50 protein-coding genes (2 of these 50 running past the window's edge) are annotated in these 57,671 nt (G+C 57.4%); 20 read left to right on the top strand and 30 right to left on the bottom strand.

The window, feature by feature from the left end; translation table 11 throughout:
• Positions 1–453: the 3' end of a porin gene (locus Q1A74_RS02625; RefSeq protein ID WP_299592118.1), read on the top strand. It extends 810 nt beyond the left edge of the window; 453 of the gene's 1,263 nt are visible here — the last part of the coding sequence; the start codon falls outside the window, past its left edge; it ends in the stop codon at positions 451–453.
• A 258-nt stretch (positions 454–711) separates the two neighbouring features.
• Positions 712–1,953: a porin gene (locus Q1A74_RS02620; RefSeq protein ID WP_299592116.1), complete on the top strand. Its 1,242-nt coding sequence runs from the start codon at positions 712–714 to the stop codon at positions 1,951–1,953.
• An 88-nt stretch (positions 1,954–2,041) separates the two neighbouring features.
• On the opposite strand, the gene Q1A74_RS02615 is transcribed toward Q1A74_RS02620, so the two are convergent.
• On the bottom strand, positions 2,042–5,638 hold the full coding sequence (locus Q1A74_RS02615; protein ID WP_299592114.1) for an indolepyruvate ferredoxin oxidoreductase family protein: 3,597 nt from the start codon (positions 5,636–5,638) through the stop codon (positions 2,042–2,044).
• A gap of 272 nt (positions 5,639–5,910) precedes the next feature.
• On the opposite strand from Q1A74_RS02615, the gene Q1A74_RS02610 reads away from it, so the two are divergent.
• Positions 5,911–6,381: an Lrp/AsnC family transcriptional regulator gene (locus tag Q1A74_RS02610; RefSeq protein WP_010131435.1), complete on the top strand. Its 471-nt coding sequence runs from the start codon at positions 5,911–5,913 to the stop codon at positions 6,379–6,381.
• Between the two features lie 43 nt (positions 6,382–6,424).
• Here Q1A74_RS02610 and Q1A74_RS02605 read toward each other — a convergent pair whose 3' ends face one another.
• Together Q1A74_RS02605 and Q1A74_RS02600 are read right to left on the bottom strand one after the other, a co-directional pair.
• On the bottom strand, positions 6,425–6,934 hold the full coding sequence (locus Q1A74_RS02605; protein WP_299592110.1) for a shikimate kinase: 510 nt from the start codon (positions 6,932–6,934) through the stop codon (positions 6,425–6,427).
• Positions 6,935–6,988: 54 nt separating this feature from the next.
• Positions 6,989–7,711 carry a DapH/DapD/GlmU-related protein gene (locus Q1A74_RS02600; RefSeq protein ID WP_299592108.1) on the bottom strand — a complete coding sequence of 241 codons (723 nt, stop codon included), beginning with the start codon at positions 7,709–7,711 and terminating at the stop codon, positions 6,989–6,991.
• Positions 7,712–7,853: 142 nt separating this feature from the next.
• Here Q1A74_RS02600 and Q1A74_RS02595 point away from each other — a divergent pair, with 142 nt between their 5' ends.
• Positions 7,854–8,486 carry a class I SAM-dependent methyltransferase gene (locus tag Q1A74_RS02595; RefSeq protein WP_299592106.1) on the top strand — a complete coding sequence of 211 codons (633 nt, stop codon included), beginning with the start codon at positions 7,854–7,856 and terminating at the stop codon, positions 8,484–8,486.
• Here Q1A74_RS02595 and Q1A74_RS02590 read toward each other — a convergent pair.
• The 10 genes from Q1A74_RS02590 to Q1A74_RS02545 all read right to left on the bottom strand — a co-directional run bounded on the left by Q1A74_RS02590 (position 8,412) and on the right by Q1A74_RS02545 (position 18,879).
• Entirely contained in the window at positions 8,412–9,533 is a 1,122-nt protein-coding gene (locus Q1A74_RS02590; protein ID WP_299592104.1) for a prenyltransferase, read from the bottom strand. The genes Q1A74_RS02595 and Q1A74_RS02590 overlap by 75 nt on opposite strands.
• Positions 9,530–10,309 (bottom strand): class I SAM-dependent methyltransferase, encoded by a 780-nt coding sequence (locus Q1A74_RS02585; RefSeq protein ID WP_299592102.1) that lies wholly within the window; start codon positions 10,307–10,309, stop codon positions 9,530–9,532. The genes Q1A74_RS02590 and Q1A74_RS02585 overlap by 4 nt, the downstream gene beginning before the upstream one ends.
• Positions 10,309–11,742 carry a glycosyltransferase family 4 protein gene (locus tag Q1A74_RS02580; protein ID WP_299592100.1) on the bottom strand — a complete coding sequence of 478 codons (1,434 nt, stop codon included), beginning with the start codon at positions 11,740–11,742 and terminating at the stop codon, positions 10,309–10,311. The genes Q1A74_RS02585 and Q1A74_RS02580 overlap by 1 nt, the downstream gene beginning before the upstream one ends.
• 248 nt (positions 11,743–11,990) lie before the next feature.
• Complete coding sequence (locus Q1A74_RS02575) at positions 11,991–12,773, bottom strand: OmpW family outer membrane protein (RefSeq protein WP_299592098.1); 783 nt, start codon at positions 12,771–12,773, stop codon at positions 11,991–11,993.
• Between the two features lie 369 nt (positions 12,774–13,142).
• On the bottom strand, positions 13,143–14,528 hold the full coding sequence (locus Q1A74_RS02570) for a glutamine synthetase family protein (protein WP_299592096.1): 1,386 nt from the start codon (positions 14,526–14,528) through the stop codon (positions 13,143–13,145).
• 45 nt (positions 14,529–14,573) lie between these two features.
• Positions 14,574–15,923, bottom strand: coding sequence for an aspartate aminotransferase family protein (locus Q1A74_RS02565; RefSeq protein WP_299592094.1), 1,350 nt, complete (start codon positions 15,921–15,923; stop codon positions 14,574–14,576).
• A gap of 255 nt (positions 15,924–16,178) precedes the next feature.
• Complete coding sequence (locus Q1A74_RS02560; RefSeq protein ID WP_299592093.1) at positions 16,179–16,487, bottom strand: DUF6122 family protein; 309 nt, start codon at positions 16,485–16,487, stop codon at positions 16,179–16,181.
• Positions 16,488–16,504: 17 nt separating this feature from the next.
• Entirely contained in the window at positions 16,505–17,179 is a 675-nt protein-coding gene (locus tag Q1A74_RS02555) for a GntR family transcriptional regulator (protein WP_299592091.1), read from the bottom strand.
• A gap of 94 nt (positions 17,180–17,273) precedes the next feature.
• Positions 17,274–18,392: a hypothetical protein gene (locus tag Q1A74_RS02550; RefSeq protein WP_299592090.1), complete on the bottom strand. Its 1,119-nt coding sequence runs from the start codon at positions 18,390–18,392 to the stop codon at positions 17,274–17,276.
• A 46-nt stretch (positions 18,393–18,438) separates the two neighbouring features.
• Positions 18,439–18,879: a VOC family protein gene (locus Q1A74_RS02545; protein ID WP_299592089.1), complete on the bottom strand. Its 441-nt coding sequence runs from the start codon at positions 18,877–18,879 to the stop codon at positions 18,439–18,441.
• A 168-nt stretch (positions 18,880–19,047) separates the two neighbouring features.
• On the opposite strand from Q1A74_RS02545, the gene Q1A74_RS02540 reads away from it, so the two are divergent.
• Together Q1A74_RS02540 and Q1A74_RS02535 are read left to right on the top strand one after the other, a co-directional pair.
• Positions 19,048–20,145: a hypothetical protein gene (locus Q1A74_RS02540; protein WP_299592087.1), complete on the top strand. Its 1,098-nt coding sequence runs from the start codon at positions 19,048–19,050 to the stop codon at positions 20,143–20,145.
• Positions 20,146–20,238: 93 nt separating this feature from the next.
• Positions 20,239–20,961: an SIMPL domain-containing protein gene (locus tag Q1A74_RS02535; protein WP_299592085.1), complete on the top strand. Its 723-nt coding sequence runs from the start codon at positions 20,239–20,241 to the stop codon at positions 20,959–20,961.
• Between the two features lie 67 nt (positions 20,962–21,028).
• Here Q1A74_RS02535 and Q1A74_RS02530 read toward each other — a convergent pair whose 3' ends face one another.
• The 3 genes from Q1A74_RS02530 to Q1A74_RS02520 all read right to left on the bottom strand — a co-directional run bounded on the left by Q1A74_RS02530 (position 21,029) and on the right by Q1A74_RS02520 (position 26,692).
• Positions 21,029–22,351, bottom strand: coding sequence for an amidohydrolase family protein (locus Q1A74_RS02530; protein ID WP_299592084.1), 1,323 nt, complete (start codon positions 22,349–22,351; stop codon positions 21,029–21,031).
• A gap of 193 nt (positions 22,352–22,544) precedes the next feature.
• Positions 22,545–25,391 (bottom strand): pitrilysin family protein, encoded by a 2,847-nt coding sequence (locus tag Q1A74_RS02525; protein WP_299592083.1) that lies wholly within the window; start codon positions 25,389–25,391, stop codon positions 22,545–22,547.
• Between the two features lie 212 nt (positions 25,392–25,603).
• Positions 25,604–26,692: a Glu/Leu/Phe/Val dehydrogenase dimerization domain-containing protein gene (locus Q1A74_RS02520; RefSeq protein ID WP_299592081.1), complete on the bottom strand. Its 1,089-nt coding sequence runs from the start codon at positions 26,690–26,692 to the stop codon at positions 25,604–25,606.
• Positions 26,693–27,064: 372 nt separating this feature from the next.
• Between Q1A74_RS02520 and Q1A74_RS02515 the strand changes: the two genes are divergently transcribed.
• The 8 genes from Q1A74_RS02515 to Q1A74_RS02480 all read left to right on the top strand — a co-directional run bounded on the left by Q1A74_RS02515 (position 27,065) and on the right by Q1A74_RS02480 (position 34,649).
• On the top strand, positions 27,065–29,026 hold the full coding sequence (locus Q1A74_RS02515; protein WP_299592079.1) for a VacB/RNase II family 3'-5' exoribonuclease: 1,962 nt from the start codon (positions 27,065–27,067) through the stop codon (positions 29,024–29,026).
• 104 nt (positions 29,027–29,130) lie between these two features.
• On the top strand, positions 29,131–30,600 hold the full coding sequence (locus Q1A74_RS02510; protein WP_299592078.1) for an aminoacyl-histidine dipeptidase: 1,470 nt from the start codon (positions 29,131–29,133) through the stop codon (positions 30,598–30,600).
• A gap of 194 nt (positions 30,601–30,794) precedes the next feature.
• Entirely contained in the window at positions 30,795–31,313 is a 519-nt protein-coding gene (locus tag Q1A74_RS02505; RefSeq protein WP_299592076.1) for a hypothetical protein, read from the top strand.
• Positions 31,314–31,423: 110 nt separating this feature from the next.
• A complete protein-coding gene (gene ybaK, locus Q1A74_RS02500) occupies positions 31,424–31,894 on the top strand; it encodes a Cys-tRNA(Pro) deacylase (RefSeq protein WP_299592074.1) in 471 nt (156 codons plus the stop codon).
• Between the two features lie 41 nt (positions 31,895–31,935).
• Complete coding sequence (locus Q1A74_RS02495) at positions 31,936–32,574, top strand: HAD hydrolase-like protein (RefSeq protein ID WP_299592073.1); 639 nt, start codon at positions 31,936–31,938, stop codon at positions 32,572–32,574.
• Positions 32,575–32,616: 42 nt separating this feature from the next.
• On the top strand, positions 32,617–32,928 hold the full coding sequence (locus tag Q1A74_RS02490; protein ID WP_299592072.1) for a YceK/YidQ family lipoprotein: 312 nt from the start codon (positions 32,617–32,619) through the stop codon (positions 32,926–32,928).
• Positions 32,929–33,059: 131 nt separating this feature from the next.
• Positions 33,060–34,049, top strand: coding sequence for a recombination-associated protein RdgC (gene rdgC / locus Q1A74_RS02485; RefSeq protein ID WP_299592070.1), 990 nt, complete (start codon positions 33,060–33,062; stop codon positions 34,047–34,049).
• Positions 34,050–34,127: 78 nt separating this feature from the next.
• Positions 34,128–34,649: a DUF4136 domain-containing protein gene (locus tag Q1A74_RS02480; RefSeq protein ID WP_299592069.1), complete on the top strand. Its 522-nt coding sequence runs from the start codon at positions 34,128–34,130 to the stop codon at positions 34,647–34,649.
• A gap of 57 nt (positions 34,650–34,706) precedes the next feature.
• On the opposite strand, the gene gndA is transcribed toward Q1A74_RS02480, so the two are convergent.
• A complete protein-coding gene (gndA, locus tag Q1A74_RS02475) occupies positions 34,707–36,227 on the bottom strand; it encodes an NADP-dependent phosphogluconate dehydrogenase (RefSeq protein ID WP_299592068.1) in 1,521 nt (506 codons plus the stop codon).
• A 162-nt stretch (positions 36,228–36,389) separates the two neighbouring features.
• On the opposite strand from gndA, the gene Q1A74_RS02470 reads away from it, so the two are divergent.
• The 5 genes from Q1A74_RS02470 to Q1A74_RS02450 all read left to right on the top strand — a co-directional run bounded on the left by Q1A74_RS02470 (position 36,390) and on the right by Q1A74_RS02450 (position 40,241).
• Positions 36,390–36,941: a PH domain-containing protein gene (locus Q1A74_RS02470; protein WP_299592067.1), complete on the top strand. Its 552-nt coding sequence runs from the start codon at positions 36,390–36,392 to the stop codon at positions 36,939–36,941.
• Between the two features lie 109 nt (positions 36,942–37,050).
• A complete protein-coding gene (locus tag Q1A74_RS02465) occupies positions 37,051–37,809 on the top strand; it encodes a PPC domain-containing protein (protein WP_299592066.1) in 759 nt (252 codons plus the stop codon).
• Positions 37,810–37,856: 47 nt separating this feature from the next.
• Positions 37,857–38,666 (top strand): alpha/beta hydrolase, encoded by an 810-nt coding sequence (locus Q1A74_RS02460; RefSeq protein WP_299592064.1) that lies wholly within the window; start codon positions 37,857–37,859, stop codon positions 38,664–38,666.
• A 71-nt stretch (positions 38,667–38,737) separates the two neighbouring features.
• Positions 38,738–39,190, top strand: a complete 453-nt coding sequence (locus tag Q1A74_RS02455) for a hypothetical protein (protein ID WP_299592062.1) — start codon at positions 38,738–38,740, stop codon at positions 39,188–39,190.
• 22 nt (positions 39,191–39,212) lie between these two features.
• Positions 39,213–40,241, top strand: coding sequence for a mechanosensitive ion channel family protein (locus tag Q1A74_RS02450; RefSeq protein WP_299593822.1), 1,029 nt, complete (start codon positions 39,213–39,215; stop codon positions 40,239–40,241).
• Between the two features lie 47 nt (positions 40,242–40,288).
• Here Q1A74_RS02450 and Q1A74_RS02445 read toward each other — a convergent pair whose 3' ends face one another.
• The 11 genes from Q1A74_RS02445 to cysM all read right to left on the bottom strand — a co-directional run bounded on the left by Q1A74_RS02445 (position 40,289) and on the right by cysM (position 52,869).
• The gene (locus tag Q1A74_RS02445; RefSeq protein ID WP_299592061.1) at positions 40,289–41,296 is read right to left on the bottom strand and encodes a tryptophan--tRNA ligase; all 1,008 of its coding nucleotides are present in this window, start codon (positions 41,294–41,296) and stop codon (positions 40,289–40,291) included.
• Positions 41,297–41,385: 89 nt separating this feature from the next.
• Complete coding sequence (locus Q1A74_RS02440) at positions 41,386–42,507, bottom strand: DUF3524 domain-containing protein (RefSeq protein WP_299592059.1); 1,122 nt, start codon at positions 42,505–42,507, stop codon at positions 41,386–41,388.
• A gap of 78 nt (positions 42,508–42,585) precedes the next feature.
• Positions 42,586–43,482 carry an NAD(P)-dependent oxidoreductase gene (locus Q1A74_RS02435; protein ID WP_299592057.1) on the bottom strand — a complete coding sequence of 299 codons (897 nt, stop codon included), beginning with the start codon at positions 43,480–43,482 and terminating at the stop codon, positions 42,586–42,588.
• A gap of 81 nt (positions 43,483–43,563) precedes the next feature.
• Complete coding sequence (locus Q1A74_RS02430) at positions 43,564–44,364, bottom strand: undecaprenyl-diphosphate phosphatase (protein WP_299592055.1); 801 nt, start codon at positions 44,362–44,364, stop codon at positions 43,564–43,566.
• A 91-nt stretch (positions 44,365–44,455) separates the two neighbouring features.
• Positions 44,456–45,190, bottom strand: a complete 735-nt coding sequence (gene tsaB / locus Q1A74_RS02425; RefSeq protein WP_299592053.1) for a tRNA (adenosine(37)-N6)-threonylcarbamoyltransferase complex dimerization subunit type 1 TsaB — start codon at positions 45,188–45,190, stop codon at positions 44,456–44,458.
• Positions 45,191–45,412: 222 nt separating this feature from the next.
• The gene (locus tag Q1A74_RS02420; protein WP_299592051.1) at positions 45,413–46,204 is read right to left on the bottom strand and encodes a hypothetical protein; all 792 of its coding nucleotides are present in this window, start codon (positions 46,202–46,204) and stop codon (positions 45,413–45,415) included.
• A 360-nt stretch (positions 46,205–46,564) separates the two neighbouring features.
• Positions 46,565–47,593 (bottom strand): ferrochelatase, encoded by a 1,029-nt coding sequence (gene hemH, locus Q1A74_RS02415; RefSeq protein ID WP_299592049.1) that lies wholly within the window; start codon positions 47,591–47,593, stop codon positions 46,565–46,567.
• 268 nt (positions 47,594–47,861) lie between these two features.
• The gene (adk, locus tag Q1A74_RS02410; protein ID WP_299592047.1) at positions 47,862–48,515 is read right to left on the bottom strand and encodes an adenylate kinase; all 654 of its coding nucleotides are present in this window, start codon (positions 48,513–48,515) and stop codon (positions 47,862–47,864) included.
• 229 nt (positions 48,516–48,744) lie between these two features.
• Complete coding sequence (gene mazG / locus Q1A74_RS02405) at positions 48,745–49,572, bottom strand: nucleoside triphosphate pyrophosphohydrolase (protein WP_299592045.1); 828 nt, start codon at positions 49,570–49,572, stop codon at positions 48,745–48,747.
• 54 nt (positions 49,573–49,626) lie between these two features.
• Positions 49,627–51,879, bottom strand: coding sequence for a GTP diphosphokinase (gene relA, locus Q1A74_RS02400; protein WP_299592043.1), 2,253 nt, complete (start codon positions 51,877–51,879; stop codon positions 49,627–49,629).
• A gap of 69 nt (positions 51,880–51,948) precedes the next feature.
• Positions 51,949–52,869 (bottom strand): cysteine synthase CysM, encoded by a 921-nt coding sequence (cysM, locus tag Q1A74_RS02395; protein WP_299593820.1) that lies wholly within the window; start codon positions 52,867–52,869, stop codon positions 51,949–51,951.
• A gap of 196 nt (positions 52,870–53,065) precedes the next feature.
• Between cysM and Q1A74_RS02390 the strand changes: the two genes are divergently transcribed.
• On the top strand, positions 53,066–55,936 hold the full coding sequence (locus Q1A74_RS02390; protein WP_299592041.1) for a response regulator: 2,871 nt from the start codon (positions 53,066–53,068) through the stop codon (positions 55,934–55,936).
• Positions 55,937–55,979: 43 nt separating this feature from the next.
• Here the strand turns inward: Q1A74_RS02390 and recO are convergent, their stop codons facing one another.
• Both recO and era read right to left on the bottom strand, forming a co-directional pair.
• Positions 55,980–56,795, bottom strand: a complete 816-nt coding sequence (gene recO / locus Q1A74_RS02385; RefSeq protein WP_299592039.1) for a DNA repair protein RecO — start codon at positions 56,793–56,795, stop codon at positions 55,980–55,982.
• A gap of 17 nt (positions 56,796–56,812) precedes the next feature.
• A protein-coding gene (gene era, locus Q1A74_RS02380; RefSeq protein WP_299592037.1) for a GTPase Era crosses the window boundary here: on the bottom strand, positions 56,813–57,671 show its 3' portion. The gene runs 53 nt beyond the window's last position; only the last 859 of its 912 coding nucleotides appear in the window; its start codon lies beyond the right edge, outside the window — the gene reads right to left on this strand; the stop codon is at positions 56,813–56,815.

Genomic DNA, 57,671 nt, shown 5'->3' with positions numbered 1-57,671 from the left:
TACGCGCAGGCGGAGTATGTTGTTGCGCAATACCAAGGTAATTACTACCTGAGCGAAGCAAGTTTTATTCATGAATTTGATGCCCCAGCTCCCTTTCCATGCGATCCCGCCACCGGCTGCTATATCCGCGATCAAAATCTTCACAGTTGGTATGTGCAGGGGAGCTGGATGCTCACCGGGGAGCACAAGCCCTACGTAAAAAATAGAGGCGTATTCAAGGCAGCAAAACCCGCGCTAAACGGTTGGCTGGGCGGCACCTGGGAAATTGCCTTGCGATATGACGTCGGAGAAAACCGAGATATCCCCGGGCTTCAGGCCAGCAGTACTATCCTCGGTCTAAACTACTACCCGAGTTCAAACGTGCGATTCATGCTAAACCTGACATTCGGTGACGACGACTTTACCGGTGACAGCACGAACCAGCTGGGTATTCGCGCGCAAATTCACTGGTGAGCAGGCCTGTTATCAAAAAGCACTTTTGAAAAATACTGGTAAAAAACGCCGGAAAACGGCAGAGTAAAACCGCTTCCGCCTCCTGCCGCCCCCCAAATCTACACAGCCCCTACAACACATATATTTCAATATTGTTACATTCAGCAATATTTAATTTTATGGGTTTTCTCTGTTTCAAAAATGTTTCCAATTTCTGACAGAAATATGATGCTGCTACAATCCGCCGCCATCGACACTTCAAACTTACTAGGAATCGACATGCAACCCTTCCAGAAGAGCCTGATGGCCATCACTCTGACCAGCCTGCTCTCGGGCACAGCAGCAGCCGATCAGGCAGAAACCAAAGGTGGGCTGAAAATCACTTCTGATGACGGCAACTTCTCTGCATCCCTGGGGGGGCGCATCCACTTTGACACCTACCTGTTTGATACGGATATCGAAGACCCGGTGAGTACCACGGAATTTCGTCGGGCGCGGATCACCCTGAAGGGCAACATCTACGACTGGGGCTACGTGCTCGAGCAGGATTTCGCTGGAGGCGACACCCACAGCGGCTTCCGCGATGTATTCCTTTCGCACAAGTTTCTCAACGGCGAAGTGCGCATCGGCCAGTTCAAACCGTTCCGCTCCATGGCGGAAATGACCAGTTCCAACGAGCTGACCTTTTTGGAACGCCCGTTTTCCAGTGCCACCGGCCTGTACGATGGCAACCAGTTCCAACAGGGTATCGGCTGGACCGGTGTTATGGACTGCTTCACGATGGGTATGATGGCATTCAACCTCCGCGACGCCAGCACCCCGCGCAACGAAGGCGTCGGTGCGGCCGGTCGGCTGGCCTGGCACCCCATCAATACGGATTTGGCCACCTTCCATATGGGCACTTCCATCAGCTTTGAGAATGCCAATCAAAACTCCAGTGACTTGACTGCAGAAGCGGATTACGCCGGTCGCCGCGGCCCCAGCCAGCTGATGGCCGTCACCCCCGGTGACCTGGGTGGCCACGCCACCACTGCCGCACTGGAACTGGCCGGCAGCTACGGCCCCCTGTATGTGCAGTCGGAATACACCGTGGGCGGTTTCGACGGGGATTACTATGTTTCGGAAGCCGAGTTTGAAGACTGGTATGGCGCCCCTACTCCCTTCGCCTGTGACCCGCAGTTCGGCTGCTATATCGCCGATCAGAATGTACATACGTGGTATGTGCAGGGCAGCTGGATGATCACCGGTGAGCACAAAAAGTACAGCACAAAGCGCGGTGCATTCGGTTCCGCGAAACCTGCTGGTACCGGCCTGTGGGGCGGCGCATGGGAACTGACCGCGCGCTACGACACCATGGAAAACAGGGACATCCAAAACCTGCAGGCCAGTAGCACGACGATCGGCCTGAACTTCTACGCCAACCGCAATGTACGCTTTATGGCGAACTTTATTTTTGGTGACGACGACTTCACCGGCGACGGTACCAACCAGTTTGGTTTGCGCGCGCAGGTCAACTGGTAAGGTAACGCAAACCTAAAACTCTGAACGCAAAAAAAATGGCGAGCTAATCAGCTCGCCATTTTTTGTTTACCGCTCTTATTTACAGGAGTCAGCCGACCTGCTGCGCCTTGGCAGGATCAAATACTTCCACTTCGGTAGCCGCGTCTTCCAATTCTGCCCTCGGGTTGTAAAAACGCTCCAGAGAAACCGCGCGAGCCTCTTTTGCCAGTTCCACATTTTTGTCTTTGATCAGGCCATAGCCTCGGATCTGGTCCGGATAGTTGAGCAGTTGGATCGCGGCTGCATGGTTCTCCGCATTCAACCGGCCGACCACTTCATCCACCAGTTTTTCATACTCGCTGATCAGTGCCCGCTCCATTTTACGCTCAGCGGTATAGCCGAACACATCCAGTGCGGTACCGCGCAGAAACTTGAGTCGAGCCAGCACACCAAACGCCTTGTGCATCCAGCCACCGAACTTGAGCTTGCGCGGGCGCCCCAGGCTCTTGTCGAACGGGCTCAGCAGCGGCGGTGCCATATTGAATTCCAGCTCAAAGTCGCCGGCAAAGTTTTCTTTCAGAGATTCGATAAACCGGCCATCACTGTACAGCCGCGCCACCTCGTATTCATCCTTGTAGGAAAGCAGCTTCGCGTAATTGCGCGCAACCACCTCGGCCAACGCCTCGCTGCCCGGCACCTTGAGAATTTCGGCGCCTTTTACCTTGTCGACCAGTGCGCGATAGCGGCGCGCCAGCGCCGCGCTCTGGTAGCCGGTAAGGTGCGCGACTCGATGCGCCACAACCGCCTCCAAGCCCTGCGGAATCACCTGTTCTTCGTCGCAGGACAGCAGTCGCTCCAATGCCGCACGGTCCTCTGCGGCCAGTCGCCCGGCGGCGAGCCCCTGCAGATTGCCTTCCACCGCCACGCCATTCAGGCGAATGGCTTCGCGCAGGGCATCCAGCCCCAGGGGAATCAGGCCCTTCTGCCAGGCATAGCCGAGCATGAAAATATTGGCCGCCAGGGTATCCCCCAGCGCGGCCTTGGTGAGGGTATGCCCCTCGACCACGTCCAGCACCTGCACCGCATCCTTGATGGTATCCAGCACCGCCTGTGGTGAGTGGATATCTTCACGCCCGAGCACGGACGCCGCCGTGGGGCTCAGATGGGTGTTCACCACGGCCCGGCTGTGGGTTTCATCCAGCTTGGCCAGGCTCGCGGAGAGGTTGCCGGCGGCGATCAGGTCGCAGGCCATGAGTGCGTCGGCGCGGCCGTCGGAAATGCGCACGGCCTTCAGAGACTCAGGGCTATCGGCAAACCGCACGTGGGAATACACCGCGCCACCCTTCTGAGCGAGGCCGGTCTGATCGAGCGTGCTACAGGCCTTCTCTTCAATATGTGCCGCCATTGCCAGCAGTGCGCCAATGGTCACCACGCCGGTGCCGCCAACACCCGTCACCAGCAGGTTGAAGGGCTCGGAAAGATCCGGCAACTCCGGGGAGCGCAGCTTCTCGGCCTCCTGACACAGGGCGTCACCCACGCCGGCCCGCTTGTTCAGCTTGCCACCCTTCACGGTCACAAAAGACGGGCAGAAACCGTTTACGCACGACATATCCTGGTTGCACGAAGTCTGATTGATACGGCGCTTATCACCCAGCGCGGTATCCACTTTTTCTACCGCAATACAGCTGGACTGGGTGACACAGTCACCACAACCTTCGCATACCAGCTCATTGATAAACGGGCGCCCTTCCGCCTTGGGCAGCAGACCGCGCTTGCGCTTGCGGCGCAGCTCGGTGGCGCAGGTCTGGTCATAGACGATGACGGTACAACCGGGTGCTTCGCGCAGCTCGTTCATCACCGCGGGCATATGGTCGCGGTGGCGAATCTCCACTTCACGTGGGAAGCTGAGCGCCCCCTTGTACTTGTCGGTGTCGTCCATCACCAGCACCACCCGGTTCACCCCTTCTGCCAGCACCTGGCGGCAGATCATATCCGGGTGCAGCTCTCCATCGTGGGGCTGACCACCGGTCATGGCGACGGCGTCGTTGAACAGGATTTTGTAGGTGATATTTACTTTCGCAGCCACGGCGGCGCGAATGGCGAGAATTCCGGAGTGGAAGTAAGTCCCATCCCCAAGGTTGACGAAAACGTGGGGCTCACTGGTAAATGCCGCCTGGCCGATCCAGTTCACGCCCTCGGCCCCCATCTGGGTAAAGGTGAAGGTTTCCCGGTCCAGCCATTGGGCCATGTAGTGACAGCCAATTCCGGCGAGCGCGCGGCTCCCCTCCGGCACGCGGGTGGAACGGTTGTGCGGGCAACCGGCACAGAACATGGGCAGGCGCGCAACGCTGGAGCCCGCCTGAGCGGAAATCCGCTCCGCCAGAGCATCCAGTCGCATCAGGCGATGTTTGGCTCGCTCGTTCAGGTTCTCTTCGCCCAGAAGATAGCCGAGCACCTGTGCAACCACGGCGGGAGACAATTCGCCGTACATGGGGAGCAGCGGCTTATCGTGCTCGTCGACCTTACCGAGAATCCGCGGGAAATTCGGGTCTCTCAGGTGCACGTTGTACAGCTCTTCTTTCAGCTGCACTTCCATCAGGCTGCGCTTTTCTTCCAGTACCAGCAGGCTGTCCAACCCGCGTGCAAATTCCTGGATTCCAGGCACATCCAGCGGGTAGGTCATGCCGACTTTGAGTATGCGAATGCCCAGCGCTCGGGCACCCTCCTCGTCGATCCCCATATCCTCGAAGGCCTGCATCAGATCCAGGTGGGCCTTGCCGGCAGTAACGATGCCAAGCGTTGCCTGGGGGTTATCCAGCACCAGCTTGTTCAGCTGGTTGGCGCGCGCAAACGCCAGCGCGGCCGGCCGCTTGTAGCGCCACAGCCGCTCTTCCTGTTCGAGGGGGTTGTCCTGTTTGCGAATATTGAGCCCGCCGGCCGGGCGTTCTATTTCGGGGTACTCGAACGAGACCGCCGCAGGGTTTACTTCCACCGTCGACGAGCTGTCCATATTTTCCGCAAGGGTGATCATCGCAACCCAGCAGCCACTGAAGCGAGAGAGCTCCAGGCCATACAGCCCATAGTCCAGTACTTCCTGTACGGTGGCCGGGTTCAGCACCGGAATATGCATGTCCACAAAGGCGAACTCAGACTGCCCCGGATAGGACGAGGATTTACACCCGTGGTCGTCACCGGAGATGATCAGTGCCCCGCCCTTGGGTGAGGACCCGGCGGCATTGGCGTGACGGAAAGCATCGCAGGAGCGATCGACACCCGGGGTTTTCCCGTACCAGATACCGCAAACCCCGTCGACTTCGGCACCGTCAAACAGGCCGACCTGTTGCGAGCCCCAGACAGAAGTTGCCGCAAGCTCTTCGTTTACACCGGGTACGAAGCGGATATTGTATTCGTCGAGAAGTTTCCCGGCGCGGGACAGTTGCTGGTCGTAGCCACCGAGTGGAGAGCCCCGGTAGCCGGAGATAAAGGTGGCGGTATTCAAGCCACGGGCGCGGTCAATTCGCATCTGGTCGATAGGCAGGCGTACAAGGGCCTGAATACCGGAAAGGAGCACGCGTCCTTCCTGAATAGTGTATCGATCGTCCAGAGAGACCTTTTTACTCGGGTCCATCTGGCTGGCACTTGCCTGACTGGTATCTGTCTGAGTAGTGACTGCCTGAGAATCGGTATTCACTTTTTGCTCGCTCATACGCCTACTTCTTTCCCGCTGGTGTCTGGTGCCCGCTGTGAACGCGGGCATCGGCCAACTATTGTGATTCGAGTTATTGTCATTCGAGGCGCGCGTCGCTGGCCTTGGCGCCGATTTAATCGAATTATTGTAGGGCGGCCTGAGTCAGCGACGGCGTGGTCAAGTCATACTAGTGCTTAAAGCACAATGAGACATTGCTTTATTTACAAGTTTGCGCGTAAAATTATGACAGCCATCTCGGCCAAAGCAGAAAATGTAGGATAGGAGTTTATATGAAGCGCTCAACAGACCTGGATGATTTCGACCGCAAGATTCTGCGGGCGCTGCAGGAAAACGCCGATTATTCCATGGCTGAGCTGGGAGACAAGGTGGGCCTGTCTCACACGCCGTGCTGGCGTCGCATCAAGCGCCTCGAGGCGGAAGGCATCATCCGTGGCCGCGTCACCCTCCTGGATCCACGCAAACTTGACCTCGGAGTCACAGTATACTGCTATGTGACCATTCACAACCACGACGAGGACTCATTGAACAATTTTGAGTCTGCAGTACAGGATGTGCAGGAAGTGGTGGAGTGCTATTCCACCAGTGGGGATAAAGACTATGTTCTGCGCGTGGTGGTCGACAGCGTGGAGCACTACGAGCAGCTGCTGAAGCGCTCGCTGGTTCACCTGCCGAATGTGGCCTCGGTGAACTCCACCTTTGCATTGAAGCAGGTCAAATACACGACGCAACTGCCTCTCTAATGTATTTGATGCTCTGGCCGCATTTTGTGGCGGCCAGGCATCTTCAACCCACTTCCAGCTTATCCACCACCTGGGCGAGCACCTGCTCAAGATCCTGCCCGTCGCACTCCACCACGATATCCGCATAGCGCCGATACAGCGCCTGGCGCTCTTCAAACAGTTCGCCAAAGCTCTGCCCCGGCGCCTTGGCAATACCGCGGCTTTCATAGTTGTGGATTCTGCGGCGCAGTTCTTCGGCGGAGCAGTTGAGAAATACCGCCGGGCCGAACTTGAGCAGATTGTGCATGCCCTCTTCGCTGTACACCACGCTGCCGCCGGTGGCGATCACGTGGTTGGGCAAGTTGGCTTCCGCAATTACCTCGCCCTCAATTCGGCGCAGATTGAGGTAGTCGGTTTCGTTCATGATCTCCTGCAGGGTCTTGTCTTCCCGCAGCTGAATCAACACGTCCGTATCCACAAAATCTTTTGCCAGCTCTTTCGCCAGCAGCACGCCCAGTGTGCTCTTGCCGGCACCCGGCATCCCGATCAGTACAACGCTGCCCTGTTTCTGCATTTATATTCGACTTCCCAAAAAGACTCGTTGTGAGACCCTTGAGCGCTAACGCACTCAGTCTCCTCGCCGCGGCAGCAATACAGACCGCAGCCACCCCAACAGGCTATTGCCTGTGAGCAGCATTTTATCCAATTCATCCAGATTGTGCGCCTGTCGGAAGCTGTCCGCAAACAGGGCCTCGCGTGTGATCATCCGGCGGCGCGGGTTGATCTGCTTGATTTCCCGCGCCGGGTTGCCGGCTACCACCGCGTTGGCGGGCACGTTCCGGGTGACCACACTGCCAGCACCGACAACCGCGTTATCCCCAATAGAGACACCCTTGCAGATGATGGCGCTGTCGCCAATCCAGACGTTGTTGCCAATAGCGATGGGGGCTGTGCAGCGGAACGGGCGGGTGCGATTATAGAGGCCGTGCCAATCGGAATCGGAGATGTATACGTTGGCGGCAATCATACAGGCATCACCGAGGGTGATGGATTGGCCGGCGGAGATGCGCACGCCGGGAGATATCAGCACATAGTCGCCAATGGTGATTGTCGCCTCCCCGCCGCGGTGCCCCATGGCGGTGAGACGAATACAGTTGTCCGGTGTTGAAATCAGGTGCGGGAAATTCCCCAGGCGAATATGACTGCCGAATACCTTAACCGAAGACGGATGCATGATCTCCGGCTCACGGCCGATAGCATCAAACTGTGGCAGTAAAAAGTGGCGGCATCGCCAGTTGCGGAACCGCAGCAACAGGCGCTTGAGCCAATATGGTCTATGATCCTTTCGCATGTAATGTCGCCGTTGCGTTACGTTTTTATACGCTTTTGTTTTTTCGTCATGGGATCTGCCCCTCCAGCACATTGCAAAGGTTGGTGCCCCCCGGTAATGTCGTGCGCACTTCAATCAGCCATGAAACAGAGTCTGAAAAACCATGGAAACTTCCAACCCTATCGACCTCCCCCTCGACATCAATGCGGTCAAAGGCTTTCTCGACCCCGCAGAAGGCGAAGCACTCTACCGGCTGGCCGCAGAAGCCAGTGACCTCGGGCCGGTACTGGAAGTCGGTAGTTATTGCGGAAAATCCACGGTGTATCTGGGCAGCGCCTGTAAACTGATGAACAACTCATTGTTTGCCATTGACCACCATCGCGGCTCGGAAGAGCACCAACCGGGTGAGGAATACCACGATCGGGAACTGTTCGACGACCGCAGCCAGCTGATGGACAGTTTTCACAACTTCCGCAGTACTATGCGCACTGCCGGACTTGAAGAGAACGTGGTGCCGGTGGTAGCGCCATCAACCGTGGCCGCACGCCACTGGAATACACCCCTGGGGCTGGTGTTTATTGATGGTGGCCACTCCCTGGAAGCGGCACTCAGTGATTACCGCAGCTGGAGCCGGCATATCGTGCCCGGTGGCTTCCTCGCCATCCACGATATTTTCCCCAATCCGGAAGACGGAGGTCAGGCGCCCTATGAAATCTACAAGCTAGCGCTGGCTTCCGGTCAGTTCGAGCGGGTGGAGACAGTCAAGACCCTCGGTATTCTGCGGCGCATCCCGTAAATTCACCTGCGTAAAGAGGCTGCTGGCCGGGGTAAGCCCGGCCAGTGCGTCCGCCGCCAACAGCATGGCGCCCACAGTCCAGGTGGTTTTTTCTTCCGGCCACACCGCATTGTCACGATAGACATAGCCGGTCCAGTAGCCGCCATCCTCGTCTTGCCAGCGATGCAGGCCCCGGTAAATGGTCTCTGCTTTTTCCCGTTCACCGGCCGCCAGCAACGCCATGGTCAACTCACAGGACTCGGCAACGGTTACCCAGGGCTCATCGTTCACACAGCGGCAGCCCAGCCCAGCCACTACAAATTCGTCCCACCGTTTTTGCAGCCGCAGCTTTGCGCCGGCCCCTTCGAAGGCACCGGTCAATACCGGGTAAAACCAGTCCATCGAAAAGCGCGCCTTGCTTTCCCAGGTGCGATCGAATCGATGGGGCTTTTCTCGCAATGCATCGCCCAACCGATCTCGGGCACGCCGCCAATCCGCTCGCTCACTGTTGAGAGCGCTCGCGATATTGATACCGCATTCGAGGCTTTTGTAAATGGATGAGCAGCCGGTAATCAGCGCATCCTCAAGGGGCTCACCCTGCCCGTCTACAGCCCACTGAATATCGCCGTGCTCGGATTGCAAAGCCAGTACAAACCCCAGCGCGTGCTCGACCATCGGCCAGAAGCGGAGAAGAAATCCTCGGTCTTCAGTAATCAGAAAGTGATGCCAGATACCGGTAGCAATGTACGCGACAAAATTCGTTTCACGGCGCTCACTGTTATCCACCTCGCCACGTTTGTACGCGGCCCACCAGCTGCCATCGTCCAGCTGCTTATCTGCAAGCCAGACGTAAGCGCGTTCTGCTGCAGCATACTCCCCTGCAATACTCAGCCCCATTGCCGCTTCTACATGGTCCCAGGGATCTGCATGGTGTCCGTCAAACCAGGGAATGCATCCATCGGCCAGCTGTTGAGAAAGAATGTAATCGGCGCTGCGACGCACAAAATCGGCAGGGAACAGCGCGGGCGTTTCTGCCCGCTCCAGTGCCGCGTCCATTGAAGTGCTCATACTGCAACTTCCTCACCGGCAACACTCTTCAACTCAAGAGACGCTAAAGTGTTCGACGCCACTTCCGTTTGCGCCGGCTTGACGAAATACAGCGCAATACTTTTTCCCAGCAGAGGGTTGAGCAACCTCTCCACCCAGCGGGTCAGGCGGGGCTTCTGCATCAGATCCCACACCAGTAAGCGGTGGTAAGCGGAAATCAGAGGGTGCTCATCCCGCCCCCAGAAAAGGCACTTGAGCCACCAGTAAGGGGCATGGAGTGCGTGGGCCTTGTGACGGGCAAAGTATTGATGCCCCATCGCCTCGATACTATTGCGCAGCTGCTTTTCACGGAAAATTCGAATATGCCCACCTTCCACCTGGTGATAGGCATCGGACAGCTTCCAGCAGACCCACTCGGGAAAAAATGCGGGCACTGTTGCTGTGAAAATGCCGCCAGGTTTCAGCACCCGATTGATTTCCTCGAGCACACCCTGGTAATCCTCGATATGCTCCAGTACTTCAGAGCAGATCACCACATCAAAAAACTGATCCGCAAAGGGAAGCTGCAATGCATTACCCACACCAAACTGCAGGCGCCCGACCTGCTGCCCAGCGGACACAAATGGTGCAGCACGCTCGCTGGCGGTTTGAATATCCTGCTGGCTCAGGTCGATACCGAAAATTTCAACGTCGTCGGTCAACATCAGGTGAATGGCATGGCGACCCTCGCCACACCCGAGGTCGAGCACCCGCTGGCCGGGTTCCAGGTTCAATAGTGCAGGAGCCACGGTAATCATCAGGCAGCTTCTCCCTGATTTTTCGAATTCTGTTCTCCGCCGGACGCGGATTCTGCACTGTTTGCCGAGCTTTGATTCAGGAGTTCTGCCCGGGTGGCCTGCGGATTCGATTGCGCTCCGACCTGGCAACGCTCTTCGACAGCGCCCCCAACCCTTCCCCGGGAACCAATAATGCCCCGGTAGTAGGCTACCAGGTGTTTTGCCGCTACCTGCCAGGAAAATTTCTCTTCGATACGCTGGCGCCCGGCGCGGCCCAATGTTGCGCGCAGTTCGTTATCGCTCAACACCTTTTCAATCGCGTGCGCCAGTGCATCACTGTCCCCCGCAGGGACCACAATTCCCGCATCACCTACCACTTCGGGCAGCGCACCGCCGTCACTGGAGATCACCGGAACTCCACAAGCCATGGCCTCACCGGCAGGCAAGCCGAATCCCTCGTAAAGCGACGGGCACACCACCATCGAGGAAGATGTGTAGTGCTCCACCATCTCCTGATTGGAAATACCCGAGACAAAACGGACGGAGCCCTGCAGGCGCAGCTCCTTGAGTAGCTTCGCCGTGGCACCGCCTTCCCGCAGTTTGCCAACCACCAGCAACGTCAGCTCGGGGTAGCGATTTCTCAGCTGTGCCAGAGCCTGCAACAGAAAGCGCAAACCCTTCAGGGGCTGGTCCGCAGACGCCGTTGTCATAATCTGCCAGGGGTTCGGTATTTCCTGTGGCTGCGGCTTAAACAGCTCGGTATCAATACCGTTATAAATCAGCTTCAGGCGCGAGGGAGCGACACCGAATTGTTCGACGATGTCGTTATAAGACTGGGTCGAAACGGTGACGATATGCTTCAGCCGGCGAGACACCTTGATCTGCATCCCGAGAAAGCTGTGCCAGCGGCGCACCAGCAACCGATACTTCCAGTCGGGTGCCGCGTCGATGGCCAATTGCCGGTCTCGGGTAATGGGGTGATGGATTGTGGCAACTACCGGAACACCCTGCTTTTCGATAGTCAACAGGCCGTGGCAGAGGGACTGATTGTCGTGCACCACATCGTACTCACGTCCGTGGGTGCGCAGGTAGCGGGCCACACGACGGCCGAAACTGTAGGGCTCTGCAAATGCGCCGGTGAGCTTGCCAAACCACTCGTAGAAATCCGCCCAGCGCAACAGGTGCCGTGGCCGAAGGGCGCGGGTTGGATGCGGGTGCTCGTAGAGGTTCAGGCCGGGCATTTTGATCAGGCGCACCCGTGAGTCCAACTCAGGGTATGGCTGGCCGGAAATCACGTCGACCCGATGCCCCGCATCCACCAACGCTTTACTCAAGTAAAAAAGATAAACCCCCTGCCCGCCACAATGGGGATGACTACGATAACCGAGCAAGCAAATATTCAGTGGCCGCGACTGGGCCGATGGACCGTCTGTACGATTTCCCAAGGCGGTCATAGTTTCCCCATAGTTATTGTTTTGGCGAATACAAAAAGATCAGGCGCCGAAAGAGGCGAAGAATACACCGGCAAAGAAATGACTGCCAGACAGAAACCGTCCACACCGGAGACAAGACTACTCAGTCCACCGCTCGGTGAACCGGTGTATTTTTATACAATGCCACGAATCATCAGGCACCACGACAAAGCCCCGGCCTCGTATCAGGTACGAGAACCGGGGCAATGATGTCTGGAGCATTCGACAGATCAGAAGCTGAACTTGTAGCCTACGCCCAAATTGAAGATCCAGGAATCCAGCTGAAGCTCATCTTTGTAGCGGACGGAATCGAGAACAAGACCGTTGCTCAGCACGACATTGTCAACGCCGACTTCGATTTCCGGATCGGCATCCACATACATGGCGGACGCGTTAAACAGCCAGTTGGCATCGCGACCGAATTCAATGTCGATACCAACCTGTGCGGTCCAGCCCCAGGAGCTGCCGAAATTCACCAGACCGTAATCGACATCATCGTAAGTGAACACCGGGCGCAGGAAATCCTGCTCAATATCGGTGTAGTTGAAGCCGACACCAATATAAGGCTGCACCCAGGACTCGACACATACCGGGTACCAGTCAACAAACAGGCTGGTCACATTGGTTTCAAAATCCCCAATTCCATCGGAGCTGCGGAAGTCAAAATCTGACGACGTCGCATAGGTGCTGTAGGTCGCCTCCATGTCCGCGCTGTTCATGTGGTACAGCTCAACCGCCCAGTGGTCTGCCACAAAGAATGTGCCATTGATAAACCAAGTGGTGCTGTCATCCAGATCCAGCGAGTCGCCCACCGCTACCGGGATGGTACCCATAGGATCGTTTGGATCTGGGACAAGAACGACGGTGGACTCGGAAAATACCGAGTCGTCGGCATCCATCCAGGCCGCACCCGCACGCAGAATAAAATCACCGCCGTTGAAATCGGCGAATGCCGGTGAAGTGGCGCTGGCAGCTGCAATGGCCAGCGGTAAAAGAAGAGACTTGGTTCGCATGGGTAACTCCTTGTAACTCTGAAATGCTCCATAGCCGCCCTGAGTCAATCAAAATAAAATGTGACCCGTGCGTGCGGTTAGTTTCAGTATAGGTGGAGTTTTCCGGAAAACAGCAAGTACTGTCTAAGGTTTACCCGTCAAATGGGAAGAAATTTCTGCAAAAAACTTTTGGCCAAAAAAAATGCCCGCCAAAAGGCGGGCCAGTTTCTCGAACACACTTTCAGGAGGAGAGTTTGCGACGCGCTGTGTACGCAAGTTCACAGCTGTCTGACTTAGGTATAGCAGAGCATTTCCTGGTACCAACTAGCCTGTCACCAAAGCCGTTGAATGCTGGTCGCAATTACCGCCTGAACACATTCTGGCAGCGGATCAAACCCGCTGCAGATAACTCTGGTATTCCACATCGGTTACCCGCGCGGCAATTTCCGCTTGCTCCTGCCGCTTCAACAGCACGAACAATTCCACAAACTCCGGATCCAAATATTCCTGCCACAGGGCACTTTCGGCAAACCGGTCGAGCGCGCCGCCCCAGGTATTAATCAGCTGATCGCTTTCGACCTGGTAGGCATCCCCTTCTACCGGTGCGGGCGGCTGGAGTTTATTTTCCAGGCCATGGCACACACCGGCCAGGATCGCGGCCAACACCAGGTAGGCATTTACGTCGGCACCTGCAATACGGTGCTCAATCCGGCGTGCCTGGGGCTCACTCGCCGGGATGCGGAAAGTCACCGTGCGGTTGTCATAACCCCAGCACAGATTCAACGGTGCATGGCTGCTTTCCTGAAAGCGTCGGTAGGAGTTGGCGTGGGGCGCGAAGATCGCCATGGCATCGTTAGCCGTTGTCATCATGCCCGCTACAGCGTGGCGCAATAAATCTGAGCCGGCGTCTGTACCGTCGTCGAACACATTGTTGCCATCGGTATCCACCAGGCTCATATGCACATGCATACCGTTGCCTGCCAGCTCACCAAACGGTTTGGCCATAGCACTGACACGCAGACCGTGGCTGCGGGCAACACCTTTCAGCAGGCGTTTGAACAGCAACGTCTGGTCGGCGACCTTTAGCGGGTCATCACAGTGCAGCAGGTTAATTTCAAACTGACCGGGCGCACATTCCGACAAAATGGAATCTGCAGGAATGCCCTGCTCTTCACAGGCGGCACGTACATCGGCAAAAAAATGCCGCTGAGAATCCAACTCTGCCAGATCGTATACATCGGTGGATGGCACCAGATCCGAGTCGTTGTCACTGACCGGGCGCGGGCGCCCCAAGTCATCCGCCTCTTCGCGCAGCAGATAGAATTCCAGCTCGGTGGCACACACCGCTTTGTAACCGAGGCCGGCCAGACGCTGGACCACCTTCTGCAACTGCGCACGTGGATCTGCATAAAGCTCGGAGCCGTCCGCTTCAAACAGCTGCATGTGCAACTGCGCCGTCGGCTCGCGATGCCATGGTGCCAGGCTTATCGCGGATACTGGCTGACAGACACCATCGCTATCGCCGCTGGCAAATACCAGCGGGCTGTTTTCAATATCGCGCCCCCAGATATCCAGGCTCACAGCACTGCGCGGCATCTGCAATCCACCGCCGAGCAGTTTCCGGGCAGAATCTGCCGGTAGCCATTTACCGCGCGGCACGCCGTTGATATCAAAGACGAACCCCTCGACCCATTTGAGATCCGGGTGCGCCTCCAGAAATGCTTCCGAATCCGAAAGCAATTGTGCGGACGGCTGATATTGTTTTTGTGCTGCCATAAAACGATTCACGTTGGTGGGAACTTGTTGCGTTCAGGAGCCAGTTTATGCCATGGCTCGAGCGGTATCATCCAACGCACGGTGCGCCTTTTCCACCAGCTCGTCAATCTGCTCTTTCGTGAGAATCAGCGGTGGTGCGATGATCATGGTGTCGCCAGTCGCGCGCATCACCAGGCCGTGTTTGATACTCATATCCCGGCACACTGCACCTGCGGTACATTTGTCATCAAAGCGTGCACGGCTGCCCTTGTCCTTCACCAGTTCCAGCGCACCCACAAGGCCCAGGCTGCGCGCCTCGCCCACAATCGAGTGGTCCGCCAGCTCCGCCCAACGCTTGGCCAGGTATGGGCCGGTGTTGTCGCGTACATTTTCGACGATTTTTTCTTCGCGAAGGATATTGATGGTGGCGATACCGGCCATACAGGCTGCCGGGTGCGCCGAATAGGTATACCCGTGGGTAAACTCGCCGCCCTTTGCCTTGATGACACCGGCCACGCGGTCGCTAACCATGGTTCCCCCCAGCGGGAAATAACCATTGGTCACCGCTTTGGCGAAGGTCATCAGATCCGGCTTCATGCCGTAATAGTCGGCACCAAACCATTCCCCGGTACGGCCAAAACCGAAAATCACCTCGTCCATCACCAGCAGGATGTCGTACTGGTCCAGCACTTTTTTGATTTCCGGCCAGTAGGTTTCCGGCGGAATGATCACACCACCGGCACCCTGAATTGGCTCGGCGATAAACGCGGCCACTTTTTCCGGGCCGAGTTCCTGAATCTTCTCATCCAGACTCCGCGCAGCCTGTACGCCAAACTCTTCCGGCGACATGTCGCCACCCTCACCAAACCAGTAGGGCTGCTGCACATGCTCAATATAATCGAGCCCCTGGAACTGTTTGTGCATCCCGCTCATACCGCCGAGGCTGGCACCACCGATGGTGGAGCCGTGATAGGCGTTTTTACGCGAAATGACGATGCGCTTCTCGGGCTGTTCTTGCAGGTCCCAGTAGCGGCGGATGATGCGCAGGTTGGTGTCGTTGGCCTCACTGCCGGAGCCGGTAAAGAACACATTGTTCATACCGGCGGGCGTGACGTCCGCCAGCATATCGGCCAGCTCGATGGAGGGCACCGTGGTGCACTGGAAAAAACTGTTATAGAACGGCAGCTTGTTCAGCTGCTCGTAAATTGCCTCACTGATTTCCCGGCGGCTATAGCCCAGGTTACAGCACCACAGGCCGGACATACCGTCGAGCATCTGGTGCCCATCGATATCGGTGATATAGGCGCCCTCGGCACTGGTGATCACCCGAGTGCCCTGGTTGCCCAGATCGTGAAAATCTGTAAACGGGTGCAACAGGTGATCGCGGTCATGCTGCTGTAACTGGCTTTTGTTCATGAATTCACTCCTGATTCGAATGACGCCTGCAGAGGGCCGATACAGGGCCTCTGCAGCGTGGCCCGCAAAATGTGATCACATTCTAGATCGGTCGCAAACGAGAGTGCAACCGCTATCTTCGGCCTGCAGGCCTGTGGAAGCGGAACCCAGGTACACCCCATGAGGAAACACGCTCCTCGGTGTCGCATCTGCAAACAATATAGTCAGGGTAGAGGCTTCACCGCCCGGACGGGCGGTGAAAATGGCGGGTGCGGCTTAGAAAGCGCAGTCAATGGCATCCAGCAACATATGGGCAACCAGACCGATACCCAGCCAGCGCACAGGCTTCCAGGGCAGGAACATCATTGCACCATAGAAGGAGATCGGGAACATGGTGTGCAGAGGATGGAAGTTGATACTGCAACGATCCGGATCGTAGATCGGCGACGCCCACAGGTGATCCAGGTCGACAAGGTTTGCCGCCAGCATAAACAGCGCGGCTTTTTTCCAGTCATCGCGAAAGAAAAACCAGGCGATAGCGAGTGGAACAAAAAAATGTAATGCAATATGGAAATAACTGAACATCAGGTGGCCAATAACGTTTAGGTGGGAAGTAACTCTTCAGCGGAAATGGAGCCCAGGCCTTCTTCAATATCCTGGCGGATGGCGGTGCGGACACGCTCTTCGTCATTGCTGGCAATCGCGTGAATCAGATCCTGGTGTCGGTCGGGCAGCTCCTGTACACCAAAGCGCTGGAATACCAGGTGTTGTAGTGGTGCGGTCTGCAGCCACAGGCTTTCAATCAGTGACAGGATGATATGCGGGCGGCCAAGGCGGTAGAGGGTAAAGTGAAACTCGAGATTGCCAGTGACGTACTCCTGGATATCTTTCTGGTCCAGAGCGAACGTGACACGCTCATCCAGCAACCGCAGTGATTCCAGCTCATCCCTGCCAACAAACGGGAGGGCCTGGGCAGCAGCCTGACACTCCAGGGCAACCCGGGCGGCACAGATCTCGTCCAGTTTTTCCCGCGTCAGTGTGGGGACGGTAACCCGGCGGGTATCGGATAGCTCCAGCGCGCGTTCGGAAGTCAGCCGACGCAGTGCCTCCCGCACCGGCATGGGACTGCAATCCAGCTCCGCGGCGAGACCGCGAATAGTGATAGCCCTGCCCGGCAGAAACTGACCGCGCAGGATGGCGTCGCGCAGCTGGTAATAGACCCGCTCCTGGGTAGTGCGGAACGCTTCCTGTGGCTCGGTAAACTCGGCATCTCTCACGGGCGGCCTCGTGGCTGGGGTCAGATAACGGTCAGTCTGCGCTGCCAGCGGCAGAAGAGCGGGCTTTGGCCCCACCCATCCACAAGATTTCTGGCTATACGGACATTGCCTGCGCCAATTTGTGTGGCGACTGCTGTGAACCGACTTCGATCAGCGCGTCGGCAATGGCGCCAGTTTGCCACATTTCAAAGAAATCCTCCGCTACCTGCTTTCCGGCCTCTGTCACCGCATTCCAGTACTTGAGCCGATCCGCGGTGGGTAGCTGCATAAAATCGTCCCGGTCGGGGATCTTGGCAAAGGGCAGGCGGGAGACCCACTCGGGAGATGGCGCCACCAGAATCACATTGTCCATGGCGCCACCGCGCACCCAGCGCCAACGGAAACTCTTATCGAACCACCCGGGCACCATATACGGGAAAAAATGCGGATAGAGGACCAGGCCCTGCGGATGCGCAAAACCAAGATCGAAGTGGTAGTCGGTAATCCCACCATCGCGGTAATTACCTGACGGCGCTCCGGCCGGTGTCGGCACACCTGCCATCACCAGGGGGATGGAACCGGACGCCAGTACTGCCGGGCAAACATTCTCGGCGCTAAGCGGCGTATTGACCGTGGATAAGTTGCGGAAAGCCACCGTCGGCACCTGCCCCGAGTGGAACACCACCCGATCCCAGAAGGCACGGAGGGTGCGTCGGCTCACGGCATTGGCCAGCGCCGAAGCCAGCAGTGCGGGTGCGAGAACCGCCTTGCGCTCGCTGGCAAGAGGCCCACGTCCGCGCACGGTGACAAAATGGCTGTGCCAGACCGGGTTGGCTGCGACTTCCGCAGCACCCTCCTCGCCCAGCACATCCAGCAGGATCTTCTCCCCCGCCGCAGTGATCTCAGCGGGTGCAGGCCGCTCGCTGGCGTAGGTCTGGTTGATGTACCCGTATTCCAGCGTTTCCAGCGCGGCCAAAGGATTGGCAGTGGCGTAACACATATTGCGAAAGCTGCCGATGGAAGACCCAAGGGTCGCAATGGGTGTGGTGCGATCGCGAAAGAATTCGCCAATCAACACCCGGTCCAACTGGCTGATGGACAACCATTTGGGGCCGCCGGAGGCGCCCACCAGGGTAGAGACCATCTCCTGACTCAACCCTTCCTGTCGGACCCGGCGTGCAGCATTGGCACCCGCCAGTACTACACAGCTTTTGTATTGTTTCGCTTTCGACATCTTCCCGCTCACAGACTGCCTGTTCTTGTGTTCCCGGTTATGAGCGTTACCACTCGCCGGTGTTTTCCATGGATGCCCAAGGCTCCTGCGGCGCAAGGGAGTCGCCCTTCTGGAGCAGTTCGATGGAGATATTGTCTGGTGAACGCACAAACGCCATGTGGCCGTCGCGAGGCGGGCGATTGATGGTCACCCCCATATCCATCAAGCGCTGGCAGGTTTCGTAGATATTGTCCACGCGATAAGCCAAATGGCCAAAGTTGCGGCCGCCGGAATAGCTTTCCGGATCCCAGTTGTAGGTGAGTTCCAGGCAGGGGCGCTTGTCGCGGTTGGCAGAGTCGGAATCCCCCGGTGCAGCCAGGAATATCAGGGTAAAGCGCCCTTTTTCATAGTCATTGCGCGTGACCTCGTACAAGCCCAGCTTGTCGCAATAAAATTCCAAGGATTTCTCAAGATCGGTGACTCGCACCATGGTGTGCAAATATTCCACTGCAACGCCTCCTTATGGGGATTACAATCCCGGTACATCAATTTGGATGACTACTTTAGTCACCCCTGAAAAAGTTACCAGCGCGAAATGTACCAAAAATACTATCGACATTTTTTACAGGCCGCCCAAAAAGCGGCCGCTCCGGGGTGCGACCTACCGGTTTTGCACATGGCATGCCACTCTCACCACTACTGGCCCGACGTGACGCTGGATGCAGTCAACGCCTACTGGCAGGACGCGGCCGCACTGGCCGACAGTAAATGGGAGAAGATATTCGGCGAGAAAATACCCGCCTTCCAACGCGGCATAGCAACCACCCTCAACCTGCCGACCCCCACCCAGGTCGCACTTGCACCCAATACCCATGAGCTGGTCTACCGCCTATTAAGCGCCTTTGACCTGAGCCAGCCCCTGCGCATCCTGACCACCGATGGCGAGTTCTATAGTTTTGCGCGACAGCTACTGCGCCTCGAAGAGCTGCCCACCGTCGAGGTGGTGCGCGTGCCCACCGAACCCTTCGCCACCCTGCCCCACCGTTTTGAACAGGAATTGCAAACCGGGAACTACCAGCTGGCCTATGCCAGTCAGGTCTTTTTTGATTCCGGTGTGGCCTTTCCCGGCCTGCTGGACCTGGCCGCGCGCAAGCCGAACAGCACCCAGATGGTGATCGACGGCTACCACGCCTTTTTCGCCCGCCCCACGGACCTCGGCGCCATCGCCGACAAGGTGTTCTATACCGCCGGTTGCTACAAATACCTGGGTGCTGGCGAGGGTATGTGCTTTATGTCCATTCCCCGCGGCTGCCAGTTGCGCCCACTGAATACCGGCTGGTTTGCAGAAATGGCAGAATTGGAAAACCGCACCGAAGGCGTGGGCTTCGGCAATGACTGGCTGCGCTTTGCCGGGGCCACCATGGACTACTCCCCACTGTATAAAGCCCTGGCGGTACTCGACCTGTATGACAGAGAGGGCATCTCGGTAGCATCCATTCACGAGTATGTGCAGAAAAACCAGCAGCGTTTCCTCGGCGCGATGGATGCCGCTGATCACGCCCTGCTGAACCGCGACAATCTGATTGCCCACGACCTGGAAAACGGCCACGGACATTTCTTTACATTCCGCTGTGGCAGCTCGGAGAATGCGGAAAGCTTGCAGGCAGAGCTGCGCAAGAAAAATGTACTCTGCGATCGTCGACAGCAGTTACTGAGGCTCGGGTTCGCGGTTTATCACCCGGAAAACGAGACGTTCAAGCGAGTATTCAATTAGCTATTCATCGAATATTCATCTTCGCGGCGCCACAATGGCCCCCATCGCGATGAAGTGATATTGATGTACCACTGGCAATATTAAGGATTGGCCATGCAAAGAACCCTGAAATTATTTTCCGCCGGCCTGCTGGCCGGGCTTGTTGCTTTCACCACGGGCTGCGGCGGCGATAACAAGAGCCGCACTGCGGGCACACTGGTCTCCATCTCCGCTCAAGGCGAAGCCAGCCAGGCGCCAGACACCGCCAACCTGTCTACTGGTGTCATTACCGAAGCTGACAGCAGCAATGAGGCCATGCGGGCCAACGCCGAGCAAATGGACAAGTTGATGAAGGCAATCAAAAAAGCCGGCATTGACGAAAAAGATGTGCAGACCAGCGGTATCAGCCTCAACCCCCGCTACGATTACCAAACCAACCGCGAACGGGAAATTGTCGGCTATCAGGCTCGCAATACCGTCAATATTACCGTGCGCAAACTGGACGAGTTGAGCAAGGTGATCGACGCCCTCACCGCAGATGGCGCCAATCAACTGCACGGCCCCAGTTTCTCCATTGCCGAACCGGAGCCTCTGCTGGCAGAAGCCCGCGAGAAAGCATTACAACAGGCTCAAGCCCGCGCAGCATCCTATGCCGAATCCCTCGGCACCAAGGTGCGCAGAATTGTAAGCATCTCTGAAGGAAACCAGGGCGGTATGCCGCGACCGATGGTGCGCATGGAAATGGCGGCCGCCAAAGACAGCGCCAGCACGCCGATCGCTCCCGGCGAAAGCAGTGTATCGGTCAACCTGGAACTGGTATTTGAGTTGGAAAAATAAACGCCGAGCGCGCTTGCCCCAAACAAAAATCCCGGCAACTGCCGGGATTTTTTTATTCTTCGAACCGCTATTCCGGCTGTTTGTAAACTTTCCCACCCTTCATAACAAAGCGCACCCGCTCCAGGGTAGTGATATCTTCCAGGGGATTGCCAATCACCGCCACCATATCGGCGTGCTTGCCAGGCGCGATATTACCGAGCTCATCCTGAGCATTGAGCAGCTGCGCCGCATTCCAGGTCGCGGATCGGATAGCATCCGCGGGACTCATGCCACCCTGCACCATCAGGGCAAACTCCCTGGCATTGTCACCGTGTCGGCTCACACCTGTATCGGTACCATAAGCAATTTTTACCCCTTTCTTGTGTGCGCGCTGAAAGGTGTCCTGAATCAGCGGGCCAATCTGGGCTGCCTTGGTGCGCACCATTTCCGGAAAGAAGCCCTCCACCGTGGACTTCTGGGTCACCCAGTCGCCAGCCAGCAAGGTGGGCACGTACCAGGTCCCATGATCCACCATCAGGGCCATGGTTTTATCATCCATATAGGTGCCATGCTCGATGGAATCGACACCTGCGCGGATTGCGCGCTCCATCCCCTCTTTACCGTGCGCGTGCACCGCTACAGTAAAACCGTAATCCTTCGCGGTCTCTACAATGGCTTCCACTTCGTCCTGCATGAACTGGGGGTTCTGACCGCTCTTGGCCACGCTCAAGACTCCGCCGGTGGCGGTGATCTTGATCAGGTCGGCACCTTCTTTGTAACGCTGACGTACCGCCTCGCGGGCGCTGGCCACACCGTTGATTACCCCATCGGCAGGGCCGGGGCTGCCCATCAGATCGTGGCGATGGCCATTGGTGGGGTCCGCGTGCCCACCGGTAGTGGCAATGGATTTACCGGCGGTGTACACACGGGGCCCGACAATATCACCGCGGTTGATGGCATTGCGCAGGCTGACGGTCACGTTGCCACTGTCGCCGAGGTCCCGCACTGTGGTAAACCCGGCCATCAGGGTGCGCTCCGCGGTATTCACTGCGCGCAGGGTGTAATCCGCAGGATTCCAGGTGAAGGCTTCGCTATAGGTACGCGGGCCGAATTCATAGGACAGGTGGGTATGCATATCCATCAAGCCGGGCAACACGCTGAAGGCGCGCAGGTCGATGACCCGCTCACCATCGCGCTGGGTAAAGCCACGCTCCACCGACTCCACCTTGCCATCCACAATATGCACCGTGCGCTTTTCCAGTAAGCGGCCTTTTTCGCTGTCGAACAGCCAGCCTGCCTGTACTGCAATATTCTCTGCCTGCGCAAGCGTAGCCAGCACAAACAGGCCCAGACCTACCAGGGTCTGGCAAAGCCGTTTCGCACTGCTCAGTATATTTTCGGGTGTGATCATGTTGTATCCAGTTTTGGGCCCGGTCTATGCCGTGCCCGTTTATTGTTTGATCGTTACAGGCGCCCAACCGCGCCATGGCGCACCAATTTACCGTATTCAGTCGTCATAAAAAAAGCCCGGCTCGCATAAACACTGCGGAGCCGGGCTTTGATCCGATCGCGCCAGCGGGCCATACCACTGCCGCGGATAACGCTTACTCGCTCGCTGGCAGCACCGTGACAGGGCCGATATCCAGCGCCTCGATTTCCTTCTGGATCTTACTCAGATCCCCCACCACCACCCAGGTAAACTGCTCAGGTGCCAGGTTTTCTTTCGCCACCTCTTCCACCTGCTCCTTGGTTAATGCGCTGACCCGCTGGGGGTACTCAGCGATATATTCCGCCGGCAGGCCTTTTTCAAGCTGCCAGACGATACTGGACAGCAACTGTCCCTTGGTCTGGAAGCGTGCACTCTGCTTCAGCACTTCATCGTCCTGATAATCCGTAAGCTCACTGTCAGTAATCGGGCGCTTGCCGAGGTAGTCATTGAATTCTTTCAACAGTTCGCGCATGGCTGGTGCAGTTTTGTCGGTTTGCACCGGTGCAAATACGATATACGGTCGCTGGGCCTCGGTGTCCATGGAGACGGCGCGGGCACCGTAGGACCAGTGCTTGTCCTCGCGTAGATTCATATTGATCCGCGAGGTGAACTTGCCGGCAATGGCAGAGGCCATCGCATCGTACGCCTCTGCGCCTTCCGGCTTCCACGGCGCCATCACCAACCCGGCCATTATGTAGCTCTGTTGTGCACCGGGACGGTCCAGCAGGAAAATACGCGCTTTCTCGGGTCGCTGCACCACTGGAATATCCAACGCTGGCAGTGGGTCATTGGGGGCTCGCCAACTGCCAAGGGTATTATTAAGCAGTTTCTGAATTTCCTCTTTTTTTACATCCCCCACGACCGTCAGCTGTGCATTATCCGGGCGCAGCCAGGTTTTGTGGAAGCCCATCAGGTCTTCGCGGGTAATAGACTCGATGGCCTCGGGTGTACCGGAACCTGTTAGCGGTGCGCCATAGGGGTGATCCTTGCCGAATAACAGGGGCGGCAATTTGCGCATGGCCAGTCCTTGAGGCTGAGCTTCTTCCTGGCGGATAGAATCCAGCCAGTTGGATTTGACCCGCGCCAGGTCGTCTTTCTCAAATAATGGCTCAGAGATCACATCGCGGAACAGTTCCAGAGACGGTTTCAACTGTGTTTTGAGAGCACTGAAGCTCAGGGAGTTGTAATCCAGCCCGCTACCGGCACCAATACTTGCACCCAACTCTTCCAGACGGGCGCTGAATTCCAGGCTGTCGTAACTGCCCGCTCCCTCACTCAACATACGCGCCACGACGGATGCCAGCCCCGGCTTATCAGCGTCCGCCGATGCGCCGCTGCGATATTGCAGGCTCATAAACACAACCGGTGTGTCATGGCGTTCAGCGAGTACGACGTTCAGGCCGTTGTCCAACGTGAAGGTCTTCTGCTCGGGCAGTTCGAGCTCAACGGTTTTATCGACGGCCGGCAATTTACTGCGGTCGACATCCTCGCCACTGGCCGCATACTCTCCTTTCGGGCTGACGATCAGGGTGAAGTGTTCTGACTTCAGCCATTTTCGTGCGACATTCTGAACATCGTCCACCGATACCTCGGCGTAGTCGGTAAGACCGCTAATCAGCGCCCCCGGATCGTCATAATAAAATTCCGAGCGCGCCAGAATATCGGTCTTGCCCCCGAAGCCACCAATTTTTTCCAGGCCTTTCACCAGGCTGGCAAACTCGCTCTGTTTGATACGGCGCAGTTCCTCCACACTGACGCCACTGCTTGCAAAATCCTGCAATTCATCATTCAGTAGCTTCTCGACCTTTTCGACGGATTGCCCCGGTTTTACATCCACCATCACGATGATCTGCCCGGCGAGCTGTCGGCCGTAATAAAACGCGCTCACACTGGTGGCCACCTGTTCGTCGCGCACCAAGCGACGATACAGCAGGGAGTTCTTTCGGTTTGCCAGCAGTGACGTCAACAAATCCAGCGCATTCTCTTCCGGACTGCCGATCGCGGGAACATTCCACACTTTGTAGATACGGGTCTGAGGCACCTGATCGGTCACTTCCAGGCGTTTGTTCACCTGTGTTGGTAGCTCCCAATTTTTCAGTTCAGGGGGAACAGAGGTACTGGGAATATCACCGAAATATTCCCGCGCTTTTTTCATCGCCTCCTCTACCGAAATATCACCGGCAATAACCAGTATCGCGTTGGCTGGCTGGTAATAATCCGTAAACCACTGTTTGACGTCTTCGAGACTGGCCTGGTCCAGGTCTTCCATGGAGCCAATGGTGGTCCACGAATAAGGATGGTCTGAGGGGAAGGTATTGGAGGCGATCAAGTCGAATGCCTGACCGTAAGGTGCATTTTCTCCCTGGCGCTTTTCATTTTTCACCACGCCGCGCTGCTCGTCGAGCTTCTCCTGGCTGATGGCGCCCTTGAAGTGGCCCATTCGGTCCGACTCCATCCACAGAGCCATATCCAGTGCGCCTTCGGGAACGGTTTCGAAGTAATTGGTGCGGTCGTTGTTGGTGGTGCCATTCATATCCGTGGCACCGGAGCGCTGGAAGGGCTCGAAATACTCGCCCGGATAATTTTCCGAACCGTTGAACATCAGGTGTTCAAACAGGTGAGCAAACCCGGTTTTTCCGCGGGTCTCATCTTTGGAGCCCACCTTGTACCAGATATTGATGGCCACCACCGGGGCTTTGCGGTCTTCATGCACGATCACAGTGAGGCCGTTTTTGAGCGTTTCCTTATGGAATGGCAGCTCAATTTTCGGTGGTTTTACGAAAGCCTCGTTGCCGCTGGCAGCGGCTTTGCTGCTGGCAGCAGCTTCTTTATCAGCGGTTAGTGCCCTGTGGACATTTTCCTTTCTTTCCTCGGGTGCCTGATGGCGATCACAGCCCGCAAGGCCAATTAATAACCCCACGATGATCAGGCCAACCGGCCGCCAGGCAATTCGCATATCCATTGTCATTTATCCTGTGTCTCTTTTCTCGACCCCGAAATCCCGGCCCGGAAAATCTTAAAATCCCGATTTTACGTCCGCACAATGCAGCAAAGTGTAGGCAAAAAAAACGGGCGCCGTGGCGCCCGAAAGATACTTCACAGAGAGACGATGTCGTCGTCAGGGAAAACTGGTTAACGGGTAAACCGTCAATTTATACGGCCTTTCTCATCCGTTCAGGCTGCCGCAGAGTCGGTGCCATTCAGCGCATCTGTGTGGCCAAAGCGCTCTTCCGCGATGCGGTCCGCAACGTGGGCGGTGGTTTCGCCAGATTCGTCGGCGCGCTGGAAAACTTCTTCCATGGTGGTACCGATGGTATCGATATGGGCCTTCACCTGCTGGGCATTGTATTCGCCCAATTCCAGACCCATTTGCTGGTAGTAGACGTCGATGATGCCACCGGCATTGATCACATAGTCCGGGGCATAGAGGATGCCCTTATCTTTCAGTACCTGCGCGTGGCGCTCTTCCGCCAGCTGATTGTTGGAAGCACCGGCAATAGCGCCGACCTTCAGACGGTCAATGGTGTTGTCATTGAGGATGGCGCCCAATGCGCAAGGGGCAAACAGGTCCACATCCAGGTCAAAAATTTCGTCGGCGCCAACAGCGGTGGCACCCAGCTCATTCACGGCGCGGTCCACGTTGTCCTGGAAAATATCCGTTACGAAAAGTTCTGCACCCGCGTCTTTTAGCAATTTACCGAGGCGGAAGCCCACGTTGCCCACACCCTGAATGGAGACTTTCAGCCCGTTCAGATCGGTGCGGCCCCAGCGGTGCGCCACAGCAGCTTTGAGGCCCACGTACACACCGTAAGCGGTGGATGGAGAGGGATCACCACCGTGTTCCTGGCCGGCAATCACACCCGAGACGAACTGGCTGCGTTCGGCAATGATTTTCATATCGGCAACACTGGTGCCGGAGTCTTCCGCGGTGATGTAGCGGCCGCCGAGAGTATTCAGAAAATCGCCCATCGCACGCAAAAGCTCTGGTGTCTTCTGTTTGCGCGGATCGCCAATGATTACGGACTTGCCACCGCCCAGCTTGAGGCCGGCCATCGCAGACTTGTAGGTCATACCGCGGGAGAGGCGCAGTACGTCGTTGAGGGCTTCAGCGTCGTCGGCGTAGGGCCACATGCGACAGCCACCCAGTGCCGGACCAAGATTGGTATTGTGTACCGCGATAATGGCCTTCAAGCCGCTCTTGGCGTCGTGATAAAAGGCAACTTCTTCGTGGTTATCGTAGGCAGGATGGGAAAAAACGCTCATAAAAATCCTCTCCGGAGGCCGGTTTACGGCGGTGCCAGACTCGGCCGATTGTGTCAGCTCTGTCCGCGACCGTGCTTTATTGTAGGCCCCTAAGAATATAGCCACCGGGGACTTAGGGACATTGCAAATTTTGCCGAAACCGGCACAAAAACATAAAACACATCCCTTATATTTGATATTTTTAGGATGAAAACACCTGCAATAACCAAATCGGCGCACTGGTCACTTATTGTACTAACCGCTGGCGACTGACTGGCCCGCGCAATCCGGCAGGCACCTTCACATCCGGGGGCTGTCCCCGCTGGCCTGTCACCGTCGGTCTGGTAGAATCCGCGCCCTAACCGACCTACCCCGAGTGACAGAGATCCTTCCATGCTCAATGCCGATGCCCTTCAACAGTTGAACCAGCTGAAAACCGATATCCGTTCTACCAAGGAATTCGCCGAGGGGCGCGTGCGCGGTAGCAATGGAAAATTCGGATTTGTGGTGCTGGACGATGGGCGCGAGGCGTTTCTGCCTCCTTCCGAGATGGACCGCGTATTCCCCGGAGACCGGGTGCGTGTGAGCCTCACCGAAGAAGACAAGGGCAAACTCTCTGCCGAGCTGGATCAGCTGGTCGAATCGGAGCTCAAGTATCTGGTGGGGCAGTACGTCCAGCGCGGCCAGGGACATTTCGTTCAGCCCAGCGAGCACGGCCTGTCCCGCTGGATTTTTCTGCCTCCGCGCGCTCGCGGCAAAGCGCAGCCCGGTGAGTTCATCGCCTGCAGCGTGACCCGCCACCCGTTCAAGGACGGGAAGTCCCAGGCAAAAGTGGAGACTGTGATCGGCAAACCGGAGATGGCTGGTATCGAGCACGCCTTTGTAGTGGCCCAGTACCGCCTGCAGAACCAGTTCGGCAAGGCGGCACTGGAACAGGCAGCCACCATTCCGGAAAAGCTGGAAGCACTCTGTGGCGAACGCAAAGACCTTTCAGATCTGGGCTTTGTCACCATCGACGCGGAAACCACCCGGGATATGGATGACGCCCTTGCCGTCACCGACTCTGGCTCTGAATCCGACAAGGGCTGGACCCTGCACATCGCCGTGGCCGACCCCTCCAGCCTGATCGATGCCGGCTCCCCGCTGGACAAGGAGGCCCAGACACGCGCCAATAGTGTCTACCTGGCCGGTGAAACACTGCCCATGCTGCCGGCAACCCTCTGTGAGAACAGCTTCTCGCTGATTGCCGGCGAATTGCGTCCGGTACTGGTGATGCATATAGAAGTAGGTAAAGACGGCGCTCTAAATGGCTTCGAATACGAGTTTGCTGCCATCCGTTCCCAGCACAAACTCAGCTACGCGCAGGTCGCCCAGTTTATCGACGGCGACGACAGCGCGGTACCCGCCGACCAGCACGACAGCCTCCGCCGCCTGGATGCCCTGAGCAAAGTCCGTGCAGAATACCGCGCCGGCCATTCGCTGGTTATGGAAGACCGCCCGGACTACGACCTGATTCTGAATGATCAGCGCAAGATCGAGCGCATTGAAAAACAGCAACGCACCGCAGCCCAGCGTATGGTTGAAGAGGCAATGCTGGCAGCCAACACCAGTGCCGGCGAAAAGCTCGCCGAACTGGGTGGTGGCTGCTTCTCCATTCACCTGGGCTTCCGCGATGAGCGCATGGCAGAAATCCGCAACCTGCTGAAAGAAGTTCTGCCGGAATACGCCGAACAGGACCTGCACCAGCTGGACACTTACCTGAAACTGGTAAAAGAGCTGGAAGCCCACAGCGATGCGGAAATGCACAACGTGCTGGCGGTGCTGAAGCGGATGTTGCGCCCGGGTGAGCTGAGCAACAAAGCGGCGCCGCACCTCGGGCTGGGCCTCAGTCGCTACGCCACGGTGACTTCGCCTATCCGCAAGTTCAACGACCTGCACAACCACCGCGTATTACGTGCCGCCCTGCAGCAAGAAAGTGTCCCTGTCATCGATGATGCCCAGGGTGAAGCCTTGCAACAGAGTGTCAGTACCGGCCGCCAGGCAGATCGTGCACTGCAACAATGGCTGTATTGCCAGTTCCTGGAAGCCAAAACCGGCGAAAGCTTTACTGGCACCATCACCCTGGTGAACGGTGCCGGTATCGGCGTCCGCCTGGATGACTTCGGCATCAACGGTTTCGTGCGCTTCAATAGCAAGAAGAACCCGTTTGAATTTGACGGTAAGCGCCTGCGCATTACCCGCGGCGAAGAAAGCTTCCAGCTGGACCAGCAAGTACCGGTAAAAATCGCTGCCGTGGATATCGACAAGCGCCGCATCGCGCTGGAGCTGGTCACTGAAGTAGCGGCAGCCGAATAGCGCCACCTCCTCCCTTCCCTATCTAAAGACTAAACTTCCAGCCGCGGGCCACAAGCCCGCGGCCGCCACCGGCCCCAACCGAGGCCTCGTATAAAGGAAATTGTATGTCGACCATTGCAGATCTGACCCCCACACCACTGTGGAAACATTTCGCCAAACTGTGCGAGATTCCACGCCCGTCCAAACACGAAGACCAGGTGGTGGCCTACATCGTCGATTTCGCCAAAAATCGTGGCCTCGACGTCAAGCTGGATCAGATCGGCAATATCATCATCAAGAAGCCCGCTACCCCGGGCATGGAAGACCGCAAAACCCTGGCCATGCAAAGCCATGTGGATATGGTGCCGCAGAAAAATGCCGACACTGAGCACGACTTCCTTACCGATTCCATCAAGCCCTATGTGGACGGCGAATGGGTCACCGCTGAAGGCACCACCCTCGGCGCGGATAACGGTATCGGTGTGGCGGCAATCCTCGCCCTGTTCGAATCCACCGATATCCCGCACCCCGCGCTGGAAGCCCTGCTGACCATCGACGAAGAAGCGGGCATGACCGGTGCCAAGCACCTGCAACCGGGCCACTTTGAAGCAGACCTGCTACTGAACCTGGATACCGAAGACGAAGGTGAGCTGTATGTGGGCTGTGCCGGCGGTGTCGACGTCAATGTATCTCTGCCCTACACCGCTGAATCACTGCCGGCAGGTTACAAGGCATTCAAGCTGAGCGTGCGCGGCCTGCGCGGCGGTCACTCCGGTTTGGATATCGACAAGGGCCGCGGCAACGCCAATAAAATTGCCAATCGTATTATCGATACCGCCCTGCAACAGATCCCGGAGCTGCGTATCGCCAGCCTGGACGGCGGCAGCCTGCGCAACGCCATTCCCCGCGAATCCTTCACCGTGGTGGCCGTGCCCGCAGAAAAGGCTGCTCAATTTGAAGAACTCACCCAAAGTTCAAGTGCCGTCATCAAAGCCGAGCTGGACAACGAACCGAAGCTGGATATCGCCCTGGAAGCCGCCGATGCCCCCGCAACGGTGATGGACGCAACTACCCAGGAAAAACTGATTCGCACCATCCGCTGCTGCCCAAATGGCGTTGAGCGCATGAGCACCGCGCTGGAGGGTATTGCCGACACCTCCAACAACCTCGCCCGCGTCGTCACTGAAACGAGCGAAAGCGGCACTCCTCATATCCGTATCCAGTGCCTGGTACGCAGCCTGTCCGATAGCGCCCGCGACGAACACGGCCTGAATGTTGCCGCGGCATTCCAACTGGCCGGCGCCGAAGCCAGCCTCGACAACGCCTACCCGGGCTGGACACCCAATATGCAGTCGCCACTGCTGGCGCTGATGAAAGACGTCTACAAGGAAATGGAAGGCAAGGAGCCGGAAGTCAAAGTCATCCACGCCGGTCTCGAATGCGGCCTGCTGGCCAAGCCCTACCCCAACTGGGATATGGTGTCCTTCGGCCCCACCATACGCCGCGCCCACTCACCGGAAGAGCGCGTGCATATTCAGAGTGTGGCGAACTTCTGGGACTACTTTGTGAAAGTGGTTGCCGCGATCCCACGCTAAATCCAACAAAGGGGGCGCCGGTGAGAGATTCAGTGGCGCTCGCTATTTTCATTCACAGTATCGCAGCTTATTTTAACTGACAGGACAGACAGGAAGTTCTGTTTTTTCCGGCCGATTGAGCAGAATTTTTCATTTTTCATTGAACAATCTAAAAAACAACCCGTCAGAGCTGTACCGTTTACAGAGGACGTAGAATGAAAAAGCTCTTTATCGCCGCGTTACTTGCTCCGAGCACGGCATTGGCCGACTTTGGCACGCAGTTTGATTCGAAATTCGGATTGGGACTAGGCACCCAATACGGTGGTGTGGCCGGTCTGCAGTATTCACTAAGCGGCGAGTCCGATAAGTTCTATATTGGCGCCGGTCGCGCTGATTTCTTTGAAAGCGACTATCCCGATGAATACGGGCTTACATTGGGTTGGGAGCATGCATTAACCGAAAAGCAGACATTCGGTCTCGCTCTGAGAACAAGTACAGAAGATGGAAGGGGAGCCTACTATCAGGCTGGGTACGCTGGCCTGGAAGAGGCCACGGAAAAAAAGGATGGCTTCGAATATGGCCTGTTCGGATCCTACAGTTATTATTTCAGTGGAATCCATCAGTCCGGTTTTGTGGCAGGCGCCAACCTAGGAAAGCTCTATCGCAAGGATAATGTGAGAAGCGAGTTTAGAAACGGTACCGCGGTCGGTGTCCACCTGGGGTATCAATTCTAGACAATTATACTGCTCTCAATTTTTGCCTCTAAGCCCGACCACCGTGTCGGGTTTTGTATTCATGTAGAAATAAAGACAGAATGGCAGAAACATAACCAACTGAAAGCGCCATGACACCCGCAATCAAAGCCGCTGAAAAAGCGAAAGTAAAATTTCAGATTCACGAATATTCCCACGATCCTGCGGCCGAATCCTATGGGCTGGAGGCTGCCGAAAAACTCGGTTTGGCGCCACAACAAGTATTCAAAACTTTGGTAGTCTCGCTGGATGGAAAATCTCTCGCCGTCGCCGTATTGCCCGTCGAGCAGCAACTCAGCATGAAACTGGTGGCCAGGGCAGCGGGCGCAAAGAAAGCAGAGATGGCGGAGAAGAATGCGGTGATGCGCTCTTCAGGCTATGTACTCGGGGGCGTAAGTCCTCTGGGGCAAAAAAAGTCGTTACCCACTTTCCTCCACAACTCGGCGGAATCCGAAGCCACCATCTATGTCAGTGCCGGCCGGCGTGGGCTGGAGATTGAACTGACCCCGCAGGATCTTCTGCAACTTACCCGAGGCAAATTTGCACCCTTGGCTGCTGAATAAGCGACTGACGAAACTGAAAACAATACGAAGAGGAGTGAGGCATGAGCCAGTACGAGTGGCTACTATTTGACCTGGACGGCACCCTGAGTGATCCCGCGGATGGCTTTGTGAACTCTATGAACCATGCGCTGACCTCACACAACTACCCACCCCGCGCCGCTGCCGAATTGACCCAGCATATTGGCCCTCCACTGGAAGTCACCCTGGCTCACCTCACGGGCTCTGAAGACAGCACCCATGTACGCGCAATGGTGGATAAATACCGGGAGCGCTACGGGGAAACCGGCTACGCCGAAAACAGGCTCTACCCCGGTATTACCGATACGCTGCAACACCTCAGCCAGATCGAAGGCATCCGCCTCGGTGTGTGCACATCCAAGCGCGCCGACTTTGCCGAGCGAATCCTCAAGCAGTTTGACCTGCATCACTATTTCGAATTTGTCAGCGGTGGCGATGTAGGCATTGCAAAATGGCAACAGTTACATGGGCTGCTCGAAAGCAACACCATATCTTCGCGGGCGCTGATGATTGGTGATCGCCATTTTGACCTGTCCGCCGCTGCGAAAAACAAATTGCCCAGCGCCGGTGTACTTTGGGGTTACGGGTCCAGGGCCGAACTCAATGAATACACCCCGGCGTACCTTTTTGAAAAACCCTCGGAAATCCTTAATATTTTTTAATTCCATACTCCGATAGCCAGATACCAATAAATAGGAACTTGTATGAAATATTTTCTTGTTTTGCTCACCCTCGCCGTGCTGTCAGGCTGTGGCACAGTCACCACACTAACCAATTCCGACTCCGAGATCGCCAGCACCCTGAAACGGCAGAACTCGGGATGCGTGAGCGTGCCCCGGGTCTACAGTGGCGTTGCCTACAACATGTGCAAATTGAACTCCAATGGCAGCTCGATCTATTTCAGCCCCATGGTAGGTATTTACCTGGTCGACAGCGTGTTTTCCGCCGCGACCGACACCATCGCCCTGCCCTACACGGTGTATGCACAAAACGAGAAGGGCAGTCTGAACCTGTAGAAATAATGCACAGCCTCTCCACCATCAGTGAGACTGATGAGGAACGACCAGTCCCGAGTTTGACTGGCTCCCCCCTGGCATACATCGCATAATGCGCGACCCAATTTCCAAACCGACGACTGGCCTGCTGTATGTGGTTTAAGAACCTGCGTGTTTACCGCCTCACCCGCGAATTCTCACTGTCCGCCGAAAAACTGAACGAACTTCTGGAGCCGGATACCTTCGCTCCGTGCGGCAGCCAGGATATGGCCCGCTACGGCTGGGTGCCGCCCCTCGGCCGCCACGGCAGCGAGCTGGTGCACGCCGCCAATGGCTACCTGATGGTCTGCGCGAAGAAGCAGGAAAAGGTTATTCCTGCAGCGGTGGTGAATGAGAAAGTCGAGGAAATGGCCCTGGCCATTGCGGAGAAGGAAGCCCGCAGCGTGGGTCGCAAAGAGCGGCAGAACCTGAAGGACGAGGTGCTACTGGAGATGCGCCCCAAGGCCTTCGCCCGCTCACGCCTGCAATTTGCCTACATCGACCCGAAAGACGGCTGGATTGTGGTCAACGCGTCCTCTGCCAAGGCGGCGGAAGAGCTGCTGGAGAACCTGCGCGAGGCGATCAGCAGCCTTTCTGTGGTGCCGCTGACCGCAAAAAATATACCCCAGCAGTCCATGACCCACTGGCTCACCGCGCCGGAAGCCCCCGCCAACTTTGAGTTCGGCCATGAATGTGAGCTGCGCGACCCACAGGAGTCCGGCAGCGTGATTCGCTGTAAAAACCAGGACCTGTGTGCAGAAGAAATACACAACCACCTGTTGGCGGGCATGCAAGTCCACAAGCTCGGTCTCGTGTGGCGCGAGGGTGTCGAACTGATGGTGGATGACCAGCTCTCCATCAAGCGCCTGAAGTTCAGCGATGCTGTCACCGAGAAAGCCGATAATACCGATGCAGAGGACGCTGCCCAGCGCTTCGATATTGAATTCTCAGTCATGACGCTTGAAATCTCTGCACTGATCAAGGATCTGCTGACCGCTTTCGGTGGGCTGAATACGGATACCGCCAGTGTCGACGAAATTGTCGCGCGCGCGACTCAGACAGAGCGCGACCAGCAGCTGGCGGCGGAAGTCGAAGAGGTCTGACGCAACAGAAACGTGGATTCGGGCTGCCCCCAAACTAAGCTGGAGCGGGATACCAGTACAGTAATCCGGGGTTGGCCCATGAAACAGAATCCACGGAAAATAGTCCGCGCAATTTCCACCTCCACGCTGCTTGCGTTTGCCGTTACCGGCGCCGCACTCAGTGGCACACTCAGCGGCTGCGCTACCTCACCGGCAGACAGCGCGGCTGCCGCAACACTCGGCCAGTACCAAACGTTTGGCTTCGCACCGGTTACCGGCAGCAATGGCCGCGCCGTGTCACTGGCACAGAATGAAGTTTCCCAGCAGTTGATGGCTCGGGGCATGATGCCAAGCAGCAACCCTGACCTGCTGGTAAATGTGCAGGTACGGGCAAACCCCGCGCGCGCGTATACGATGCCGAACAATTCCCGCACCGTACATGCCAACGTTCATACTGAAGGGCACCTGACCATCGACCTGACGGATGCGCGTCAGAAACATCTGGTGTGGCGCGGCCACACGGACAAGCCGATTACCCGACAGGTGCTGAACAACCCCCAGCGCGCCATGGACCAGGCGGTGATCGAGGCATTTCGCAGCTTCCCCCTGCGCGCGCGATAGTCTGCGTAGCCATAAACCCAGCAAAAAAAATGGCCGCAATTTTTTGCGGCCATTTTTTTAAACTTTCTTCATCGGTCGACCGGGTGCACTCCAATGCACATGGTATTTTTCTTGCTCTGGCCGATCCACCCGTGAAAAAGTGTGCGCACCGAAGAAATCCCGCTGTGCCTGCAGCAGGTTTGCCGGCAGAGCTTCCCGTCGGAAGGCGTCGTAGTAACTGAGTGCTGAAGACAGCGCCGGTACTGGGATGCCACCGATTGTGGCATCCGCCACGGCCCGGCGCCAGTTGCCCTGGTGGCTGGCAATCTGTTCGATAAAGAAATCATCCAGCAACAAATTGGACAGCTTGGTATCCCGCTCGTAAGCATCGCTGATGGACTGCAAAAATACCGCGCGAATGATGCAGCCGGCGCGCCAGATTCGCGCAATTTCTGCAAAATTCAACTGCCACCCCTGTTCCCGGGCAGCGAGCTTCATCAGGTCAAAGCCCTGCGCGTACACGCAGATTTTTGCGCAGTACAAAGCATCGTGCAGCTGACCGATCACCTCTTCTCGTTTGTCTTCAGGAACCGGCGCGACGGCCGGCCCTTCCAGTTTTTTCGCCGCGCGGGTGCGCAGTACTTTGCGGGTAGAAAGTGAGCGGGCGAATACAGCTTCAGCAATACTCGGCGCGGGGCAGCCGACCTGCAGTGCACCTACGGCGGTCCACAGACCTGTGCCCTTCTGCCCGGCCCGATCCAGAATCACATCAACAAGCGGCTCGCCGGTTTCGGAGTCCATGGTATCCAGCACTTCGGCACTAATATCGATCAGGTAGCTGTTCAGTACGCCCTTGTTCCACTCACGGAAGACACCGGCAATCTCCTGTGGCGTCATTTCCAGGGCGCTACGCATAACATCGTACACTTCGCAGATCATCTGCATATCGGCGTATTCGATACCGTTGTGCACCATCTTTACAAAATGGCCGGAACCGATAGGGCCAATATAGGCGGCGCAGGGCTCGCCCTCCTTGACCGGGTTGCCCGGTTCGAACCGCTCAATAGGCTGGCCGGTGGCTGAGTCCACCTTGGCGGCAATGGCGTGCCAGACGGGCTCGATACGCGCCCAGGCATAGCGATCGCCACTGGGCATCAGCGACGGACCAAAGCGCGCGCCCACTTCACCCCCAGATACCGCGGTAGTGAAGAAAATCAACTTGCCCTCGTAGCGTTTGCAGCGCTCTACAGAGTCAGTCCAGAGGCTGTTGCCGGTATCGATGACGATGTCATCCGCCTGCAGGCCTGCGTCGAGCAACTTGTTGCATACATCATCCACGGGCGCGCCGGCCGGAACCGAGAGAATCACCAGGTGCGGCGCTTTTACTCTGGTCAGTAATTCCGTGTAGGAATTGCACACTTCCACCCGTGCCGGCTGGTCGCCGCGCTCGCTGGCGTCCTGTTCCTGCAACGCTTCCAGACGGCCGTGGTCCAGGTCAAACGCGCATACGCGGTATCCATTGTCCGCCAGGTTGAGGATCAGGTTTTTCCCCATGACGCCTGCGCCAATGAAACCGATATCGCAAAGTGCGTCTGACATAGAAAATCTCCAGAAAATTGGTACTGCTTGAAGCGGGCGGAGTATAGCAATCCGACGCCCGCGCCGGGAGGCGGAATTGCGAATCCCGGAGGCCGCGTATTTCTCACGCCGTCGCCAGAGATTACAATCCCGGGTTCACCCTCGAACCCGACAGATCCAGCTATGAATGCATCGCACCACACTCCGCACCATACCCCGAATGATGGTCCGCAAGATTTTTCCGCACCCTGGGGCCGTCAGCTGATGCTGATCACCGCCCTGTGCGGGGTCATTCTGTTTGGTATCAGCGGCGTCTTGCTGGCACAAGCCCCGGAAAACCCACCGCTGATGTACCGCCTTGGGATCTGGCTGTCGCCGGCCATTTTTTTACTGTGTGCACTGTTTTCCGTGCGCGGATACCGTCTGGAGAATCAGTGCCTGGTAGTACGCCGGCCGGGCTGGCGTACCCGAGTACCTTTGCTGGATGTTGAATCTGTAGCCCACCAGCCTGAAGCAACCAAAGGGTCCATTCGCATCTTTGGGAACGGTGGGCTGTTCGGGTTTACCGGTCTGTTTCGCAACCAGAAACTCGGCCGCTATCGCGCCTTCGCCACCGATCTCACGCATACCGTGGTCATCCGAATGCCAGCCAAAACCATTGTGGTAACGCCGGGCGATCCCGATCGATTTGTAAATGAGATCAACCGGATCTGTCAGACCAAAACCACCGATTGAAGCGTCGGTCACATTTGACCTCTGAAACCCCAACCGACGTTTTGGCGCTCAACTACACTCAATTTCAATGTAGTACTTTTGTGCGCCGACGCCACTTGCGGGAGAGACAATGAAGCGTATTTACCAATCAAACCTGTTTGCAAACCTGCTGATCTGCCTCGCCTTCGTCTGCATGAGCGGCGCCGCCCGGAGCGATGAATCGCGTACTGAAACCTTGCAATTTGCCAAGGGTGCCACCGGCACCTCCGTATCCAGCAACATCACCGGGTACAACACGGTCAATTACAAGGTTACCGCCAAAGCAGGACAGCGCATGGTGGTGAAGCTCTCTACCCCCCATACGGCCACCTATTTCAATGTATACGCACCCGGCAGCGGCCCCGGGGATGCGGCGATATTTATCGGTTCCACCAGCGGTGAGCGCTTTGCGACCACCCTGCCGGATAGCGGTACTTACACCATTCAGGTTTACATGATGCGCAGTGCCGCGCGCCGCGAGGAGTCGGCGGATTTCAAGCTGCGGGTCGACATCGACAACGGCAAAAGCAGCCACTCTGGCTCGGAGAAAAGTGGAGGCCGTATCGCCTGGAAGTATGATGCCAGCGGCAACCTACCTTGCTCTGCCGGCGAGCCCAGCTTTCGTCGTGAGTGCCCGTTTCAGGTAAAGCGCGCGCCGGGTGCGGCAGAAATCAGAACCCGTAAACCGGTGCAGGAGCATGGGCAGCGCGTGCTCTACTTCGCCAACGACCGCTTCAGTACGGACGATGGCACCCCCCTCAACTGGCAGCGCCAGGGCGACAACTGGTGGCTCGCCGCCGGCAGCCAGGAGTATTACCTGATCCCCGACGCCGTGATTTATGGGGGCTGAAACGGTTAGAATCGGGGGATACCGTTCCCCGTAAACCGAGTCAGCCTATGCTCAACCATCTCTCCAGGCAGTTCTTATCAAAAGCCCGGGCAAATACCCTGGCCACCAGAATCGCGGTTGCGCTCCCTTTTCTTTGTGCGCTGCTCGCAACGGCGGCGATGCCGGCGCAGGCCAGGGACTGTGTGATCCTCCTGCACGGGCTGGCCAAGTCCGACAGCTCCATGAAAATGCTCGAGCAGGCGGTTGCTGAAGCCGGGTTTATCGCCGTCAATGTGGGCTATCCATCCACCGACTTCCCGATCGAGAAACTTGCAGGTCCCGCGATCGCCCCGGCGCTGGACAGCTGTGCCCGGCAGGAGCCGGACGCCGATACAGAGACCTCACGGGTGCATTTTGTGACCCACTCCATGGGCGGCATTCTGGTGCGCCAGTACCTGAGCCGGGTGCAGGTGGAAAACCTGGGCAGAGTCGTGATGCTGGGCCCACCCAATCAAGGCAGCGAAGTGGTCGACAAACTGGGGAGCTTTCCCGGGTTCCACTTTATCTACGGCGATGCCGGCGTGCAGCTGGGCAGCGGCAAAATGAGCGTACCGAATACGCTGGGCGCCGCGCGGTTTGACCTGGGTATTATTGCCGGCACCAGGAGTATCAACCCGATTCTCTCGCGTATGCTGCCAGGTACTGATGACGGCAAGGTCACTGTGGAACGCACCCGCCTTGAAGGCATGCGTGATCACCTGGAAATGCCGGTCACCCACGTTTTCATGATGAAAGACCAGAAGGTCATTGCGCAGGTCATCCACTACCTACAGCACGGTCGGTTCAAACGGGAGCCGGAGCAAGCTGCCGACGACTGATCTGGACACGGCCAAACTACACTGGTTGCCCTGCTTCGGCGCTTTTTTGCTGGAAACAATCAGGATAACCCGTGCTGAGATTTCACTGGCTTTTACTCCTCCCACTGCTGTTTCTCCTGTGCGGGCCGATCTCCGCCAGGGAGAACGTTCAGGCGCAACGGGAAAAAATCGAACTCCACAGCGACCCCCTACCAACCGGTGAGCAGACCGCGCCCCACAGCCGAAGTGCACGCGTCACCGCCACCATCCATGGTCAGCAGGCCATCGAGTACCTGATCGACGCGAGAACCGGCCAATCTCTCGAGCTGAACGTACACAGCAACCACACTCAGGTTGGCTATCACATCACCGCACCGGCAGCGCCCCGCGCACTGCACAAGGGCCACGGCCAGCGCTCACATTTTTCCGTCACCCTGCCGCGAGACGGCACCTACCGGGTGCTGGTTTACTTGCTGAAAGGCGCGGCTGCCAATGGTGATACCGCCGACTTCGCCCTGAATATCCGATTGCAGAACCCGGGCTGAACCGGAAGCGACTGTGCCCCCTATGATGCAAGGCAACGCAAATGCGCAGAGTACTGAAACGGAAAAGGAAAACACCGTTTCGGCAGACTATGACGCGGCAATCAATCAGGTGGACAGCTGGGTAGACGGCGCCATCGGGTTGATTCCCAACTTCACCGTTGCGCTGGTGGTACTGCTGGTGGCGTTTATTCTGGGGAGTGTTTTCCGCGTGGTTGTCCGTCGCCATTTACGGCGCAGAAGCCGTTCCAACCTGGGCGATGTGTTGGGGAGCCTGATCAAATGGTCCGTGATTCTGGTGGGGTTTCTACTCGCCGCCACCATCGTGATGCCCAGCCTCAAACCCGGCGACCTGATCGCCGGGCTCGGTGTGGGCTCGGTGGCGATCGGTTTCGCCTTCAAAGATATTCTGCAGAACTGGCTGGCGGGATTGCTGATCCTTGTTCGCCAGCCGTTCGAGATCGGTGACCAGATCAAAGTTGCAGATTTTGAAGGCACGGTGCATCGCATCGAAACCCGCGCAACCCTGATCGATACCTACGATGGCCAGCGCGTGGTAATGCCCAACAGCGACATTTACACCAATGCGGTACTGGTAAAAACAGCCCACGCCAAACGTCGCAGCGATTATGAAATCGGAATCGGCTATAGCGACAACATCGACGAAGCCTGCGAGGTCATCCGTCGCACCCTGACAGGCATCGACGGCATATTGAAGGACCCAGCGCCAGAAGCCCTGCCCTGGGATCTCGCTGCCAGCTGGGTAGCCATCCGCGCGCGCTGGTGGACCAGCAGTACCCAGGCGGATGTGACTCATGTACGCGCCAAAGCAATTCAGGCCGTGAAGGAAGCCCTGGATGAGGCGGGTATCGATATGCCCTTTGAAACCCAGGTGCATCTGTTCCACGACCAGTCCGATGAATCCGATGGCGAGCGCGGCGTACAGAGAGAGGGCTGGCCAGCCGGGCCGGCGGAAAAAGCTGAAAAACTGCCGCGTTCACGCTGGAAAGCGGTGGAGCAGTCCCTTAAAAAACCACACGACAAAAACGACTGAGCCCACCAGAAGGTGGGCTCAGTAAAAGGTCCAGCAACAGGCTCGAGTCAGCCGATCTTGCGGATACCCACGGCCTCGCGCAGTTTCGCCAGGAAAGGACGGGAGTAAGCACGCGCTTTCTCGGCACCTTTTTCCAGCTCCACTTCGATCTGCGCCGGGTTTGCCAGCAATGCTTCATAGCGCTCACGCGCCTCACCAATCTGGCCATTGATCAGCTCAAACAGCTGCTTCTTGGCTTCGCCCCACGCGATCCCTTCTTCAAATGCCTTGCGCATTTCTGCGGTCTGCTCGGGGGTGGAGAATGCCTGCCAGATCTGGAAGACCGTTGACGTATCCGGGTCTTTCGGCTCGCCCGGCTCCAGCAGGTTGGTCTTGATCTTGTTGATGTGTTTTTTCAGTTTCTTTTCCGGCAGGAACAGCGGAATAGTATTGCCGTAACTCTTACTCATCTTGCGGCCATCGAGGCCCTGCAGCACAGAAACATGCTCACTCACCACCGCCTCCGGCAAGGCAAAGTGCTCGCCGTAGTGATGATTGAAACGCGCCGCGATATCCCGGGCCATCTCGATATGCTGAATCTGGTCCTTGCCCACCGGTACCTTGTTGGCGTTGAACATCAGGATATCCGCAGCCATAAGAATCGGGTAACTGTAGAGCCCCATGTTGATGCCGAAATCCGAATCCTGCCCGTCGTCACGGTTGGCATCGACCGATGCCTTGTAGGCGTGGGCACGGTTCATCAGGCCCTTGGCGGTCTGGCAGGTCAGCAGCCAGGCAAGCTCGGGGATTTCCACGATATCCGACTGGCGATAAAACACCACGTTGTCAGTGTTCAGCCCCAACGCCAGCCAGGTAGCGGCAATTTCCAGAGTGGACTGGTGTACCTGCTCCGGATCCTGACACTTGATCAGCGCGTGGTAATCCGCCAGAAAATAGAAAGACTGGTTATTTTCTTCCTGACTGGCGGCAATGGCCGGGCGAATGGCGCCGACGTAATTGCCCAGGTGGGGTGTGCCGGTGGTCGTAATGCCAGTTAGTACGCGCTGCTTAGTCATAAATCCTGGAGGTTCCGTTCTTGCTAATCTTCAATCGGCGAATCAGACCCGAATGATACCCGTTTCCCGAGGGTGGTTGTACGCCCAGGTCAATTTCCGTGGCCACCGGCACATTCACTCAACAACTGCCGGTACTCACCGGCCATTACTTCCCAACTCATACTGGAGATGTCCGGCACGGCCAGCGTATCGCCGGACTGCACCCGCTGGGCACAGCGCACCATGGCATTACACAACTGCGCCGCACAGGATTCCACGTCATCAGAATAGCGCCATCCGCCGCGACCGAACCATTCTGGGTAGGCGAGATTATCCGGTACCAAGGGCTGACAGCCTGCGGCCACAGCTTCCAGCACCGACAGACCCTGAAAATCGTGCCGCGCGGTGGATATAACCCCGTGGCTCTGTGCCAGTAACTGACGATACTCCACCAGACTCTCGCGGTACCCCCAGGCACCCAGCGCCCCGAGCTTGTCCAGCAACTTGCGGATATGCGCGAACTCTGCGGGCTGCCGGCGGAACTGCTGCCCCACCACGTGCACAGTGAACGGGATCTGCTGGCGGCCGAAGCGGCGCAGGGCGGCAAGCAGGATATCCGGGCCCTTGTCGTGTTCCCAGCGGTGGTTCCAGACAAAGGTCAACCGCGGACTTTTCTCGCCCTCACCATTTTTCGAACCGGTGAACGCCGCAGTCTCCAGGGGTACCGGTAGTACCCGGGCTTTATCTGCAATTTCCTGGCAGATACCCTTCGGCACCTGGTCCGGTAATTTGTGCAGCAGCAGTTCAGCGCCTTCCAGCAGGGTATTGCGGTTGTACTCAGAGTTGAACAGCAAAAGGTCCCCACACAGGGCGGTGTAGATATTCAATAACTGGGGTTCAACAGACGACACCGCATCCTCGGTACGCGGGTACTCGAACTGGTTCTCGTGGAAATACACCACCGTGGGCACCCGCCCCAGCGCCGGCACAAAACCGCGCAGGGAGGCGAGGTCTGTCATTGAAGTGGTGACGATCAGATCCCATGGCTGACGCAAGGTGGCCAGGGTATCCCCCCTGCCCCAGCTAAGGCTGTTGCCGCGCACCCGCCAGCTGAAATAGCGCGGAGGCAGACTGAGCACGGTCCACTCCCAATCGGGAATGGCCGCCACGAGGCCGCGCCGCCAGCGCTTGTGGCTGTCGGCATCGTAGGCGGAAAGCAGAAGCACTTTCACGGAAATACCTTAATGAATTTACTGATCGGTTGGAGGAGTCAGAGGTGGCGCCGGCCTCAGAACCGGCGAAATGGTGGCTCAGGATTCAGGCTTGTCAAAATCCCGCAAGTTTGTCAGCCGTGCAAACAGGCTGGAAGTATCCCAGCGGCTGCCGCCCAGCGCCTGCACTTCACTGTAAAACTGATCGACCAGCGCGGTTACCGGCAACAGTGCGCCATTGCGCTGGGCTTCATCGAGGACAATACCCAGATCCTTGCGCATCCAGTCCACCGCGAAGCCGTGCTCATAGTCACCAGCCAGCATCGTCTTGTAGCGATTCTCCATCTGCCAGCTCTGGGCAGCGCCCTTGGAAATCACGTCCACCACCTGCTCCGGGTCCAGCCCCGCCGCACGGGCAAAGTGCAACCCTTCCGATAGCCCCTGCACCAGCCCTGCGATACAAACCTGATTGACCATTTTGCACAACTGACCACTGCCCACCGGACCCAGCAGATTTACCGCGCGGGCATAACAATCCAGTAACGGGCGGGCACGAGCATAGTCTTCATCGTCGCCCCCCACCATGATGGTCAGTGCGCCGTTCTCGGCGCCAGCCTGGCCGCCAGATACAGGCGCATCCAGAAAGCCGATGCCGTTCTCCTTTGCCACTGCCGCCAGTTCGCGGGCCACATTGGCGGAAGCCGTGGTGTGGTCGACAAACAAAGTGCCGGCAGACATCCCGTGAAAGGCGCCGTCCTGACCAGCCGTTATTTCGCGCAGGTCGTCGTCATTGCCCACGCAGGCGAACACAATATCGGCGCCCTGGGCGGCTTTCTCAGGCGTCGCAAAGGCTTTGCCAGTGTATGACGCCAGCCATTCACTGGCGCGGCTGCCAGTGCGGTTGTACACCTGCACCTGATGCCCTGCTTTGGAGAGATACCCGGCCATTGGGTAACCCATAACGCCGAGCCCGATAAATGCCACTGTGGTTGTCATAGAAATACCTGTTCAGGTTTCGCATTCAGGCAATAGGTAGATACTCGCTCTTCTCTGTATGAGCGGTGACGTACCTTCGATTCAATTGGCAAGCAGCAACCAGATCAACGCACCGCCCAACAGAAAGCGGTAGATGGCAAAAGGCCCCATGCCGATACGGCTGATAAATTGCAGAAAAAAATGGATACACAAATAGGCACTGATTCCAGAGAGAACAACACCGAGAAATATACTTCCCCAGGGCACCGAGTGGGTATCCAGAAGCTCAAATGTAAGGAGCAGCGCACTGAGCGCAATCACCGGGATGGACATCAGAAACGAGAAGCGCGCGGCGGCTTCCCGCTTCATCCCCAACATCAACCCTGCAGTCATGGTGATACCTGAGCGCGACGTACCGGGGATCAGGGCGATGGCCTGGGCGGCACCGATCATCAGGGCCTTTTTCCAGTCGAGCTTGCCGATATCATCCCTTCTGGCACCGCGAATATCGGCCCACCAGAGCAAGGCACCAAACACGATGGTGGTCGCAGCAATCACCGCCGATGAACGCAGGTGCGTTTCGATGAAATCTTTGAAAGCGAGGCCCACAAGCCCGGCGGGGATAGTCGCCAGCACAATCAACCAGGCGAGGCGGCCTTCGTCGCTGAATTTCCCAGTTTTAAAGCCGCCCAGGCCGTCGCATATCAACTGCCAGACGTCTTTGCGGAAATACACCAGCACCGCAATCAGGGAACCGAAATGCACTGCCACATCAAAAGCGAGGCCCTGATCCGGCCATCCCAGTACCTGGTTTGGCAAAATAAGGTGTGCCGAACTGGAAATGGGAAGAAATTCGGTAACCCCCTGGATCAGGGAAAGAATGATGATCTGTAACGTTTCCATACTTGCTACTGCATTTCCGGCCAGCGACAACCTTGCGCCGTACTGTGTTTATTTGAGGACTTTCATTCGCATAACAACCGGGGAACTTCGCTCAGCGGTCGCGGATGCGCTGGCGTTTTTTCCAGGTAATTTCATTGCGCAGGTAGGTAGGCTCCAGATCCTGCGCAGCGAGGAATTCACCGTTCTGCCAGCGCTCGACGGCCAGCACCGCAATGTCCTGGGCATGAATCGCCGCATCATCCCAACAACCCTGTGGTGACAGTGCCGCCAACTGCGGGTATTGCCAACCGGGGCCCGCGGCGATAAACGGGCACTGGCCTTCTCCCGCGGGAAGGCAGTCAGGAGACAGATAGCCCGCGGCTTCCAGTGTAGAAATGACCTGCTCCGGGCTCGACACCGCATCCGGTAACAGCGGCTCACCAGGGCGCTCAGATGAATACAGCCCCCAGTACACTTCCTGCATTCTCGCATCCAGAGCGGGCAGCACGGTAACGCCCTGCCAGTCGGGATTTGCACGAACCGCGCCCGCAGCCATGGCCGCAAGGCTGGACACCGGCACCACTGGCTTGTCGGCGGCAAACGCCAGCCCCTGCACACAACTGATGGCAATACGCAGACCGGTAAACGAGCCCGGACCCTGACTCACGGCCAGAGCGTCAACGTCCCCCAAACGGCTTCCCCCCTCTGCCAGAACCGCCTCCACCATGGGCAACAGGCGGCGGGTATGATCCCGATCGGCACGCACAAACTGCTCGGTAACCGCGCCATCCTGATACAGAGCCACAGAACAGGCGCCAGAGGTAGTATCAACAGCCAGTAGTTTCAATACTCGACCCCGTGTAGAAATAGGATTTGGTGTGGATGGTCGGGCCACAGGGCCCATTCGGCAAGGGAGCGCCGAAAATCAGGGGCGAATTGTGGCACGCCCAGCGACAAACGCAACTCATGGGAAGTAACAGCCGAACCCGGCCCCAAAAACAAAAGCCCCGGCCATTGGCCGGGGCTCGCGTACTCTGCCCTGGGCAGAAAGGGTTTGATTGCCCGGAAATCAGGACTTTTTCGGTGGCCGACCGCGACGGGCGCCGGCTTTCTTGGCGGCAGCCTTCGGTGGACGGCCCCGGCGGGCAGACTTCTTCGGCGCCGACTTGACCTTTTTGGTGGCCGCCTTTGTGGCTGCGGCTTTCTTCGGCGACTTTTTGGGCGCTTTTTTGGCCGTCGTCTTTTTCGCAGCAGACTTTCTCACGGCCTTTTTCTTACTGGTCGCCTTGGCTGCCTTTTTGGCTTCAGCCTTGGCTTTGGCCGCCGCCTTCTTCTCTAACGCCTTGGCTTTGGTCGCCGCCTTCTTAGCCGCCGCTTTCACTTTGGCGGTTGCTTTCTTCTCCGCAGCCTTTACTTTTTTGACATCGGCCTTGGCCCGGGCTTTCTTCCAGCGGCTTTCAAAGGCTTTCACGGCCTTTTCCAGCTCTTTATCCGCCTTTGCCGATAACTTGTCAGCCATTTCAGAAACAGTTTTCTTGGCGGATTCTTCAGCCTGACGCACCGCGTCCATGGCACTCGCTTTCGCCAGCCCTACTTTGGCTTCCGCGACCTTCAAACGCTGCTCGCGCAACTTGGCATTTGCAGAGGTCAGTGACTTCTTGGCAGCGGCGGACCCGGTTTTCTGAACCCGTGCGCGCGCTTTACCAACCCGATCCAACTGGGCATCCAGTGCTTTCGCGGCAGAATCTACTGCCTTTTGTGCCTTGGCAACCACCGGCGATGTGCTGGTGTTGGCCTTGGCGGCCGGTTTGGCTTTAGCAACACGTTTTGCTTTGGCCTTTTTCTTTGCGACTCGTGCCATCCCTTGTCTCCTCTTTCTCTGTAAAAGAAGTCACTTTGAACACAGAAGTGTGTGCCGATCAGCAACCCTGTTTTCGCTGCTGCCGGGAAATACATCAACTCTCGATTTCCCATCTGGCGATAGCGATTCCGCACTTCGCAGAAAAGACTATCTGCTAGCCGAAACTCGTAAAAGCAGAGAATCGAGAGCAGCCCAGCCATTCAAAATGACACGGCTGTATCAAAGTTAATAAAAAAAGTAGGGTTTGCAAGAAAATTGGAGCAAAAAAAACCGAATTTCCTAAAAAAATTCGGTTTTTTTGTAAATACGGAGGTTATTTTGAGAAAAACCTCCGTTCGAACTGAAAAACGACCGTAAAAATTATCTCGAACGGCTTCCGGGAGTTCGCTCCCGAACTATGGCTTCGATCATTGAAATATGATCTTCACGCACATTCAGCGCGGGGATGTATCGATATTCGCGGCCACCCGCATCGATAAAATTAGCGCGATTCTCTACCGCTATTTCCTCCAGGGTTTCGAGGCAATCCGCAGAAAATGCCGGGCAGATCACATCCACGCTGGAAACACCGCTCTGCCCCCACTCCACCAACGTTTTATCGGTGTAAGGTTGCAGCCACTCCGCTTTACCAAAACGGGATTGAAAGGTGATTTCCCATTTGTCCCGAGGCAGTGCCAGGGCCGCGGCTAATCGCTCGGCGGTACCACAGCAGTGCTGATAATAGGGATCGCCCTTTCGGGTATTGGCTTTGGGAATTCCGTGGAAAGACATCAACAGTTTTTCCGCCGCGCCATGCTTTTGCCAGTGTTCGCGCACAGAATTCGCCAGAGCGTCAATGTACGCCGGGTGCTCCCAGTAATCATGTACCACGGAAATATCCGGCACATTGCGCGATTTCCGGATAATTGCGGCTACCTGATCGTAAATGGCGCCAGTGGTGGTGGCGGAATACTGTGGGTAAAGAGGCAACACAGTAAATGCCGTTGCCCCCTCCTGCTTCAATCGTTCCACGGTTTCTGCCAGGCCGGGCGCGCCGTAGGTCATGGCGTGGGCGACCAGAATATTGCCTTTCCCAGCCTCCTCTTCCCCCTCGCACTGGACCTGTACACGTTGTTTCAGAAGATCTACCTGACGCTGCGTGTAATACGCGATGGGTGATCCGGTGACCGCTTCCCCATCCAGCCCCTGATTCCAGATTTCCTCGTAAGCCGGTGCTATCCGTTTGGGGCGCAGAGGCAACACCAACAGGTTGAGGATCAATAGCCAGACAGGCCTGGGGATTTCAACCACTCTGGGATCTGACAGAAACTCGCGAAGAAACGCCCGCACCGCGCCCGGTGTCGGCTCTGCTGGGGTTCCCAAGTTCATCAGAATGATCGCGTGGGCCATATTCGTTCGCACTCCTCTGGATACCGGCTCGGACCGCTATTTCATCAAATCAATTTGAAGGATTTCGTGATGCGGGAGTATTCCAGAAACCGGCACAAATGTATTCAGATGGGTTTCTATCGTATTGATAGAGGATGGTAGGAGCCAGGAACAGCCGTGAAATGGATTCGGGGATGGCCTGCAGATTGGGCCGCAGACAGAAATGAAAAAGGCTCCCTAAGGAGCCTTATTTGCTAAATACACCAGAACGGCATACCGGTCGGGAGCTTCAGCTCAACGACTCCAGCACCTGCTGGCGGATATCGTCCATGGAACCAACGCCTTCCACCTTGCTGTATTGCGGTGCAGATTCCGGCTCGCGCTGTTGCAGCTCGCGGTAGAAACCGACCAGTGGCTCGGTCTGCTCATGGTAGATGGACAGGCGATTGCGCACCGTTTCTTCGCTATCGTCGGTGCGCTGTACCAGGGGTTCGCCGGTTACGTCGTCCACGCCTTCCGTTTTTGGCGGGTTGTAAACCGTGTGGTAGACGCGACCAGAACCTTCGTGCACCCGGCGACCAGAAAGACGCTTGACGATTTCTTCGTCGTCCACAGCAATTTCCAGCACATGGTCGATGGACACATCGGCGTCCAGCATGGCCTGGGCTTGGGGAATGGTGCGGGGGAAACCGTCAAACAGGAAGCCGTTGGCGCAGTCTGGCTCGGCGATACGCTCTTTTACCAGAGCGATGATCAGATCATCAGAAACCAGTTTGCCAGCGGCCATGATGTCTTTGGCCTGCAGGCCGAGAGGAGTACCCGCTTTCACCGCCGCGCGGAGCATATCTCCGGTGGAAATCTGAGGAATTCCAAACTTCTCGGTGATGAACTGGGCCTGGGTGCCCTTGCCTGCGCCCGGAGCGCCCAGAAGTATGATTCGCATAAACAGATAGTCTCCAGATCATGCCGAGGCGCAGCGCAGCCATTGCGGCAGGCCCCCGTAAAAAGAGCGCTACCTTACACTCTGCCCCAAAGCAGGACAAGTGCGCATGTGGCCTGACCGAATTAGGTAATTTATTTACAAAAACCCACGCGTTATCGGCTATTTAATGATTTTCGCTTCAATTCTGACTTTGCCAGTGGTGCTGGAACAGCGCCAACCCGCGGTTCACTTATTGCTTTGGCGGCCGCTTGGACTCCTCCCACAACCGGTCCAACTCCTCCAGTGAGACGTCTGCGGGCTGTTGATCCTGCGCTTTCAGTACAGATTCAACCGCACCAAAACGCTGCTCGAATTTCCGGTTGCACTGGCGCAATGCCGCTTCCGGATCTTCTTTCAGGTGCCGCGCCACGTTGACACAGGAAAACAGCAGATCGCCCATTTCTTCTCGCGCATGCGCCCGGCTTCCTGAGGCGATCGCCTCACGCAGCTCCTGGATTTCCTCTTCAACCTTGGCCAGCACACCATCAATTTCGGGCCAGTCAAAGCCCACCTGGGAAGCGCGCTTTTGCAGCTTGGCGGCTCGCGTCAGTGCCGGCAGGCCGACAGCGACCCCATCCAGAGCGCCTTTCTCGCCTTTTGCCTGACGCTCCTCGGCTTTTATCGCCTCCCAGTTCGCTTTGACTTGCTGCTCATCAACGGCGCCACTGTGTCCCTCGCCGCCCTGATCGCCATAGAGGTCACCAGTCGGAAAAACATGCGGGTGCCGACGCACCAGTTTGCGCACCAGGGTATCGACGATGCGGGAAAAGTCGAAATGCCCTTCTTCCCGTCCCAGCTGGGCATAGAAGATCACCTGGAACAACAGGTCGCCAAGCTCTTCGTGTAGATGCTCGAAGTCTTCCTGCTCGATAGCCTCGGCAACCTCGTACGCCTCTTCAATAGTAGACGGAACAATAGAGGCAAACGTCTGTTTCAGATCCCAGGGGCAACCACCATCGGGGTTGCGCAGCTGCGACATCAGGAACTGCAAATCTTCAACGGTGTACGCGTTATTCATGTTGAGCAATGTTCTTTCAGGGTGACCATTTGATGACAGGCTACAGCGCCCCGATCAATGCAAGATACGGCGCTTGGCCGAGGCCACATTGGGCAGCTGATTGATACGGTGCAACACATGGCTGAGCTCCTCAAAGTTATGAATCTCAGCGGTAATCACCATATCCACGGTGTGCTTGTGCTTGTTGGAGTGGGTCTTCATGGCGGTGATATTGATACGCTGGCTGTCCAGCATGGTGGTGACGTCCCGCAACAGGCCGTGGCGGTCGTACGCTTCCACCATAATCTCCACTGAATAGACCTCGGTGGGTTTTTCGGCCCACTCCACCTGCAAGATGCGCTCGTGTTCTTCCGACTGCATGCGCAGCATATTGGGGCAGTCTCTCCGGTGAATGGAAACACCCCGGCCCAGCGTGATATACCCCATGATCTGGTCCCCCGGCACCGGGTTACAGCAGCGGGCAATCTGGGTCATCAGGTTGCCGACGCCATCAATGTAGACATCCGTCTGGCCATCCCGGGCTACCGGTGCGGTGAGTGAGGGGACTGGCTCCCCGCGCTCCACTTTCACCATGCGCTGGGCCGCATTCAGCACCTGTCCAACACCAATATCCCCTGCCCCAACCGCAGCATACAAATCGTCGAGGGTGTGCATATTGAGCTTCTTCGCCAGCTTTTCGAAATCGAAATCCGCCAGCGCCAACTGCTTGAATTCACCGTCGAGAATCGTGCGCCCTTCCGCCACATTCTGATCTCGCGCCTGCTGCTTGAACCAGTGAATCACCTTGGCGCGAGCCCGCGAGGTGGTGATGTAGCCCATGCTGCGGGAGATCCAGTCGCGGCTGGGGGATTCGCGCTTACCGGTAAGGATTTCGATCTGATTGGCGGTCTGTAATTCGTGGTTCAGGGGAACAATACGTCCATCCACTTTGGCGCCACGGCAGCGGTGCCCGATTTCCGTATGGATCCTGTAAGCGAAATCCAGAGGCGTGGCCCCGCGGGGCAAGTCGACCACGTGTCCGTCCGGGGTAAACACATAAATACGCGTGTCGACATCGCTGGCCTGCAGATCTTCCTGCAGCGGGTTGCCACCCACCTCCTCGTGCCAGTCGAGTACCTGCCGTAGCCAGGAAATTTTCTGTTCGTATCCGTCCTGGCCGTCCAGCTGTCCGGATTTTTTATCGGTGCCCTTGTAACGCCAGTGTGCACAGACGCCGTACTCCGCCTCCTCGTGCATGGCGAAGGTGCGAATCTGCACCTCCAGCACTTTCCGCTCAGGGCCGATCACAGCGGTGTGCAGGGAGCGGTAGCCGTTGTCTTTCGGGGAGGCGATGTAATCGTCAAACTCGTTGGGGATGTTGCGCCAGAGGTTGTGCACAATGCCTAGCACCGCATAGCAATCCCGCACGGTGGGAACCAGAATACGCACCGCGCGAATATCGTAGACCTGCGAAAACCCAATATTCTTGCGACGCATCTTTCTCCAGATGCTGTAGATATGCTTCGCGCGCCCGAATACTTCCCCTTCAATTTCCGCTTTCGACAATTCGCTGCGCAGCATCCCCAACACATCGTCGATATAGTCCTGGCGGGCCAGGCGTTTCTCGTCCAGCAAGCGCGCAATCTGCATGTAGTCGTCGGGTTCGAGATAACGGAAAGCCAGATCCTCCAGCTCCCACTTGATATGCCCGATGCCCAGCCGGTGAGCCAGTGGTGCATACACATCCGCCACTTCCCTGGCTACCCGGCGGCGCTTGGCCTCGTCGGCTTTTTTCGACGCGCGGATGGCGCAGGTGCGCTCGGCCAACTTGATCAGCGCAACGCGCACGTCATCCACCAGCGCCACCAGCATCCGGCGGATATTTTCCGAGTGCTCCTCTACCGCACCGCTCTGATTTTCTTCGCCAGTGTCGGCGCTGCGATTGCGGATCACCGCCATCTGCAGCACACCGCGAATCAGTTTGGCGATGGTCTCGCCCATCTCGTCGGCGACGGTTTTGAGAGACAGGCGCTTTTCCCGCACCGCGCGGTACAGCATCGCTGCGCACAGTGCTTCGCCGTCGATCTGTAGGTCTGCGAGGATTTCCACCATCTCCAGGCCGGTGAGAAAACTGCTGGCGCCTTCGGCCCAGATGTTTTCCGCCTCGATGGCTTTCTGCTCCGCCTCCTCGCTCATTTCGACTGCCTGGCGCAGGGTCACCAGTGCGCCCCCGTCCAGCTTCGCCATCGCCTGAATATGGCGCAGCCATGCCTCCCTATCGAGGGTGCCGTCGGCCAGTCGCGGATAGTTTTTTCTGACTTGTACCAATGTATTAACTCGCGGTCAGAACAAAAAAAGAATACGTCAGTATCATGTGTATGGTGTAAACCCGGCGCCTTACTCCGGTGAATCCTCAGCCGAATCTGCGTTAAACAGACCCGATGAAAGATAGCGGTCACCGCGATCACAGATGATGGCGACGATGGTGGCATTTTTCACTTGCCCGGACACACGCAGCGCACCCGCCACCGCGCCGCCGGAGGAAACGCCACAGAAGATCCCCTCTTCCCGCGCCAGGCGGCGGGTCATTTCCTCAGCCTCTTTCTGACTGATATCCATCACCCGGTCTACTTCTTCCGGCACAAAGATTTTCGGCAGATACGCCTGGGGCCAGCGCCGGATTCCGGGAATAGCCGAGCCCTCTGTAGGCTGCAGACCGACAACCTGGATATCCGGGTTCTGCTGTTTGAGATAGCGGCCACAACCCATGATGGTGCCGGTGGTGCCCATAGAGGACACGAAATGCGTGATCTGCCCACCGGTCTGCCGCCAGATTTCCGGCCCGGTGGTCTCGATATGCGCGCTGGGGTTGTCCAGATTTGAGAACTGATCAAGCACCAGCCCCTGTCCTTCCTCCTGCATTTGCAGTGCCAGATCCCGCGCGCCTTCCATCCCCTGCTCGGCGGTCACCAGGATCAATTCGGCACCGTAGGCCGTCATAGCCGCCTTGCGCTCATCGGTGGCACTTGCCGGCATGATCAGGATCAGTCGGTAACCTTTGATCGCCGCGGCCATAGCCAGCGCAATGCCAGTATTGCCGCTGGTCGCTTCGATCAAAGTGTCTCCCGGGCGAATCTGACCGCGGGCTTCTGCGCGGCCGATCATGGACAGGGCTGGCCGATCCTTGACCGAACCTGCAGGATTGTTGCCCTCCAATTTGAGCAGGATGGTATTGGAGGTATCGCCCTGCAGGCGCTGCAATCGCACCAGCGGCGTATTGCCGACACAATCGGCAATTGTTGGGTATTCCATAGTCAACTTCGGATCCACCGGACTCTTCATGGGGCTGCTCACGAGACTGAGCGGGCGCACATTCTACCTCCGAGCCGCCGCAGCTGCGAATTCGCCAACCCGGCCAGCGGTACAATCGCCGCAAAAACCCCGCATTGCAGGGTGGTATCTGTGGCCAGCAGGCGTAGAATCGGACAAAAATAACACAACATCGATGATTGCCATGGCCCACGCCCCCCAAACAGACGCAAGCACCCAAGTGGAAGAGACGGTATCTACTTCTGCCGGCCGCCGCAGAAAGCGCCGCCGCTTATCCCTGCGCGCCATCTTGTTCCGCTACACCATGGCGCCAGCGCTGATCCTGTCTATATTGCTTTGCCTGCTGTTTACCCTGCAACAGATGAGCGACCGCCGCGACCTGCTGCTCGGCCATGGTCGCGCCAGCGCCGAACAATTGGTGGAACTGATCCACCTCAGCGATGGCCACTCGTTTGAAGCCCGTATCGAATGGCTCGACAAGAGCCTGATGGCGCTGATGCTGGAACGGGACATGATCCGCTCGGTGCAGCTTTATCGCGCCGATCTCAATGCGGAGGGCAGAGAGGAATTCAAACTGATTTCCAGTGTCGGCCCGCGTCCGCGCACCGCTTTTACCGCAGACGAGCTTCGCGGTAAGCAGGCCCACGTATTCGAAGACCTGCAAAGCCTGCAAGTGCTGCAACCCCTGCGTGGCGAAGACGCCAATTGCTGGCTCGCCATTGAGCTCCACCGCCCTTATTTCCTGGTTGGCACCTATCAGGTAGCCCTGATCGGCCTGGTAGGGCTGATCATCTGTTCGCTGATCGCTCTGGTGTGGGCGGTGGCACTTTCGGAGCGCGCCTCCCGAAGTCTGGAGCGCTTCAAAGATTCCCTGCGTGCAATCGGCCAGGGAAAGTTCAATGCGCGCACCGCTCATTCCAAAAACGTTGAGCTTTCCCAACTTTCCGAAGAAATCAACTTGATGGCCGATAACCTGGCCGAGTACCACCGGGACTATCAGGAGAGCCTGCACCAATCCATGGAAGACCTGCGCCAGTCACTGGATGCCATGGAAGAGCAGAATATCGAGCTGGAGCTCGCACGCAAAAAAGCCGTGGAAAACAGCCGGGTGAAATCCACCTTCCTGGCCAATACCAGTCACGAAATCCGCACTCCGCTCAATGGCATCATCGGCTTTACCAACCTGCTGCTGAAAACTGAGGTTGACCAGCTACAACAGGATTACCTGCAGACCATCCTGCGCTCGTCTGAAAGCCTGCTCACTACCATCAACGATATTCTCGACTTCTCCCGTATCGAGTCCGGCAACCTGGTACTGGACCACAGCCCGATGAACCTGGGGCAGGTGCTGGAAGAAACCCTCCAGATCCTGGCGCCCTATGGTTACGAACACAATCTGGAACTGGTGCCCTTTGTGGACCCGCAGTTACCACCCTCTCAGATTGGCGACCCACTGCGCATCAAACAGATCTTCACAAACCTGGTCAGCACCGCCATCCGCTGTTCGGAAAACGGCAGTATTCCGGTGCGCATCACCGTCCAAAGCGGCAAGGAATCCGAGCTCACCGTGCGCATCGGTATCGTCGACAACGGCGCGCGCTGCGACGAACAGGGGCGCCGGGAACTCAAGCAATTACTCAGTAACAAGCCGCCACAGCAGATGACCAACAACGGCATGGGGCTGGGTATTGCCCGCAGCCTGGTGCAGACCATGAAAGGTGAACTGAGCATCGAGGAGAATGAACAGGGAGGCTGTTCCTACTGGGTTCAGTTGCCGCTGACCATCGACCGCAACCGCACTGCCGTGACCCGCGAGCAATTCCCCGGGTGCCGCTTGCTGCTGGTAGATCCGAACCCCATGACCCGCCAGCAGATCGGTCAGCAGCTGAGCCACTGGCAGGCAGAGCCGCTGGAGCACAGCGAAGGGGAAAACCTGGTACCCGCGATCGAGCAGATGTGGCGACACGATGCCATGCCCGATGCACTGATCATCGATACGGCGGTTGCCGAGGGAGACTTTGAATCGTTTATCCCGACCGTTCAGCAGTTGGTCGATACCTATCAGTGCCGCGTGATCATCCAGGGCTCTCCGGTGGACCTGCGCCGCTGTTATGACGCACTGCGCACCCGCGTACTGGCATTCCTGGGTAAACCGGTGAGCCGCGATGGTCTGCTGCGCGCACTGAAGCGGGCCGTGCCCCACCAGGCCCAGTCCCGCCCGCAGACCGGCAGCTTCCCCAGCCTACCCTGGCCCGCAAAACCCCGTGTACTTGCGGTAGACGATTACGAAGCTAACCGGCTGTTAATGGGCGAGTTTTTGCGCGCACAACATGTCGAAGTTGTAGTGGCATCCAGCGGAGAGGAAGCGCTCGATCTCTGGCGAGACCAGCATTTCGACATGATTTTCATGGATATTCAGATGCCGGGGATGGATGGCATAGCCACCACTGCGAAAATCCGCGAGGAAGAGTCCGGCCGACGCACTCCGATCATCGCCCTCACCGCCCATGTCGGTACGGAGGAAAAATCTCGCTTGCTCAGTGCCGGCCTGGACGACTACCTCAGCAAACCGGTCAGCGAATCCCAACTGTCCCACACGGTAAAACGCTGGATGGAAATCTATGCGCCCAGTGAGTACGAACAGATGACCACTCTGACCGGGCCGCGACTGGTGGATATTGGCGAGGGCCTCAATCTTGCCAACCAGGATCCGAGCCTGGCCCGGGATCTTCTGCGCATGCTACTGAAAGGCCTGCATGACGATGAGCAGGAGCTCTCGCGCCTATACCAGGAAAGCGAGTACCAGGGCCTGTTTGAACTTGTGCACCGCCTGCACGGTGGGTGCTGCTACTGCGGTGTGCCGCGCCTGCGCACGGCTACGGAGCAACTGCAGGAGCTGTTGCGTCCTATTCAGGAGGAAAGTGAAGCCAGTATCGATGGTGAGGCGCTCGAGAGCGCCTATGAATTGGTACGCAAGGAAATCCGCAGCCTGCGCGACTGGGCCGCGGACCAGGACCTGGAAGCCCTGTTTGGTCTCGAGGTTGAGACAGCGTAGAAAATCTGAAGAACAGAAAAAACGGCCCAGGGAAAACCCAGCCTTAGCCGTCGCAATACACCTGGCGGAACAGCTCGCGGCTTTTCAGGGGGCGACTGCCCAGCAACGGCTGCAGCAACAGCCGGGTCAGGCGTTTGGCGGCGGCCATGGTGTCGTCGGAGGGGCTGCTATCAAGGGTATCGCCGGCCAGTACCTGCGGGTGAACTGCGCCATCGCCCTCTGAATACTGGCCGTCTGTATCCAGCAGCTGCGCCATTTCCAGTAGCTGTACACCGTGAAAATCCTCCACACGCAACCTCTGCCCCGGCGGAATCACCACCGGCACAAAGCCGTCTTCTGCGGTCAGGCGATAAACGGCCTGCTCGCGAACCACGCCGTTTTCAGACGGACTGAACCCAAGCTCAGGGCAGCTCCCCAGCGACCGCAACAGGTGCAATTCGAACTGCCGCAAGGGTAATTCCAGGTCCGAGCTGCGTTCTCCGGAAACCCCCGACAGCGCATCCAGAAGTTGCTGATAGGCGACAAACACCGACAACAGGCTTTCCCCTTCCGGCATCAGGCGCACCAGCAACTCGTTGGCATACAGGCCCGCATATACGGCCCTGCCCTTGAGCCACAGGGATTGACCGGCGTTTTCCAGGGGACCGAGGGTTTTGAGGTCGTGACGCCCGAGCAGGGTCACCAACAGAGGGGAAAAGGGTTGCAGCGCGCGCTGGCGGCGCTGCTTGTCGCGCCGCGCGCCCTTGGCAATACAGGCGATGCGCCCGTAATCCGGCGTGAGCAGCTCCAGAATCAGGCTCGAGTCACGAAACGGCCGGGAGTGCAGAATATACGCTGGTTGCGGGGGCAGCTGCTGCACGTGTTCTCCGCGGCGGGTCAGCGCTTGTCGACGTATCCGAGACTGCGCAGAGCGCGCTCGTCGTCAGACCAGCCGGACTTCACCTTCACCCACAGGTTGAGCATCACCTTGGTGTCGAACAGGCGCTCCATATCCAGGCGCGCCTGCTGACCAATCTGCTTGATACGCTCGCCCTTGGTACCAATCAGGATGCGCTTCTGTCCATTGCGCTCTACCAGAATGGCGGCGCTGATATGCAGAATTTTTTCCTCCTGGGAAAACTCCTCCACTTCCACCGTCACCGAGTAAGGAATTTCAGCACCCAGCTGACGCATAACCTTCTCGCGAATAATCTCTGCGGCCAGGAAACGGGAGCTGCGGTCGGTGATCTGGTCTTCCTCGAAGAAGTGCACCCCTTCCGGCAGGCGCTCGACAATCACGTCTTCCAGCGCCTGCAGGTTGGCACCCCGCAATGCGGACAGCGGCACAACTTCCGCTTCCGGGAAGCGCTCAGAGAGGGCCTGCAGTTGCGGCAGCAGTTCGTTTTTGTCTTCCAGCTGATCCACCTTATTGATGGCAATGATCAGCGGGCACTTGAGGCCACGCAGTTTCTGCGCCACCAGCTCGTCACCCTCGGTCCAGCGCGCGCGCTCCACCACGAACACCACCACATCCACATCGCGGGTGGAGCTGATGGCCGCCCGGTTCATATAGCGGTTGATGGCCTTCTCTTCCCCCGCGTGCAGCCCCGGAGTATCCACAAATACAATCTGGTTGGCACCTTCGGTTTTGATACCGAGCATATTGTGGCGGGTGGTCTGGGGCTTGCGCGAGGTGATGCAGATCTTCTGCCCCAGCATATGGTTCAACAGGGTGGACTTGCCCACATTGGGGCGG

Source organism: uncultured Microbulbifer sp. (genome assembly GCF_947504145.1).
Lineage (GTDB): Bacteria > Pseudomonadota > Gammaproteobacteria > Pseudomonadales > Cellvibrionaceae > Microbulbifer.
Note: the sequence above shows the minus strand (reverse complement) of the source record. Positions and strands in the feature narration are given on the sequence as shown.

Excerpts from the sequence above, each read along its gene's own strand:
- Q1A74_RS02600 (WP_299592108.1), bottom strand. The coding sequence starts at position 7,711 with ATGCGAAAGGATCATAGACCATATTGGCTCAAGCGCCTGTTGCTGCGG.
- Q1A74_RS02430 (WP_299592055.1), bottom strand. The coding sequence starts at position 44,364 with ATGGAAACGTTACAGATCATCATTCTTTCCCTGATCCAGGGGGTTACC.
- Q1A74_RS02565 (WP_299592094.1), bottom strand. The coding sequence starts at position 15,923 with ATGAACAAAAGCCAGTTACAGCAGCATGACCGCGATCACCTGTTGCAC.
- adk (WP_299592047.1), bottom strand. The coding sequence starts at position 48,515 with ATGCGAATCATACTTCTGGGCGCTCCGGGCGCAGGCAAGGGCACCCAG.
- Q1A74_RS02615 (WP_299592114.1), bottom strand. The coding sequence starts at position 5,638 with ATGAGCGAGCAAAAAGTGAATACCGATTCTCAGGCAGTCACTACTCAG.
- Q1A74_RS02560 (WP_299592093.1), bottom strand. The coding sequence starts at position 16,487 with ATGTTCAGTTATTTCCATATTGCATTACATTTTTTTGTTCCACTCGCT.
- Q1A74_RS02530 (WP_299592084.1), bottom strand. The coding sequence starts at position 22,351 with ATGATCACACCCGAAAATATACTGAGCAGTGCGAAACGGCTTTGCCAG.
- Q1A74_RS02525 (WP_299592083.1), bottom strand. The coding sequence starts at position 25,391 with ATGGATATGCGAATTGCCTGGCGGCCGGTTGGCCTGATCATCGTGGGG.
- Q1A74_RS02620 (WP_299592116.1), top strand. The coding sequence starts at position 712 with ATGCAACCCTTCCAGAAGAGCCTGATGGCCATCACTCTGACCAGCCTG.
- Q1A74_RS02445 (WP_299592061.1), bottom strand. The coding sequence starts at position 41,296 with ATGACTAAGCAGCGCGTACTAACTGGCATTACGACCACCGGCACACCC.
- Q1A74_RS02435 (WP_299592057.1), bottom strand. The coding sequence starts at position 43,482 with ATGACAACCACAGTGGCATTTATCGGGCTCGGCGTTATGGGTTACCCA.
- Q1A74_RS02575 (WP_299592098.1), bottom strand. The coding sequence starts at position 12,773 with ATGCGAACCAAGTCTCTTCTTTTACCGCTGGCCATTGCAGCTGCCAGC.
- Q1A74_RS02570 (WP_299592096.1), bottom strand. The coding sequence starts at position 14,528 with ATGGCAGCACAAAAACAATATCAGCCGTCCGCACAATTGCTTTCGGAT.
- Q1A74_RS02580 (WP_299592100.1), bottom strand. The coding sequence starts at position 11,742 with ATGACCGCCTTGGGAAATCGTACAGACGGTCCATCGGCCCAGTCGCGG.
- gndA (WP_299592068.1), bottom strand. The coding sequence starts at position 36,227 with ATGTCAGACGCACTTTGCGATATCGGTTTCATTGGCGCAGGCGTCATG.
- Q1A74_RS02490 (WP_299592072.1), top strand. The coding sequence starts at position 32,617 with ATGAAATATTTTCTTGTTTTGCTCACCCTCGCCGTGCTGTCAGGCTGT.
- Q1A74_RS02540 (WP_299592087.1), top strand. The coding sequence starts at position 19,048 with ATGGCATGCCACTCTCACCACTACTGGCCCGACGTGACGCTGGATGCA.
- Q1A74_RS02420 (WP_299592051.1), bottom strand. The coding sequence starts at position 46,204 with ATGGCACGAGTCGCAAAGAAAAAGGCCAAAGCAAAACGTGTTGCTAAA.
- Q1A74_RS02460 (WP_299592064.1), top strand. The coding sequence starts at position 37,857 with ATGCTCAACCATCTCTCCAGGCAGTTCTTATCAAAAGCCCGGGCAAAT.
- rdgC (WP_299592070.1), top strand. The coding sequence starts at position 33,060 with ATGTGGTTTAAGAACCTGCGTGTTTACCGCCTCACCCGCGAATTCTCA.
- Q1A74_RS02505 (WP_299592076.1), top strand. The coding sequence starts at position 30,795 with ATGAAAAAGCTCTTTATCGCCGCGTTACTTGCTCCGAGCACGGCATTG.
- Q1A74_RS02550 (WP_299592090.1), bottom strand. The coding sequence starts at position 18,392 with ATGTCGAAAGCGAAACAATACAAAAGCTGTGTAGTACTGGCGGGTGCC.
- Q1A74_RS02515 (WP_299592079.1), top strand. The coding sequence starts at position 27,065 with ATGCTCAATGCCGATGCCCTTCAACAGTTGAACCAGCTGAAAACCGAT.
- Q1A74_RS02510 (WP_299592078.1), top strand. The coding sequence starts at position 29,131 with ATGTCGACCATTGCAGATCTGACCCCCACACCACTGTGGAAACATTTC.
- Q1A74_RS02465 (WP_299592066.1), top strand. The coding sequence starts at position 37,051 with ATGAAGCGTATTTACCAATCAAACCTGTTTGCAAACCTGCTGATCTGC.
- ybaK (WP_299592074.1), top strand. The coding sequence starts at position 31,424 with ATGACACCCGCAATCAAAGCCGCTGAAAAAGCGAAAGTAAAATTTCAG.
- Q1A74_RS02520 (WP_299592081.1), bottom strand. The coding sequence starts at position 26,692 with ATGAGCGTTTTTTCCCATCCTGCCTACGATAACCACGAAGAAGTTGCC.
- Q1A74_RS02590 (WP_299592104.1), bottom strand. The coding sequence starts at position 9,533 with ATGAGCACTTCAATGGACGCGGCACTGGAGCGGGCAGAAACGCCCGCG.
- Q1A74_RS02480 (WP_299592069.1), top strand. The coding sequence starts at position 34,128 with ATGAAACAGAATCCACGGAAAATAGTCCGCGCAATTTCCACCTCCACG.
- mazG (WP_299592045.1), bottom strand. The coding sequence starts at position 49,572 with ATGAATAACGCGTACACCGTTGAAGATTTGCAGTTCCTGATGTCGCAG.
- Q1A74_RS02495 (WP_299592073.1), top strand. The coding sequence starts at position 31,936 with ATGAGCCAGTACGAGTGGCTACTATTTGACCTGGACGGCACCCTGAGT.
- Q1A74_RS02585 (WP_299592102.1), bottom strand. The coding sequence starts at position 10,309 with ATGATTACCGTGGCTCCTGCACTATTGAACCTGGAACCCGGCCAGCGG.
- Q1A74_RS02535 (WP_299592085.1), top strand. The coding sequence starts at position 20,239 with ATGCAAAGAACCCTGAAATTATTTTCCGCCGGCCTGCTGGCCGGGCTT.
- Q1A74_RS02470 (WP_299592067.1), top strand. The coding sequence starts at position 36,390 with ATGAATGCATCGCACCACACTCCGCACCATACCCCGAATGATGGTCCG.
- Q1A74_RS02595 (WP_299592106.1), top strand. The coding sequence starts at position 7,854 with ATGGAAACTTCCAACCCTATCGACCTCCCCCTCGACATCAATGCGGTC.
- hemH (WP_299592049.1), bottom strand. The coding sequence starts at position 47,593 with ATGGCCCACGCGATCATTCTGATGAACTTGGGAACCCCAGCAGAGCCG.
- Q1A74_RS02450 (WP_299593822.1), top strand. The coding sequence starts at position 39,213 with ATGATGCAAGGCAACGCAAATGCGCAGAGTACTGAAACGGAAAAGGAA.
- Q1A74_RS02610 (WP_010131435.1), top strand. The coding sequence starts at position 5,911 with ATGAAGCGCTCAACAGACCTGGATGATTTCGACCGCAAGATTCTGCGG.
- Q1A74_RS02605 (WP_299592110.1), bottom strand. The coding sequence starts at position 6,934 with ATGCAGAAACAGGGCAGCGTTGTACTGATCGGGATGCCGGGTGCCGGC.
- Q1A74_RS02390 (WP_299592041.1), top strand. The coding sequence starts at position 53,066 with ATGGCCCACGCCCCCCAAACAGACGCAAGCACCCAAGTGGAAGAGACG.